49 protein-coding genes and 1 pseudogene (1 of these 50 running past the window's edge) are annotated in these 57,671 nt (G+C 63.4%); 24 read left to right on the top strand and 26 right to left on the bottom strand.

Going from position 1 to position 57,671, the window contains the following annotated elements; all coding sequences use genetic code 11:
* Positions 1-94 precede the first annotated feature (94 nt).
* The 3 genes and pseudogenes from ACTJLC_RS26435 to ACTJLC_RS26445 form a co-directional block, all read left to right on the top strand.
* The gene (locus tag ACTJLC_RS26435; protein WP_440845712.1) at positions 95-790 is read left to right on the top strand and encodes a PQQ-dependent sugar dehydrogenase; all 696 of its coding nucleotides are present in this window, start codon (positions 95-97) and stop codon (positions 788-790) included.
* 577 nt (positions 791-1,367) lie between these two features.
* Complete coding sequence (locus tag ACTJLC_RS26440) at positions 1,368-1,652, top strand: DUF3303 domain-containing protein (RefSeq protein ID WP_083086389.1); 285 nt, start codon at positions 1,368-1,370, stop codon at positions 1,650-1,652.
* 972 nt (positions 1,653-2,624) lie between these two features.
* Positions 2,625-2,951 (top strand): annotated as a pseudogene (locus ACTJLC_RS26445) (winged helix-turn-helix domain-containing protein); the annotation flags it as partial.
* A gap of 114 nt (positions 2,952-3,065) precedes the next feature.
* Here the strand turns inward: ACTJLC_RS26445 and ACTJLC_RS26450 are convergent.
* Complete coding sequence (locus tag ACTJLC_RS26450; RefSeq protein WP_310125523.1) at positions 3,066-3,971, bottom strand: dihydrodipicolinate synthase family protein; 906 nt, start codon at positions 3,969-3,971, stop codon at positions 3,066-3,068.
* A gap of 349 nt (positions 3,972-4,320) precedes the next feature.
* Between ACTJLC_RS26450 and ACTJLC_RS26455 the strand changes: the two genes are divergently transcribed.
* From ACTJLC_RS26455 to ACTJLC_RS26480, 6 genes are all read left to right on the top strand, one after another.
* On the top strand, positions 4,321-5,277 hold the full coding sequence (locus tag ACTJLC_RS26455; RefSeq protein ID WP_310135268.1) for a 4-hydroxyproline epimerase: 957 nt from the start codon (positions 4,321-4,323) through the stop codon (positions 5,275-5,277).
* Positions 5,274-6,404, top strand: coding sequence for an NAD(P)/FAD-dependent oxidoreductase (locus ACTJLC_RS26460; RefSeq protein ID WP_310135269.1), 1,131 nt, complete (start codon positions 5,274-5,276; stop codon positions 6,402-6,404). The genes ACTJLC_RS26455 and ACTJLC_RS26460 overlap by 4 nt, the downstream gene beginning before the upstream one ends.
* Complete coding sequence (locus ACTJLC_RS26465; RefSeq protein ID WP_310135270.1) at positions 6,397-6,672, top strand: (2Fe-2S)-binding protein; 276 nt, start codon at positions 6,397-6,399, stop codon at positions 6,670-6,672. The genes ACTJLC_RS26460 and ACTJLC_RS26465 overlap by 8 nt, the downstream gene beginning before the upstream one ends.
* Positions 6,669-7,949 carry an FAD-dependent oxidoreductase gene (locus ACTJLC_RS26470; RefSeq protein ID WP_310135271.1) on the top strand — a complete coding sequence of 427 codons (1,281 nt, stop codon included), beginning with the start codon at positions 6,669-6,671 and terminating at the stop codon, positions 7,947-7,949. The genes ACTJLC_RS26465 and ACTJLC_RS26470 overlap by 4 nt, the downstream gene beginning before the upstream one ends.
* A 191-nt stretch (positions 7,950-8,140) precedes the next feature.
* A complete protein-coding gene (locus ACTJLC_RS26475) occupies positions 8,141-8,908 on the top strand; it encodes an AraC family transcriptional regulator (RefSeq protein ID WP_073432060.1) in 768 nt (255 codons plus the stop codon).
* A 10-nt stretch (positions 8,909-8,918) separates the two neighbouring features.
* Positions 8,919-9,248 (top strand): hypothetical protein, encoded by a 330-nt coding sequence (locus ACTJLC_RS26480; protein ID WP_073432061.1) that lies wholly within the window; start codon positions 8,919-8,921, stop codon positions 9,246-9,248.
* 16 nt (positions 9,249-9,264) lie between these two features.
* On the opposite strand, the gene ACTJLC_RS26485 is transcribed toward ACTJLC_RS26480, so the two are convergent.
* From ACTJLC_RS26485 to ACTJLC_RS26495, 3 genes are all read right to left on the bottom strand, one after another.
* Positions 9,265-9,522, bottom strand: coding sequence for a hypothetical protein (locus ACTJLC_RS26485; RefSeq protein ID WP_114163718.1), 258 nt, complete (start codon positions 9,520-9,522; stop codon positions 9,265-9,267).
* Positions 9,523-9,685: 163 nt separating this feature from the next.
* On the bottom strand, positions 9,686-10,018 hold the full coding sequence (locus ACTJLC_RS26490) for a hypothetical protein (RefSeq protein WP_073432063.1): 333 nt from the start codon (positions 10,016-10,018) through the stop codon (positions 9,686-9,688).
* A 186-nt stretch (positions 10,019-10,204) separates the two neighbouring features.
* Complete coding sequence (locus tag ACTJLC_RS26495) at positions 10,205-12,088, bottom strand: bifunctional sugar phosphate isomerase/epimerase/4-hydroxyphenylpyruvate dioxygenase family protein (protein WP_310135272.1); 1,884 nt, start codon at positions 12,086-12,088, stop codon at positions 10,205-10,207.
* Between the two features lie 323 nt (positions 12,089-12,411).
* On the opposite strand from ACTJLC_RS26495, the gene aroQ reads away from it, so the two are divergent.
* Genes aroQ through ACTJLC_RS26510 form a run of 3 tightly spaced genes read left to right on the top strand, consistent with a single transcriptional unit; the run spans position 12,412 to position 15,205 of the window.
* Complete coding sequence (gene aroQ / locus ACTJLC_RS26500; protein ID WP_073432065.1) at positions 12,412-12,867, top strand: type II 3-dehydroquinate dehydratase; 456 nt, start codon at positions 12,412-12,414, stop codon at positions 12,865-12,867.
* Positions 12,864-13,778 (top strand): shikimate dehydrogenase, encoded by a 915-nt coding sequence (locus ACTJLC_RS26505; RefSeq protein ID WP_310135273.1) that lies wholly within the window; start codon positions 12,864-12,866, stop codon positions 13,776-13,778. The genes aroQ and ACTJLC_RS26505 overlap by 4 nt, the downstream gene beginning before the upstream one ends.
* 59 nt (positions 13,779-13,837) lie before the next feature.
* Positions 13,838-15,205 (top strand): MFS transporter, encoded by a 1,368-nt coding sequence (locus tag ACTJLC_RS26510; RefSeq protein ID WP_310135274.1) that lies wholly within the window; start codon positions 13,838-13,840, stop codon positions 15,203-15,205.
* Positions 15,206-15,298: 93 nt separating this feature from the next.
* On the opposite strand, the gene ACTJLC_RS26515 is transcribed toward ACTJLC_RS26510, so the two are convergent.
* From ACTJLC_RS26515 to ACTJLC_RS26525, 3 genes are all read right to left on the bottom strand, one after another.
* Positions 15,299-16,009, bottom strand: coding sequence for a TetR family transcriptional regulator (locus ACTJLC_RS26515; protein WP_073432068.1), 711 nt, complete (start codon positions 16,007-16,009; stop codon positions 15,299-15,301).
* Positions 16,010-16,100: 91 nt separating this feature from the next.
* Positions 16,101-17,405, bottom strand: a complete 1,305-nt coding sequence (locus ACTJLC_RS26520) for an NAD(P)/FAD-dependent oxidoreductase (RefSeq protein ID WP_440845718.1) — start codon at positions 17,403-17,405, stop codon at positions 16,101-16,103.
* Between the two features lie 68 nt (positions 17,406-17,473).
* The gene (locus ACTJLC_RS26525; protein WP_310135277.1) at positions 17,474-18,406 is read right to left on the bottom strand and encodes a dihydrodipicolinate synthase family protein; all 933 of its coding nucleotides are present in this window, start codon (positions 18,404-18,406) and stop codon (positions 17,474-17,476) included.
* Positions 18,407-18,554: 148 nt separating this feature from the next.
* Here ACTJLC_RS26525 and ACTJLC_RS26530 point away from each other — a divergent pair, with 148 nt between their 5' ends.
* Both ACTJLC_RS26530 and ACTJLC_RS26535 read left to right on the top strand, forming a co-directional pair.
* The gene (locus tag ACTJLC_RS26530; protein WP_310135278.1) at positions 18,555-19,490 is read left to right on the top strand and encodes a LysR family transcriptional regulator; all 936 of its coding nucleotides are present in this window, start codon (positions 18,555-18,557) and stop codon (positions 19,488-19,490) included.
* A gap of 194 nt (positions 19,491-19,684) precedes the next feature.
* Entirely contained in the window at positions 19,685-22,765 is a 3,081-nt protein-coding gene (locus ACTJLC_RS26535) for a transglycosylase domain-containing protein (RefSeq protein WP_310135279.1), read from the top strand.
* 69 nt (positions 22,766-22,834) lie between these two features.
* Here the strand turns inward: ACTJLC_RS26535 and ACTJLC_RS26540 are convergent, their stop codons facing one another.
* From ACTJLC_RS26540 to ACTJLC_RS26560, 5 genes are all read right to left on the bottom strand, one after another.
* Positions 22,835-24,061: an ROK family transcriptional regulator gene (locus ACTJLC_RS26540; protein WP_073432073.1), complete on the bottom strand. Its 1,227-nt coding sequence runs from the start codon at positions 24,059-24,061 to the stop codon at positions 22,835-22,837.
* Between the two features lie 31 nt (positions 24,062-24,092).
* Entirely contained in the window at positions 24,093-24,890 is a 798-nt protein-coding gene (locus ACTJLC_RS26545; protein ID WP_073432074.1) for an ATP-binding cassette domain-containing protein, read from the bottom strand.
* A 14-nt stretch (positions 24,891-24,904) separates the two neighbouring features.
* Complete coding sequence (locus ACTJLC_RS26550) at positions 24,905-25,891, bottom strand: ABC transporter permease (protein WP_083086398.1); 987 nt, start codon at positions 25,889-25,891, stop codon at positions 24,905-24,907.
* 86 nt (positions 25,892-25,977) lie between these two features.
* Positions 25,978-26,982 (bottom strand): sugar ABC transporter substrate-binding protein, encoded by a 1,005-nt coding sequence (locus ACTJLC_RS26555; RefSeq protein ID WP_154871938.1) that lies wholly within the window; start codon positions 26,980-26,982, stop codon positions 25,978-25,980.
* A gap of 474 nt (positions 26,983-27,456) precedes the next feature.
* On the bottom strand, positions 27,457-28,488 hold the full coding sequence (locus ACTJLC_RS26560; RefSeq protein ID WP_310135280.1) for a LacI family DNA-binding transcriptional regulator: 1,032 nt from the start codon (positions 28,486-28,488) through the stop codon (positions 27,457-27,459).
* Between the two features lie 191 nt (positions 28,489-28,679).
* On the opposite strand from ACTJLC_RS26560, the gene ACTJLC_RS26565 reads away from it, so the two are divergent.
* From ACTJLC_RS26565 to ACTJLC_RS26585, 5 genes are read left to right on the top strand one after another with little or no spacing between them, the layout of a single operon-like run.
* On the top strand, positions 28,680-29,834 hold the full coding sequence (locus ACTJLC_RS26565) for an ABC transporter ATP-binding protein (protein ID WP_310135281.1): 1,155 nt from the start codon (positions 28,680-28,682) through the stop codon (positions 29,832-29,834).
* Between the two features lie 11 nt (positions 29,835-29,845).
* Positions 29,846-31,834, top strand: coding sequence for a beta-galactosidase (locus ACTJLC_RS26570; RefSeq protein WP_310135283.1), 1,989 nt, complete (start codon positions 29,846-29,848; stop codon positions 31,832-31,834).
* A 60-nt stretch (positions 31,835-31,894) separates the two neighbouring features.
* Positions 31,895-33,148, top strand: coding sequence for an ABC transporter substrate-binding protein (locus ACTJLC_RS26575; protein ID WP_154871935.1), 1,254 nt, complete (start codon positions 31,895-31,897; stop codon positions 33,146-33,148).
* 45 nt (positions 33,149-33,193) lie between these two features.
* Positions 33,194-34,177 (top strand): carbohydrate ABC transporter permease, encoded by a 984-nt coding sequence (locus tag ACTJLC_RS26580; RefSeq protein WP_310135285.1) that lies wholly within the window; start codon positions 33,194-33,196, stop codon positions 34,175-34,177.
* A 9-nt stretch (positions 34,178-34,186) separates the two neighbouring features.
* Positions 34,187-35,038 carry a carbohydrate ABC transporter permease gene (locus tag ACTJLC_RS26585; RefSeq protein WP_073432082.1) on the top strand — a complete coding sequence of 284 codons (852 nt, stop codon included), beginning with the start codon at positions 34,187-34,189 and terminating at the stop codon, positions 35,036-35,038.
* A 30-nt stretch (positions 35,039-35,068) separates the two neighbouring features.
* Here ACTJLC_RS26585 and ACTJLC_RS26590 read toward each other — a convergent pair whose 3' ends face one another.
* The 6 genes from ACTJLC_RS26590 to ACTJLC_RS26615 form a co-directional block, all read right to left on the bottom strand.
* Positions 35,069-35,812 (bottom strand): energy transducer TonB, encoded by a 744-nt coding sequence (locus ACTJLC_RS26590; protein ID WP_310135286.1) that lies wholly within the window; start codon positions 35,810-35,812, stop codon positions 35,069-35,071.
* Positions 35,805-36,203: an ExbD/TolR family protein gene (locus ACTJLC_RS26595; protein ID WP_073432084.1), complete on the bottom strand. Its 399-nt coding sequence runs from the start codon at positions 36,201-36,203 to the stop codon at positions 35,805-35,807. Before ACTJLC_RS26595 ends, ACTJLC_RS26590 begins: the two co-directional genes overlap by 8 nt.
* Positions 36,200-36,847, bottom strand: coding sequence for a MotA/TolQ/ExbB proton channel family protein (locus tag ACTJLC_RS26600; RefSeq protein ID WP_073432085.1), 648 nt, complete (start codon positions 36,845-36,847; stop codon positions 36,200-36,202). Before ACTJLC_RS26600 ends, ACTJLC_RS26595 begins: the two co-directional genes overlap by 4 nt.
* Before the next feature lie 26 nt (positions 36,848-36,873).
* A complete protein-coding gene (locus ACTJLC_RS26605; RefSeq protein WP_310135287.1) occupies positions 36,874-39,072 on the bottom strand; it encodes a TonB-dependent receptor in 2,199 nt (732 codons plus the stop codon).
* Positions 39,073-39,417: 345 nt separating this feature from the next.
* Positions 39,418-40,212, bottom strand: coding sequence for an alpha/beta hydrolase (locus ACTJLC_RS26610; RefSeq protein ID WP_310135288.1), 795 nt, complete (start codon positions 40,210-40,212; stop codon positions 39,418-39,420).
* A 115-nt stretch (positions 40,213-40,327) separates the two neighbouring features.
* On the bottom strand, positions 40,328-40,678 hold the full coding sequence (locus tag ACTJLC_RS26615) for a DUF4148 domain-containing protein (protein ID WP_073432088.1): 351 nt from the start codon (positions 40,676-40,678) through the stop codon (positions 40,328-40,330).
* A 759-nt stretch (positions 40,679-41,437) separates the two neighbouring features.
* Between ACTJLC_RS26615 and ACTJLC_RS26620 the strand changes: the two genes are divergently transcribed.
* Positions 41,438-43,354: an SMP-30/gluconolaconase/LRE-like region family protein gene (locus tag ACTJLC_RS26620; RefSeq protein WP_310135290.1), complete on the top strand. Its 1,917-nt coding sequence runs from the start codon at positions 41,438-41,440 to the stop codon at positions 43,352-43,354.
* A 3-nt stretch (positions 43,355-43,357) separates the two neighbouring features.
* Here ACTJLC_RS26620 and ACTJLC_RS26625 read toward each other — a convergent pair whose 3' ends face one another.
* The 5 genes from ACTJLC_RS26625 to ACTJLC_RS26645 all read right to left on the bottom strand — a co-directional run bounded on the left by ACTJLC_RS26625 (position 43,358) and on the right by ACTJLC_RS26645 (position 49,937).
* Positions 43,358-44,524, bottom strand: coding sequence for an MFS transporter (locus ACTJLC_RS26625; RefSeq protein ID WP_310135291.1), 1,167 nt, complete (start codon positions 44,522-44,524; stop codon positions 43,358-43,360).
* Positions 44,521-45,315, bottom strand: coding sequence for a DeoR/GlpR family DNA-binding transcription regulator (locus ACTJLC_RS26630; RefSeq protein ID WP_310135293.1), 795 nt, complete (start codon positions 45,313-45,315; stop codon positions 44,521-44,523). Before ACTJLC_RS26630 ends, ACTJLC_RS26625 begins: the two co-directional genes overlap by 4 nt.
* An 86-nt stretch (positions 45,316-45,401) precedes the next feature.
* Complete coding sequence (locus ACTJLC_RS26635) at positions 45,402-46,931, bottom strand: PepSY-associated TM helix domain-containing protein (protein WP_310318993.1); 1,530 nt, start codon at positions 46,929-46,931, stop codon at positions 45,402-45,404.
* Positions 46,932-47,002: 71 nt separating this feature from the next.
* Positions 47,003-49,453: a TonB-dependent receptor gene (locus ACTJLC_RS26640; protein ID WP_374709898.1), complete on the bottom strand. Its 2,451-nt coding sequence runs from the start codon at positions 49,451-49,453 to the stop codon at positions 47,003-47,005.
* Positions 49,454-49,535: 82 nt separating this feature from the next.
* Positions 49,536-49,937 (bottom strand): DUF2946 domain-containing protein, encoded by a 402-nt coding sequence (locus ACTJLC_RS26645; RefSeq protein WP_310135297.1) that lies wholly within the window; start codon positions 49,935-49,937, stop codon positions 49,536-49,538.
* 239 nt (positions 49,938-50,176) lie between these two features.
* On the opposite strand from ACTJLC_RS26645, the gene ACTJLC_RS26650 reads away from it, so the two are divergent.
* Both ACTJLC_RS26650 and ACTJLC_RS26655 read left to right on the top strand, forming a co-directional pair.
* Positions 50,177-51,475: an MFS transporter gene (locus ACTJLC_RS26650; RefSeq protein WP_310135300.1), complete on the top strand. Its 1,299-nt coding sequence runs from the start codon at positions 50,177-50,179 to the stop codon at positions 51,473-51,475.
* 45 nt (positions 51,476-51,520) lie between these two features.
* Positions 51,521-52,300, top strand: a complete 780-nt coding sequence (locus tag ACTJLC_RS26655; RefSeq protein WP_310135301.1) for a substrate-binding domain-containing protein — start codon at positions 51,521-51,523, stop codon at positions 52,298-52,300.
* A gap of 258 nt (positions 52,301-52,558) precedes the next feature.
* On the opposite strand, the gene ACTJLC_RS26660 is transcribed toward ACTJLC_RS26655, so the two are convergent.
* Positions 52,559-54,493: an SMP-30/gluconolactonase/LRE family protein gene (locus ACTJLC_RS26660; RefSeq protein ID WP_310135303.1), complete on the bottom strand. Its 1,935-nt coding sequence runs from the start codon at positions 54,491-54,493 to the stop codon at positions 52,559-52,561.
* A 101-nt stretch (positions 54,494-54,594) separates the two neighbouring features.
* Between ACTJLC_RS26660 and ACTJLC_RS26665 the strand changes: the two genes are divergently transcribed.
* On the top strand, positions 54,595-54,870 hold the full coding sequence (locus ACTJLC_RS26665) for a hypothetical protein (protein ID WP_154871920.1): 276 nt from the start codon (positions 54,595-54,597) through the stop codon (positions 54,868-54,870).
* A gap of 217 nt (positions 54,871-55,087) precedes the next feature.
* Positions 55,088-55,471: a hypothetical protein gene (locus ACTJLC_RS26670; RefSeq protein ID WP_114163691.1), complete on the top strand. Its 384-nt coding sequence runs from the start codon at positions 55,088-55,090 to the stop codon at positions 55,469-55,471.
* 187 nt (positions 55,472-55,658) lie between these two features.
* Here ACTJLC_RS26670 and ACTJLC_RS26675 read toward each other — a convergent pair whose 3' ends face one another.
* A complete protein-coding gene (locus ACTJLC_RS26675) occupies positions 55,659-56,117 on the bottom strand; it encodes a hypothetical protein (RefSeq protein WP_310135305.1) in 459 nt (152 codons plus the stop codon).
* Positions 56,118-56,259: 142 nt separating this feature from the next.
* A protein-coding gene (locus tag ACTJLC_RS26680) for a cytochrome P450 (RefSeq protein WP_083086404.1) crosses the window boundary here: on the bottom strand, positions 56,260-57,671 show its 3' portion. It continues 16 nt past the right edge of the window; 1,412 of the gene's 1,428 nt are visible here — the last part of the coding sequence; the start codon falls outside the window, past its right edge — the gene reads right to left on this strand; its stop codon occupies positions 56,260-56,262.

The following is a 57,671-nucleotide window of genomic DNA, read 5'->3' on the forward strand; positions in this document are numbered from 1 at the left end:
ATCGCTAAAAATAGCATAATGCTCGATCTTTTCACACCCCTCGAACCGCTCCTGCGCGCCCACGCCGCATCGCTTCTTCACATCCCGCTTGCGCTTGAGTGAAACCCGCAACCAGTTGAGTCAGAGCGTGTCGCCCTACAACGATGGCGTTATTCTCAGGGTAACGAACCCGGGCGCGACAACCCAAAGCGTTTCCGTTGTCACAAACGGCCTGCGCAATCCGTTCCGCTTCGCCAGACTGCCCGGTATGACGGATGAACTGTATATCGGTAATGTGGGTTGGACCCTCTGGGAATCCATCGATCACTTCACCGTCGCCGGCCAGAACTTTGGGTGGCCGTGTTTCGAAGGATGGGCCCCTAACAACAACTTCAGTGCGGCTCCTCAACCCGACTACCAGAACACCGCATACTGCGGAAGCGTTGGCGGCGTCACTGCACCGTTCTTTGCGTACGCTCACGCGAGTTATGTTACGGCCCAAGACAGCAAGGGAAGGACCTGCGGTGGCAAGCCGTCCGGCGGTGGGGCTGATCAAAACGGTAGTGTGATCTCCGCGATTGGATTCACTGACGGCACCAGCACGACCTACCCTCCTGAGTTCAGGAACGCCCTGTACTTTGGCGATCTTCTTCGGAAATGCATCTGGACAATGCAGCCGCCGAATAATACGCCACAGACCTTTGCAAGGGACCTGCAGGGAGGACCGGTGGATTTGAAATCCGGTCCGGCCGGGAACCTCTTTTACGTAGACCTCGTTACCAGTACCGTGAGGCGATTTACGCATAAGTAGGCGGCGATAACTGAGTGGTGCCTGACTGGTGCTAAACGATTCCTGTGCCTTGCGCGCGTTGTGCGTTTGGTCCGCGTGTTAGGAGATTGGACCCGAAACAGACGAACGGCGGCTTCAGAGGTTGACGCCGCCGTTTGAATGCCCGTCGGTTCAGCATCACGAAAGATCGGAACTGGCCCGCGACCCGCCTCTCGACGGAAACGGGCTCTCCCGCATTCGAAGAAGTGGAAAACTGCTCAGGCGAGCAAACGGCCTGGCACCGACGACGCTATACGTCTGGCGCAACGTGTCACTGCCAATGAGACCCAATCGACAATCGTAGTTGCTATATATTGTCAGGCAGTAGATGTGGCGGCATTGCTATGAAAGTTGGCCATTCGCTGCTGTATTCAGAGGGTTTCTATTGCGCGGGCCAATCTATGATGAACTATGCGCCTCGTGGCCTCATACCGATCGTGTGGATGAGGAAACACTCCAAGCCCCGATCCCGGGCGTCGACGCGCCGCGACGCTGCGGCGTGTGGGGTGTCGACGGCCCGCCACGAGCCGGCGTCGCCAATCTGCGAATGGGGACTGCAATGAAGTTCATTGTTCAATGGAAGGGCCTGCCGCCGACACAAGAGCTTGCAATCGAGCGCTTCATGAAAACCGGCGGCCGTCCGCCGGACAACGTCGAGCTGCTGGGACGCTGGCATGCGATCGGTGAATTGAGTGGCGTTGCCATCGTTGAAGCGACAGATGCTAGTGGGCTCGCGGAATGGATACTTCAATGGGGGGATCTGTTCTCGTTCACTTCCGCTCCCGCGATGTCCGACGAAGAACTGGGTGCCGTGCTCGCGGCTCATCAGGCGGCGTCGAAATAGGACGCGGACAAGGAAAAGAGGCAAGCCGGCAACACGGCGCGTCGGAGAATCGTGCTGCTCGACTCCCCGCGTCGCTCACCCCGCACAAAACGCCTGACGGACTGGATCAGGACATGAAGCGGACGGCCAAAATGATGGTTTGAACGGCTCAAACTGGGCCGGTCACTGCCGGTCGTCGCATGAGTCATCGCAATCCGCGGCAAGGGGCAGCGGTGCCGTGGAGGTGCCATGCACCGGAACTCTAAAAATAGGTGATTGATCTGAAAGAATATCTGTCTGAAATGGAGCGGATCAAGTACTGGACATATCGCTTGGAACGGCGGTTGATCTGAGCCGCGAAATCGCGCGCCTACCCTCGAAGACAAAAAGACACGCGCAAGCATCTTCTAGATCACATAGCGGTTTGGGTCGCTGCATGGGGTGCTCATCGCAGCGTTACATCTGGCACCATCGTGGAATCGATTCTGGGAGGCCTGCGTGGCTGAAGACACCAATCTCGATCGCGATGCGCGAGCCGAGCTCCTTTGCTATCTGGTTGTTGCTCAGCTCGCGGCGCATGCCCGGACGGGAGAATGGCTGCGTACGGACCATCTCGTCGAGTCCGCCCGCATGTGGACGGATTCCAACGGCGCGCACGGGGCATGGTTGGCGCGGTCCGAGCTCGGCCAAGCTTCAGCGACTATCGCCCCGGACTTTCTCAAGGTTTCAGCGCTTTGCGACTCTGGCTCGCTTGCAATGCTCTTCACGGATGGCTGGCGACTGGACTATCGATGTCGACTCGTACGTTGGTTGCATGACGTTTGCGACGCGCACCTACATGGGAGCGGAGAGCTGCCAACCCTTGGCGGGCATGTTCATAACTCTCCGTAAGTGATTGATTTTACTTGGACGCGTCATGCTGTTTTTGCTGTGAATTTCGATCCAAAAATCCACCATAAACCAATGATTTCTAGTCGCAAATTGGCGGTGCGGGGGCTGTATCATTTCGACACGCACCGTCAAGTCGTCATGGTGCGTGGCCAGCCGGTGCAACTCTCCGGCACGCAATACCGGCTGGCGTCGCTGTTCTTCTCCAACATCGGCCGTGTGATGTCGCGCGATCACATCTTCGCGATGGTGTGGGGCCGTGAGTTCCGCGAGTTCACGCGCACAATCGACAGCCACGTCTCGCGGCTGCGTCTGTTGCTCGAAATCGAGCCGCAAAACGAGTTCCGGCTGCAACCGGTTTATAAAAGCGGCTATCGCCTGCTGCATCTGCGGCAAGATGAATCCGCCGACGAGCAAAAGCGGGTCGCCTGAATTCGCCTCCGCATCGAAGGTGAATGAGGCGGTGCCCGCCGCATCCATCGCACCACCGCGTACAGCCGCCGCCAGCGATTGCTAGCGGCCGGTTCGGCAAAAATCAAACGTGATTCAAATTCGCGGCAGCGCCGGCCGCGTTTCAATCGCGTTGCGAATCAACGTTTCCACCGCCTTGCGCTCGTCGCCTGCCAACGGCAGACGCGGCGGGCGCACCGGCTCTGTTCCCAATCCGACGATCGTCTCGGCCAGCTTGATGTTCTGCACGAGCTTCGGCGACACGTCGAGTGCGAGCAAGGGTGCGAACCAGCGATAGATCGCTCGCGCTTCTTCAAGGCGTCCCGCCTTCAGCAATCTGTAGATCGTCACCGTCTCGTGCGGAAACGCGCATACGAGTCCGGCCACCCAGCCGTGCGCGCCCATCAGCATCGCTTCCATCGCGAGATTGTCGACGCCGCACAGAATCGCGAAGCGGTCGCCCACCGCGTTGATCAGATCGGTCACGCGCCGCACGTCGCCGCAGGATTCCTTGATCGCGACGATCTTCTGTTCGTCGGCGATCTCCGCGAACATCTCGGGCGTCATGTCGACGCCGTAGGCGAGCGGATTGTTGTAGACCATCAGCGGCAACGCGCTTGCATCGGCGACGCTGCGGAAATGATTCAGCGTCTCGCGCCGGTCCGACAAATAGCGCAGCCCCGGCAACACCATGAAACCGGCCGCGCCGCGACGGCCGCCGGCTTCGGCCTGGCGGCAGGCGTCGAGCGTGCTGTTTTCGGCGATCGTCAATAACACCGGCACGCGGCCTTGCGAGGCCTCGACGGCGATGTCGAGCACCTGCAGCTTTTCGTCGAGCGAGAGCGTCGACGCTTCGCCGAGCGATCCGCATACGATGATGCCGTCCACACCCGCGTCGATCTGCGCCTCGATGTTCTTCGCTGTCCACGCGCGGTCTATGCTGAAATCCGCGTGAAACTTGGTGGTGACCGCGGGCCATACGCCTTCCCAGATATGCGCCACGACTGCTCTCCTGAGTGTGATGTGTCGAGGCGCAGTGTAAGCAGGGAAAATCCCGCCGTCTTGCGCGATTCGCGCGCTGTGAATGACGATTTCGGCATAGACGATATGCCTGCACCCGCGCTTGTTCAAGCCGTTTCGCATATTGCGGGATAAAAGGCGGTCTCCTTCGAAGAGGCGTTGCCAGCGACATGCGATGCGCTTCAGGTCTCGCTCACCGCTCGTGGCGCCGGCACGGTCCATGATCCGTTTCGACGAAGTAACCTGCCCGTAAGCCACCGGCCGGACTGTGCCAAAATCGTCACAATCCGCGCGTAAGCGCACCAAGACGCGAACGCCCGGCATTCCTACCATGGGCGTCATGAAAACCTTGGACTTCATCGACTCGCACACCGGCGGTGAACCGACCCGCCTCGTGGTGTCGGGCGGCCCCGATCTCGGCGGCGGCACGCTGGCGCAACGTCTGGACGTATTCCGCACCCGCTTCGATGGCTGGCGCGCCGGCGTCGTCACCGAGCCGCGCGGCTCGGACGTGGTGGTGGGCGCGCTGCTGTGCGAACCGGACGACCCCACCTGCGCGGCCGGCGTGATCTTCTTCAACAACGTCGGCTATCTCGGCATGTGCGGGCACGGCACGATCGGTCTCGTTGTTTCGCTCGCGCACATGGGGCGGATCGGGCCAGGACGTCATCGGATCGAGACGCCGGTCGGCCTCGTCGAGGCGACGCTCAACGAGGACGGCAGCGTCGCCGTGCGCAACGTGCCGGCTTATCGCTACCGGCAAGCCGTGCAGGTGGACGTGCCGGGTCATGGCGTATTGAGCGGCGACATCGGCTGGGGCGGCAACTGGTTTTTTCTCGTCGCCGAACATGGGCATGTGCTGCAAGCGTCGCATATCGCCGAGTTGACCGTCTTCAGTTCCGCAATTCGCGATGCGCTGATCGCGCAACACGTCACCGGCGCGGACGGCGCCTTGATCGACCACATCGAACTCTTCGCACCCGGTTCGCGTGACGGCATCGACAGCCGCAGCTTCGTGCTTTGCCCCGGCAACGCGTACGACCGCTCGCCGTGCGGCACCGGCACGAGCGCGAAAGTCGCCTGTCTCGCCGCCGACGGCAAACTCGCCGAAGGCGCGGTGTGGCGTCAGGAGAGCGTTATCGGCAGCGTGTTCGAGGCCAGCTATCGTCACGCAGGCGACGGCGTTGCGGTGATCCCCACCATTACCGGCCACGCGCACATCATGGCCGAAGGGCGTCTCTGCTTCGATGAGCGCGACCCGTTCGCGTGGGGCATTCCCACGGTATGACAGCGGATGCGCTGATCGTCGGAGCCGGCATCGTCGGCGCGGCCTGCGCGGCGGAGCTGGCCGCGCTAGGCATGCGGGTCGACGTGCTCGACGCGCATGGCATCGGCGGCGGCGCGACGGCGGCGGGCATGGGCCACATCGTCGTGATGAACGATTCGCCGGCGGAATTCGCGCTCAGCCGTTACTCGCGGGACTTGTGGCTGCAACTCGCGCCGCGGTTGCGCACGCGCGACGCGTTCGCGCGCTGCGGCACGCTCTGGGTCGCAGCCGACGACGAAGAATGGCAAGCCGCCCGCGCCATGCATGCCGCGTTCGAGGCGCAGGGCATCGGTGCGCAACTGCTCGACGCATCCGCGTTGCGCGCGTGCGAGCCCGCCTTGGCGGCGTCGATGGCGGGCGGTTTGCGCGTCGAGCACGACAGCATCGTGTATGCGCCCACCGTCGCCGAGTGGCTGCTGACGCAGTCTCCCGCAGCGGCGAAGATCCGCTTGCGGTTGCGCACGCCGGTTACGGCGGTCCGCGCGGATGGCGTGACGCTGCAAGACGGCGAACGCATCGGCGCCGCGCACGTGATCGTCGCTAGCGGCCTGGGCGCACGGCAATTGGTGCAGCCGTTGCCGTTGCAGCCGAAGAAGGGTCATCTGCTGATCACCGATCGCTATCCCTCGCTGATCCGTCATCAGTTGCTGGAACTCGGCTACATCAAGAGCGCGCATCATGCGGCCGGCACCTCGGTGGCGTTCAATGCGCAACCGCGGCCCACGGGGCAATTGCTGATCGGCTCGTCGCGTCAGTTCGACACCACCGATCCCGCCGTCGAGATGCCCATACTCGCGCGGATGCTGCAACGTGCCGCGCGCTATCTGCCGGTCTTGCCGACGCTCAATGGAGTTCGCGCCTGGACGGGCTTTCGCGCGGCGTCGCCGGATGGCCTGCCGTTGATCGGCCCGGCCGGCGATTTCGCGCCAGGCGTCTGGCTCGCCGTCGGCCACGAGGGCCTGGGTGTGACCACTGCGCTCGCCACCGCGAGACTGCTCGCCGCGCAGATCACGGCGAGCGCCGCGCCGATTCCCGTCGAGCCTTATTTGCCGGCCCGTTTTGCGTGCAAGGTGGTGGCTCATGATTAGCCCCGGCGCGAAGCGCATTCGCGTGACGATCGACAACCGAAGCATCGAAGTCGAAACCGGCACGACCGTGGCCGCCGCGCTCGTTCTCGCGGGCGTGAAAGGCACGCGGATTTCGGTCGACGGCGAGCCGCGCGCCGCGCTGTGCGGCATGGGCGTGTGCCAGGAGTGCCGCGTGACGATCGACGGTGGAACGCATGCGCTGGCCTGTCAGACGCTGTGCCGCGAAGGCCAGGTCGTCAGCGTCCCTCATATGATGAACGCGCGATGACGCAGCACTTCGATATCGTCGTGGTCGGCGCCGGTCCGGCCGGATTGAACGCGGCGCATGCGGCGGCGCGCGAGGGCGTTACCGTCGCGCTGCTCGACGACAACCCGCGCGCCGGCGGCCAGATCTGGAGACAAGGTCCGGGCCAGTCACCGCAAGCACCGTTGCAAAGACTGCTTGCTGACTTGAATCAGCGAAGCAACGTCACGTATTTTTCGTCGACTCGCGTGATCGCGCCATTGGGCGCGCACGGCTTGCTGCTGGAATCGGCCGGGCACGGCGGCGTTGGCATCAGGTACGAGCGCCTGATTCTCGCGACTGGCGCGCGCGAGCGGCTTTTGCCGTTCGCGGGCTGGACTTTGCCCGGCGTGACCGGTGCCGGCGCGCTGCAGGCGCTCATCAAAGGCGGCATGCCGGTGCACGGCGAACGGATCGTGATTGCCGGCAGCGGTCCGTTGCTGATCGCCGCGCTCGCCACCGCGCGCGCGGCTGGGGCGCGCGTGGTGGCGGTGGTCGAACAGGCGTCGGCGTTCGAGGTTGCGCGCTTCGGCGCCTCGTTGATCAGCGAGCCGGCGAAGCTGCGCCAGGCCGTTGGCATGACGCGCGGTTTTGCAGGACTGCGTTACTGGACTAGCAGCATCGTGCAGGAGGCGCACGGCGAAGGCTGCGTCGAGCGCGTGACAATCCGGCGCGGCGAGCGGAACGTGACGCTCGCTTGCGACCGCGTTGCATGCGGCTATGGACTCGTGCCGAACGTCACGCTCGCGCACGCGCTCGGCTGCGCGATCAACGAAGCGGGCGAGATCGTCGTCGACGGCGAGCAGCGGAGCTCGGTCGATGGTGTATTGGCGGCGGGCGAGTGCACAGGTATCGGCGGCGCGGAACTGGCGGCCGTCGAAGGCGAACTCGCGGGACTGTCGGCAAGCGGCTCTGCCGCGAGCCGTGCCGTGCTGCATGCGCAACGAGCGCGCTGGCGCCGCTTCGGCCGCCGGGTCGAAACGGCCTTTGCGTTGCGCGACGCCGCGCTTGTAACGCCCGCCGACGCCACGCTGCTTTGCCGCTGCGAAGACGTCAGCCTCGGCGAAGTGCGCGCCTATCCCGACTGGCGCGACGCCAAGCTGCATACGCGTTGCGGAATGGGCGCCTGTCAGGGCAGAATCTGCGGCGCGGCGGCGAGCTTGTACTTCGGCTGGCAGGCCGCCGCGCCGCGGCCGCCGTTCAGTCCGGCGCGAATCGGCACGTTGATGGCGGCGAGCGAAGAACCGCCGTTGGCTGAGTGACATCGGTCTGCGGATATCCTCTGGATATTGCCGGCAGCAGCACGGCCCTATAATCGTCCGCAGACGCGAAAGGCTACGGCGCAGCGACTGCCCGGGAACCGACGCCGGGCACACGCGCCGCCGATCACCCGCATAACCCAACGCGAAACCATACCGTCCAACGCCCGTACATCGACCACGGAATCCGCACGATGAACTTGCTGGCTCATCCGCTCGAACCGGACGACGCAACGCTGTCCGGCATGTTGTCGCACTTCACGCTGCTCGAGCCCGTGTTCGACGCGATGCCGGACGTCGTGTTCTTCGTCAAGGACGTCGAGGCGCGCTATGCGCTGGTCAACCGCACGTTGGCCTCGCGCTGCGGCTTCAAGGAAAAGACAGCGCTGCTCGGCAAGACCGCCGAAGACGTTTTTCCGCGCCGCTTCGGCCGCATCTACACGGCGCAGGACAAGGCGGTCATCAACGTCGGCAACCAGATGATCGATCAACTGGAATTGCACCTGTATCCGGGCCGCCAGCCGGGCTGGTGCCTGACCTGCAAGCAGCCGTTGCGCGATCCTTCGGGGAAAGTGGTTGGTCTCGCCGGCATTTCGCGCGACCTGAAAGCGGACGAAAGCAGCCACCCCGCGTATAGCCGGCTCGCAGCGGTGGTGCAGTCGATCCAGGAAAACTACGTGCAGCCGTTGAACCTGAAGCAACTCGCGGCGATGGCTGACATGTCGGTCGCGCAACTGGAGCGCTACTTCCACAAGGTGTTTCATCTGACGCCGCGCCAGGTGCTGCTCAAGACACGCCTCGACGCCGCCACGGCGCTGCTGGTCTCGCACGACAAGGTGACCGACGTCGCCGCGCTTTGCGGCTACACCGACCACAGCGCCTTCACACGGCAATTCAAGGCGACCGTCGGCGTCACGCCGACCGAATACCGGATGCTGCTGCACGGAACCTCGCGGAACTGAGCCGTCGCACATGGTCCGTCGCAAGCATCACTATTACGTATACGTCGTCGCGCTCGACGACACGGTCTGGAACGAGGCGCGCTTTCGCCGCGCGAATCCGGACTACCGGTTCGACAGGCCTTGCGTGTATGTGGGGATGACGGGACTGGACCCGGATCTGCGATTCGACCGGCACAAGGCCGGGATTCAGGCCAATCGCTATGTGCGCGATTACGGCTTGCGCCTCGTGCCTGAGTTGTACGACGTGTTCAATCCAATGCCTTACCGCGGCGCGCAGGATATGGAAGTGGAGTTGGCGATCAGCTTGCGGGAGGCGGGGTACGGCGTGTGGCAGGCATAAGCCGGCCGACGTTGCGTTACTTCACGCCGAGGCCGCGCAGCACGGCGTTGCCTTCGGGCGTCAAACGAATATGCGAGGCGCCGGCGTCGCTGGAGATCGTTTCGATCAGGCCGGCCTCATGAAGCTGCGGAATCTCGGGTTTCGCGGATGCATCGATCGGCGCGTGCAGCAACAACAGCAAGGTCGCCAGTTCGTGGTGGCTCAACAGGCGGCGCAGAATCGTGGGCCGCCTGGCCGGCGCCGGTGCGTCGTTCGTCTCTTGATCGGGGTTCATGGCGCACCTCGTGCGAATTAGTGTCGGGTGGATGATGCGGACGAAGTCTTAAACGATTCTTAAGCGACCATTGTCCTGTAACACCGTGACACGAAGATGGCACGAGAACGCGTTACCGATTGTCACCGCTACTGCGTTTACCCTCGATGACCCTTCACGGGCCTTACGGCGCGCAGGTTTTGCCCGCTGTTTCGATCCAGAGATTGTTGACGTGGCGCTTGCCCGCATAGAAACGGTAAGTGGTCGCGCCATTGTCGCTGCGCACCTTGACGATATTCGAATCGCCGAAGTCGAGCATCTGGCCTTGCGGGATTGCCGTGGACTTGAACGCGGCGTTGTGGCTCGTGGCGAGCTGCGTCAAACAGGCGACCACGTCGTTGACCGAGCGCTGCGTGGTGGTGTCCGTCACGGGCTCGCCGGCGTCCGGGTTCTTCTGGAAATAGGCACAAGCGTTCAGAAGCAGGGGAATGGACAGCACTACGGCAAACTTCTTCATATCTCTCCTGGCATTTGATTCGGCTGACGGTACGTGCAACGCCGGTACGGGCGCGGCCCGCGGCTCCGGCCGCGAAACAACGCATTATATCGATGCGATGCGACGGTTCCCGCCAATGCCGCACGGGATGTGCCCGCTCCGCCCTTTGCCCCCGCTCGACCCGCTCGCGGTGCCTGTGCCGACCCCCTACTTGCGGCGCTGCGCCTGAGCAGCAAGCCGCACGGCCGCGTTGGCCGCGCCATAGCCGTCGTAGCCGCCGCGCCGCTCGACGATTTCCATGAAGAAGCGTTGATCCAGTTGTTCCGTGTAAGCGTGGAAAAACTCGCCGCCGCGCTCGTCGCGGTCGTACAGGATGTTGTGCGCCCGCATTGCCTCCAGCGTCTCGTCCGGCAGCGCGTAGCGGGCCGCGAGATCGTCGTAGTAATTGCGCGGAATGCGCAGCACCGGCAAGCCATCGGCGACGAACTCGGGAATCGCGCTGAAAATGTCGCCGGTGCTGAACGCGACATGGTTCAGGCCGGAGCCGTGATAGGTGTGCAACGCTTCGGCCACCGCCGTATGGTGATCCACCGAAGCGTTCAGCACGATGCGCACCGAACCGTCACGGCTGCGCAGCGCGCGGCTGCGCACGAGGCCGTATGGGTCGGGCACCAGCACGCCCGGCTCGGCCTGGAAGCCTAGCGCGGTTCGCAGAAATAGCACCCACGTATCGAGCGAATTCGCCGGCACCGACAGGCAGACGTGATCGATTCGGGTGAGCGGCCCTACTTCGGTAGGACCGTTGACGTCGGTCAGAACGAAATCGGCTTCGAACAACGTGGGCTGTTCCGGCCTTTCGTCGACGAAATAGTTCAGGCTGCTGTCGGGCGCCTGCACGGCGGGCAGCACGCGTTCGTTCGGGCCGATCTGGCCGGAGAACGGCGCGTAGCCGAAACCGGCGGCGCGCTCGAATGCCTGGCGGGCGTCGTCCACGCGAAACGCCGATGCGCAGAGCGACAAGCCGTGCTGCTGAAAAAACGCGTTGGCGAACGAATCGGGCTCGGCGTTCAGCACGATCGACGCCGCGCCGTGCTGATACAGCGTCACCTCTTTCGAGCGATGCTGACCGGCCTGGCGAAAGCGAAGTTTGCCGAGCCAGTCGACGAGTTGCGCGCGCGTGGTGCGGTCGACCGCGAACTCGAGAAACTGATAGCCGACGTGCGCGGGCGCCGCGGGCGATCGATAGAGATCGCCGACCGGCTGCTGTGTGGCTTCGAGTAGCGCGCGGGTCTGCTCCTCGAGAAACAGCAGCGAGCGATGGCCGTCCGCCGCGGTAATGGTGGTGGGCGCGGCGCGAAAGCCGTCGTTGAAAATCTCCAGCGAAAGCGGCCCCTTGTAGCCCGTTTTCACGACTTGCGCGGTGAAGCCGGCCACGTCGAAATCGCCCTGGCCGGGAAAGCAGCGGTAATGGCGGCTCCATTCGAGTACGTCCATCGCGAGCTTCGGCGCGTCGGCGATCTGCACGAAGGCGATGCGCTCGCCTGGGATGTCGGCGATGCCGTCCACGGTATCGTTCAACGACAGCGTGTGAAAGCTGTCGAGCACGAGCCCAAGATTCGGATGGTTCACCGCGTTCACGAGCTTCCACGCATGGCGGTAGGTTTTCACGTGTTTGCCCCACGCGAGCGCCTCGTATCCGGCGACCACGCCGGCCGCCTCGGCCGCGCGGGCCAGCGCGCCCAACTGATCGATCATCAGCGAATCGTCGCCGATGGTGTCGGGCGACACGTTACTGCACACCAGAATGCGGTCCGTGCCCAGTTCGTGCATCACGTCAAACTTGCGTTTCGCGCGATCGAGATTGCGCGCGAGACGTTCGGGGCTCACGCCATCGAAATCGCGGAACGGCTGGAACAGCATGATTTTCAGCCCGAGATCCTCGGCGATGCGCCGCACGTCGGCAGGAGAACCGTCGAAATACAGCAGATCGTTTTCGAAGATTTCGACACCCTCGAAGCCCGCCGCGTGGATCGCGTTCAGCTTCTCGACGAGGGTTCCGCTGATCGACACGGTGGCAATCGAACGTTGCATGAACGGCTCCTGCAAAAACAATGGAACGGCGGTTGAAGAACTGCGGGCGGCGGCCGGTGCGCCGCGCCGCGGCATGCGTCGCGAGCCGCGTGCTGGAATGCGCAAAATTGGTCCAGCTAGTTACCCAATCTTTGAAAACCATGGGCTAAACCTATCCGCAATAGCCGGAATTTTCGCCAGTTTATACAAACTAACTAGATGGTACAAATTCGTACAAACCCCGAATGACGGCGACGGACAATGCGCGCACACTTCGTTCACGTCGTAGAACCGCCGCGAGTGCCGTGGTTCGCTTCAAGTCTTACTTCGCAGGAGTAGCTGTCATGAGCTTTGCATCGGTACTGGTTCTCAACGGACCGAACCTCAATCTGCTGGGCACGCGCGAGCCGGCCATCTACGGCTCGGAAACGCTCGACGACGTCGCGAAACTATGCAGCGAAGCCGGCGCGCGCCTCGATCTATCGATCGACTTTTGCCAGTCGAATGCCGAGCATCAACTGATCGACTGGCTGCACGCGGCGCGCACGAAGGTCGACGGCATCGTGATCAATCCGGCGGCTTACACCCACACCTCGGTCGCCATCGCCGACGCCCTCAGCGCGATCGAAAAGCCGGTCATCGAAGTGCATATTTCAAACGTGCATCGACGTGAAGCCTTCCGCCACCATTCGTATGTGTCGGCGGTGGCGGAGGCGGTCATCGTCGGCTGCGGCACGCAAGGCTACGTGCTCGCCCTGGAACGGATGGCGACCATCCTTAAGAATAGGGCGGCTAAATGAACACACAAGCGAACACCCAAGCGAACGCCCAAGCAAACGCACTCGCAAATTCAAAGGCCAACCCGAATTCTTATCTGGTCGGCCTGATCGGCTCGGGCATCGGCGGATCGCTGAGCCCCGCGATGCACGAGGAAGAGGGCGGCAAGCTCGGCCTGAACTACATTTATCGGCGAATCGATCTCGAAGCGTTGAAGCTCGATGTCGCGGCGCTGCCCGGTCTGCTGGTTGCCGCCGAACGCATGGGCTTCGACGGTCTGAACATCACGTACCCCTGCAAGCAAGCGGTGATCCCGCTGCTCGACGAACTGTCGGACGACGCGCGCGCGTTGGGCGCGGTCAACACCGTGCTGTTCAAGGACGGCAAGCGCATCGGCCACAACACCGATTGGTCCGGTTTCGCGCGTGCGTTTCAGCGCGGCTTGCCGGACGTATCGCTCGAACGCGTCGTGCAACTGGGTGCGGGCGGCGCCGGGGCGGCGGTCGCCCACGCCGCGCTGACGATGGGCGCGCGAGCCCTCGCGCTGTTCGACGTGGACGCCGCGCGCGCCGCGTCGCTCGCCGCGGAATTGCAGCAGCGCTTCCCCGGCGCGATGGTCAGCGCCGGCAGTTCGCTCGCCGAGTCGCTCGCCGCCGCCAACGGCCTGATTCACGCCACGCCCACCGGCATGGCGAAGCTGCCCGGCTTGCCCTTGCCGGTCGAATTGCTGCACCGCGAGTTGTGGGTGGCCGACATCGTCTATTTCCCGATTCGCACCGCGCTGTTGCAGGCGGCCGAAGCGCTCGGCTGCCGCACGCTGAGCGGCGGCGGTATGGCGGTGTATCAGGCGGTCGACGCAATGCGCATTTTCACGGGTCTCGAACCGGACGCCGAGCGCGTGTACACCCACTTTCAGTCGCTGTTGCAACGCTAGCCGGCGGCGCAAGCGCCGGTACATAACGGATCGATGCCAGATCGAGGAGACGGACATACATGTCACAACCAACACAATCCAGTTCCGCTAATGCCACGCTCCAGACGGACGCCGCCGTGAGCACCCCGCGCCGCTCGAAAGCCCGCTATCAGATTCTCGCGCTGCTCGCGGTCGGCACGATGATCAATTATCTCGACCGCACGGTGCTCGGCATCGCGGCGCCGCAGTTGACCAAGGAACTCGGCATCAACGCCGCGCTGATGGGCCTGCTGTTCTCTGTGTTCTCGTGGAGCTACGTGGCCTCGCAGATTCCGGGCGGCCTGTTTCTCGACCGCTTCGGCAGCAAGCTCACGTATTTCCTCTCGATGACACTGTGGTCGCTGTGCACGCTCGCGCAAGGACTCGTGAACGGCGTGGGCGGGCTGTTCGCGTTCCGGCTGGGTCTCGGCGTGTCCGAGGCGCCGTGTTTTCCGACCAATAGCCGCGTGGTGGCCGCGTGGTTTCCGCAAAGCGAGCGCGCGATGGCGACCGGCACCTACACGGTCGGCGAATATATCGGCCTCGCCTTCTTCAGCCCGTTCCTGTTCATGCTGATGGGCGCGTTCGGCTGGCGCTCGCTGTTTCTGGTGGTGGGCGGCGCCGGCATCGTGTTCGGCGGCATCTGGTGGATGTTCTATCGCGAGCCGCGCGATCATCCGTCGGCGAATCAGGCGGAGTTGGACTATATCGAAGCGGGCGGCGGTCTCACGCACCGGAAAAAAGAAGCGGCTGCTTCGGGCGCTGAGCCCGCAGCGAAGACCGGCTTCGAATGGCGCACGATTGGGCGCCTGCTCAAGCACCGTCAACTGACGGGCATCTGCCTCGGCCAGTTCGCCGGCAATTCGACGCTGGTGTTCTTCCTCACCTGGTTTCCCACGTATCTCGCCACCGAACGTCATATGGCGTGGCTGAAGATCGGCTTCTTCGCGATCATGCCGTTCATTGCGGCGTCGATCGGCGTGATGTTCGGCGGTCTGTTCTCCGACTGGCTGCTGCGTCGCGGCAAGTCGGCGAACGTGGCGCGCAAGCTGCCGATCATCGCCGGCCTGCTGCTCGCGTCGACGATCATTCTCGCCAACTACGTCGAGAGCAACGTGGCGGTGATCGCGATTCTGTCGGTGGCGTTTTTCGCGCAAGGCATGGCCGCCCTGGGCTGGACCCTGGTGTCGGACATCGCGCCCGACGGCCTGCTCGGCGTGACCGGCGGCATCTTCAACTTCGCGGCGAATCTGGCCGGCATCATAACGCCGCTGGTGGTGGGTTTCATCGTGGCGGCGACCGGCTCGTTCGTCGGCGCGCTGGTGTTCATCGGTGTGATCGCCTTGATCGGCGCGCTGTCGTATATCTTCATCGTCGGCGACATCAAGCGGATCGTGCTGGTGCATTGAGCGATTCGACTCGATCGCAACCAGACGGATCGAGCAAATAAAAAAGCGGAACGCGGCGAGGCCGCGTTCCGCTTTTTTCGTTTCCGGCCGGCTTCAGTTTTCCTTGCGCACGAAACGCAGCACGGCGTCGACGATCATCGCGCGATGCCGCGCGCGCAAGCGCGGATGCGACGGATCGCGCCCGAACGCCGTGCCGAACGTATGGCGATTACCGACGCGATGAAAACACAGCGAACTGATCAATAAATGCAGATCGATCGCATCGACGTCGCTGCGAAACTGCCCGGACGCGATGCCGCGCGCGAGCAGATCCTCGATCGTATGAATGACGGTGACGTTGCGGCCTTTGAAGGTCTTGACCTGCTCGACGTACTTCGCGCCGTGAATGTTTTCGATCGTCACGAGGCGCACGAAATCGCGCTGGCGGTCGTGATAATCGAAGGTGAACTCGACCAGCGCGCGCATGCCCTCGACCGGATCGAGTTCGCTGATGTGCAGATCCTGTTCGAGCGCGCGAATGTCGCCGTACACTTTTTCGAGCACGGCCTGATACAAGCCTTCCTTGCTGCCGAAGTAGTAGTACAGCATGCGCTTGGTGGTGTTCGTGCGTTCCGCGATCGCGTCGACGCGCGCGCCCGTCAGGCCCATTGCGGAGAACTCCTGAGTCGCGACTTCGAGGATATTGCGCTTGGTCTGTTCGGGATCGTACTTGCGTCGGGCGTCGCTGCGCCGGGCGTCGGTGCGCGGCGTCTCGGACGGGATGCCGTTGGTATCAGGCTCGGCGGCCTTGCTTCCCTTTTTCATTGTGTATTCGAGCGCCAGTGACGGCGCATTCTAGCATGGTGAAAACGGCCTCTGGCGCGGGTTTCGGGCATGACGAGCCGTGCCTCGGCGGTTATCGGGAGGACGAGCGGCGCGGCCGGCGGCGCGCGGCGAGCGCGTCGCGCGCCTGCATGGCGGTGTAGGTCAATTGCGCGGCCGCGAGACCGAACGCGCCGTAAGCGGGCGTCGGGCCGAACGCCGCGAACGCTTCCGGCACCGGCCGCTCGCCCGCGATGGCCGCCGCCAGCAGTTCACCGGACACGGTGGTCGGCGCCATGCCGTGTCCGCCGAAGCCGACCGCGTACCAGACGCCGTCTACGCCGCGGCCGATTTGCGGCATCTTGTGACGCGCGTAACTCATCAGGCCGCCCCACGCATAGTCGATACGCACGTCGTGCAATTGCGGATAGACCTTCAGCAGATCGCGCCGCAACAGCCGCGCGATGACTTCGGGCGCGCGGTCGCGCACCGAGATGCGGCCGCCCCACAGAATGCGCGTGTCGGGCAGCGGGCGGTAATAATCGAAGGCGAAGCGCGTGTCGTAGACGGCGGCGCGCGTGTCGATCGCGTCTTTCAGGCGCGCGCCGAGCGGTTCCGTTGCAATGACGTAAGTGGCGATCGGCAGCACCGTGCGCTCGACCTTCGGATAGACGTTGCGCGCATAGCCGCCGCCGGCCATCACGACGTGACGCGCTTCGAGCGAGCCATGCGGCGTATGCACGACGAACCCCGCGCCCTCGGGTTGCAGGCGCACCACGGGCGAATGCTCGTGGATCCGCACGCCGGCATCGGCCGCCGCGGCGGCGACGCCCAGCACGTATCTCAGCGGATGAAAGTGGAACGCGTGGCGCTCGAGGAGCCCGCCGTGATAACGGTTCGTCTTCAGTTGCAAAGCGAGTTGCGCGGCCGGCACCGGTTCCCATTCGACGCCGAACGAATCGCGCATCAAGCGCCGCTGCGAATCGAGCAGCGCCGGCTCGTCGAACCAGTTGGCGAGGATCACGCCGGCATCGGTCACGTCGCAATCGATGCGGTAACGCTGGATACGCTTGCGCATCAGATCGACCGCATCCGTGGTCAGCGCATACAGCTCGCGGGCGCGAGAGGCCCCAAGCGTTTTCAGCAGGTCCGCGCAATCGAGGCTGTAGCCGCCGAACACGAACCCGCCGTTGCGCCCGGATGCGCCGAAGCCGACCTGCTCGGCTTCGAGTACGGCAACATCGCCGACACCGCGCTCGGCGAGTCCCAACGCGGTCGACAAACCCGCGAGCCCGCCGCCGACGATGCAGACGTTCACGCCGCGCCGGCCGGTTAGCGGCGCGTAAGCAGACGCGAGCCCGGAAGCGCGCGTGACAGTGGCTTCGTAATAGCTTTGCATCCGGCTAGGTTAGCCGCAAGCGCGCGCCCGCGTCCAGTGCGCGTGCCCCGCGTCTGCTCGAACCAGCCTTAACGGCCCCAGCGCAGCACCAGCGGATCGAGCCGCCGCGCGACTTTCAGCAGACCTTCACGCGTGGCCGGATGCATCTGCGGCAACGGATGGCGCACCGCGTCCGAGCGGATCACGCCGCCTTCCTTCATCAAGGCCTTGCACGACGCGAGACCGCCCTGGCGGTTTTCGTAGTTGATCAATGGCAGCCATTGCTGATAATGCGCGGCGGCCGCTTCCGTGTCGCCGGCCGCGTAAGCGTCGACGATCAGACGGATACCGTCGGCATAGCCGCCGCCCGTCATCGAGCCCGTTGCGCCCGCATCGAGATCGGCCATCAGCGTGATGGCCTCCTCGCCGTCCCACGGACCCACCACCGCTTCGCCGCCCAACTCGATCAGTTCGCGCAGCTTGTTCGCCGCTTGCGGCACTTCGATCTTGAAGTACGACACGTTCTCCAGCTCACGCGCCATGCGCGCGAGGAACGGCGCGGACAACGCCGTGCCGCTGACCGGCGCATCCTGGATCATGATCGGAATGTCGATCGCATCGGACACCGTGCGATAGAACTCGTCAATGCCGCGCTCGCCGATGCGGATCGTCGCGCCGTGATACGGCGGCATGATCATCACCATCGCGGCGCCCGCGGCTTGCGCGCTGCGGCTGCGCTCGGCGCACTGATGCGAGCTGAAGTGCGTGGTCGTGACGATCACGGGCACGCGCCCCGCGACCTGCTCGAGCACGACGTGCATCAGCGTCTTGCGCTCGTCGTCGGAAAGGGCGAACTGCTCGGAGAAGTTCGCGAGGATGCACAGGCCGTTCGAACCCGCGTCGATCATGAAATCGATGCAGCGTTTCTGGCCTTCGAGGTCGAGGCGGCCCGCTTCGTCGAAGATGGTCGGCGCGACGGGGAACACGCCGCGCAGCGCGGCAGGATTGCGTAGTTGGGTCATGGCGATGTGCGTGGTTTGACGGTGATGAGCGAAGCTCGTTTGAATGTCTCCGTCGCCGACTATACGGCGGCGGGCACGGCGGGTATAGTGAATTGTTTCCATCTTGTGATCGCTTTTGCGACTCACGTGCTTTGCGATCCGCCGAACCATGAAAGACACCTTCAACACGCTGCTGTCGAAACTGCGCATGAAGCAGTTGCAATTGCTGATCGCGCTCGACGACCAGAAGTCGCTGCACAAGGCGGCCGGCGCGATGTCGATGACGCAATCGGCCGCGAGCAAGGCGTTGCAGGAACTGGAATCGATGCTGGAAGCCCCGCTCTTCGAGCGCTCGAAAAGCGGCATGATCCCGAATCAGCTCGGTCATTGCGTGATCCGCTATGCGCGCCTCGTGGCGACCGATCTCACCGCGCTATGCCAGGACGTCGCGGAGATTCGTTCGGGGCGCGGCGGGCGTCTCGCGATCGGCGCGATCATGGGCGCGATTCCGGCGTGCGTGGTGCCGGCGCTGAATCAACTGCATACGGGGCAGCCGAATCTGTCGATCGAAGTGGTGGAAGACACCAGCGCGCGCATGCTCCAGCAACTCGACGACGGACGGCTCGATCTGGTGATCGGCCGCGCGGCGGTCGCCGCCGATCCGTCGAAGTATCACTATCGTCCGCTGGGCGACGAGCCGTTATCGGTGGTGGTCGGTCATAACCATCCACCGTTGCCGAGGAGAGAAGTAAAACTGGCCGAGTTGGCCGCGCACCGTTGGGTGGTCTATCCGTCACATATGCCGTTGCATGCGCTGCTCGAACGGGAAATGGATCTCGCCGGACTCGAAATGCCCGATAACCCTATTTCAACTGCATCGACTTTCGTGACCGTCGCGCTTTTGCAAAGCAGCGCCGAACTGGTTTCGTTATTGCCGACCGCGATTGCCGAGTTGTTCGTTCGGCAAAAAATGCTGCGCCTTGTGCCGGTCAAGCTGAAATCGCCGTCGCAAACCTTCGGCGTCGTCACGCGCAAGGGCGGCGTGCTGTCGCCGCCGGCGCAGCAATTCATCGAACTGCTGCGCGCGCGGCAAAAAGTTAGCTAACGCGCATTTTTTGGTGCGAGAAAAGTTCTTCAATATCGCACGGCAATTCACGCCGCGCCATGTCTCGTCAGCAGATGTTGTACCCGTGACACCTTCGGGTAAATCCGAACCGATTAAAGCCTCGCGTTCCGCGCTACACTGAGTTGAAGGTGCGCCAGATTAATAAGCATGGCGCCGGCTCGGGGAGAGCAACCATGAATCGGCCACTGGTTCGGCTTCCACTTCGCACGGCGGGTACGGCGCCTGTTCGCAAGTGGTTCAAATGGGGGCTGGCGGCAGCGTTTCTGCTTGCGCTAGCCGCAGCGGCACGTTTCTGCCAGGTCGAAATCGAAACGTCGCGCCTGCAGGCGCGCTACCTCTCCGAACTGACACGCGACGTGGGTTTCTCGGTCGCGGACGGTCCGAGCCACTCCATCCGCTTCCCTCAGACAAGTCAAGGCCCTTACGACAGCCGTCTCGGCTACGCGTTGCTGCCGTCGATCCAGCAGCGGCTGCTCGAACGCGGCTTCGAAATCACCTCGCAGGCGCGCAGTTCGGAGCGCATGTTGTCGCTGGCGGATAACGGTCTCTTTCTGCCCTACGTCGAAAAAGATCAGGCGGGCTTGCAACTCTTCGACGGCACCGGTGCGCCGCTTTTTGGTGCGCGGTTTCCGGGGCGCGTGTATGACAGCTTCGAGGCTATTCCGCCGCTCATCGTCAATTCGCTGCTTTTTATCGAAGATCGCTATCTGCTCGATCCGAGCCAGCCCAACCGCAATCCGGCGATCGACTGGGGACGCTTTAGCCGCGCGGTGGTCGACCAGGGCGCGCGTGTTTTCAACCATCATCAATCGACGCCTGGCGGCAGCACGCTTGCCACGCAGATCGAAAAATTCCGTCACTCCGAGGGCGGGCGCACCGCGACGCCGCCCGAGAAATTGCGGCAAATCGCATCGGCTTCGGTGCGCGCCTATCTGGACGGTCCGCAGACCATGCCCGCGCGTCAGCAGATCGTCGTGCATTACCTGAACTCGGTGCCGCTTGCGGCGCAACCGGGCATCGGCGAGATCAACGGCATCGGCGACGGTCTCGCCGCCTGGTACGGCCGCGATTTCAGCGACGTGAACCGCATCCTGAACGCGCCGCCGACTCCCGGGAATCTGCCCGGGCAGGGCGTGGCCTTCCGTCAGGTGCTCTCGCTGATGATCGCGCAGCGCGCGCCCTCGCGTCTGCTGCACAGCGGCTATGCCGAACTCGAACGTCTGACGGATAGCTATCTGCGGCTCCTGGCGAACGGCGGCATCATCTCCATGCCGCTGCGCGATGCCGCGTTGTCGGCGCAGGTCGAACTGCGCCGTGGGCCCACCCGAACGCAGAGCGTTGACTCGTTCGTATCGCGCAAGGCCGTCACGTCGATGCGCTCGAATCTGTTGGCCGCGCTCGGCGTGAAGAGTTTCTACGAGCTCGATCGCCTGGACCTGCAAGCGAAGGGCACGCTCAACAACGCCGTGCAACAGGCCGTGAGCGAACGGCTCGCCGCCGCCGCGACGCGCGACGGCGCGCAAGCCGCGGGTCTCGTCGGCTTTCATATGTTGCGCCCCGCGGACGACCCCTCGAAGATCGCCTATAGCTTCACGCTGTTCGAAAGGCGCGACGGCGCCAACCTCGTGCGGGTGCAAACGGACAGCGTCAACCAGCCGTTCGATATCAACTCGGGCGCGCGGCTGAATCTCGGCTCCACGGCAAAACTTCGCACGATGGTGACGTACTTGCAGATCGTCTCCGACTTGCATGCGCGTTTTGCGCCGTTCAGCCCCGCTGAGCTGAAGGCCGTCAAGCCCGATCCGAACGACAGGTTGACCCGCTGGGCGCTCGACTATTTCGCGCACACCTCCGACCGTTCGCTGCAAGCCATGCTCGACGCGGCCGTCGAACGCAAATACTCGGCGAGCGCGGGCGAAACGTTCTACACGGGCGGCGGCGCGCAAACCTTCAACAATTTCGAAGCCGAGGACAACGGCCGCATCCTGACTCTTCATAGCGCGTTCCAGCATTCGGTGAACCTGGTGTTCGTGCGGCTGATGCGCGATATCGTCAACTACGAGATGATGCGGACCACCGGGTCGTCGTCGCAATGGCTCAGCGATCCGGCGACCCGCAAGATGTACCTGACGCGTTTCGCCGATCAGGAAAGCCGCGTATACATGAGCCGTTTCTACACGAAGTATCACGGCAAGACACGCGATCAGCAGTTGGCCCTGCTGCTGCTCGGCGTGCGCAAGTCGCCGCCCAAGGTGGCGACGGTGCTGCGCAGCGTGGCGCCCGACGAGTCCAACGCATGGTTCAACGCGCGGATGCGCGCCGCGCTGAAGAACACGCCGGCCGCCACGATACTCGACGATGAAGACCTCGCGAAGCTATACGGCAAGTACGCGATCGACCGCTTCAATCTGAACGACAGGGGCTATATTTCGAGTGTTCATCCGCTGGAGTTGTGGCTCGTCAATTACTTGCGCGAACGTCCCGACGCAACGCTCAGCGACATTCAGAACGCGAGCCGCGACGTGCGCCTGTCGACGTATTCGTGGCTCTTCAAGACCCGCTATCGCGCGACGCAAGACCGCCGCATCAAGCGCATGGTGGAGTTGCGCGCCTACGAGGCGATCGGCAAATCGTGGCAAGCGCTCGGCTATCCGTTCGCCACGCTCACGCCTTCGTATGCCGCGGCGATCGGCGCGTCGGGCGATCGGCCCGCCGCGCTCGCGCAACTGATCGGGCTGATCGCCAACGACGGCAACAAGGTGCCGACCGAAAGCCTCACGCAACTCGACTTCGCGAAAGACACGCCGTACGAGACGCATTTCAAACGTGCGGCGGTGGCGCCGCAACCGCAAATCTCGCCGGAAATCGCGGCGGTGATGAAGGGGCTGCTGCGTGACGTCGTGACGGGCGGCACGGCCCGGCGTCTTGCGCAAGGCATAACGTTCCCCGATGGTCAGACGCTTCAGGTCTACGGCAAGACCGGCACCGGCGATCAGCGCTTCAATGTGTTCGCCAAGGGCGCGCGGCTGATCGAATCGCGCAAGGTCAACCGCAGCGCGACTTTCGTGTTCGCGATGGGCGATCGTTTCTACGGCACGCTGACTGCGTGGGTGCATGAACCCTATGCGGCTCACTACGAGTTCACGAGCGCGTTGTCGGTGCAGTTGCTGAAGTCGATGGCGCCGGCATTGCAACCGTTGCTGGACGAACAACCCGCTGATACCGCGTCGATCACGAAGGTGGACGCGCATTGAGCGGGTCATTCAGCGGAACGGTGCCGCATGAGACCGATGCCCGGCAACACGGACCGCGCCTGACCGCGTCTAATAAACCGCGTCCACGGCGGGCTTGAGAAACAGCTCGTGCGTCGGCGCGAAATGCGCGTACAGCGGCAGAATCGCGCCGCCCATTGCTCGCGCGTCCGCGCCGATGGTGCCCTCCAGCAGTTGCGGACGCACCATGCCTTCCCATTCGAAGCGATCGAGCACACGCTCGGTGCGGCGAATGATTTCCCGCACCAGTTGCCGGTCGAGTTCGCCGTCGATCACCACTGCTTCCAGGTCGAGCAACGCGGCCGCGTTGGTCAGCGCGTTGGCGATCGCGGGGCAGGCGGTATCGAGCCACTGCTCGGTGTGACGCCACAGGTCCGGCGACAACGCCCGATGATCGTGCGCGGCGGCGGGCGGCACGCCCGCATCGCTCAACAACTGTTCCAGAACGAAGCCGGACGCCGCGTGCAGCAGTTGCCGCGCGGGTTTGCGCGCGCTGCCGTCGCGCAGCGGAATCGAGCCGACCGCGCCGGCGTTGTCGTGCGGCCCGCCATGCAAACGGCCGTCGATCACGAGGCCGCCGCCGATGAACGTGCCGACGAACAGGTACAGAAAGTTGTGAATGCCGCGGCCCTGGCCCATCACGAGTTCGGCGGCGCAGGCGGCCGTGGTGTCCTTGGCGAACTCCACGGGCAAACCCGTCATGCCGGCAATGCGGCTGCGCAAGTCGATCTCGTGCCATGCGCCCAGGGCGTCGGGCGGCGCGCCGAGAAAGTCGCGCCAGCCGCCGAGCCACAAAGGCGCGGCCACGCCCACGCCGACCACTTTGCCGGCCTTCGCGCCGAGCGTCTGGTTCACGCGCGCCAGTCTGCTTTCGAGCGCGGGAAACAGCGTGCGGGGATCGGGATACGCATACTCGAACACGTCGCGGCACACCACGCGGCCCGCGAAATCCATCGCCAGCACGTCGAGACTGCGGCGCCCCACCTTGACGCCGATGGTGTACGCGCCGTCCGCGCGCAACGCGATCGGCACCGAGGGCTGGCCGATCTTGCCGCGCACGCGCGCCTGCTTTTCGAGCAGACCGTCGTCGATCAAACGGTCGACGATCATCGACACGCTCTGCATCGAAAGACGCGTCAAGCGGCCCACGTCGGCTTTCGGCAGCGGCCCATGCAAGCGGATCGCCTGCAACACGATCCGTTCGTTGAACTGCCGCATGCCGACCTGATTCGAGCCGACCGTGCGTTTCAGGGGCGGGCGCGTGCCGGTGGTATCCATCGTCGCGAGCCCGCTCAACAGGATGCGTGCATCATGCGATCGCCTTGACGTCCGCTTCTTTCGCGCCCGTCATGATCGCGACGGCCTCCGACATATGCACGTCCTTCGTATTGACGAGCGCCGCGCGCCGGCCGAGCCGCTGAATGTGGATGCGGTCGGCCACTTCGAACACGTGCGGCATGTTGTGGCTGATCAGGATCACCGGCAGGCCGCGATCGCGCACGCGCCGGATCAGTTCGAGCACCATGTTGCCTTCCTTCACGCCGAGCGCGGCGGTGGGCTCGTCGAGAATCACGACGTGCCGCGCGAAGGCCGCGCTGCGCGCCACGGCCACGCCTTGACGCTGACCGCCCGACAGGGTTTCGACCGCCTGACGCATCGAACGGATGCCGATCTGCAGGTCCTTCATATGCGAGGTCGCTTCTTCCAGCATGCGGCGCTTGTCGATCATCTTGAAGATCGAGCCGCGCCAGCCGGGCTTGAGCAGTTCGCGGGCGAGGAACAGGTTTTCGGCGATGCTCATCGCCGGCGCGACCGCGAGTTCCTGGTACACGGTCTCGATGCCTTGGGCGCGCGCATCCAGCGGGCTGCGGAATTTGACCGGCTGGCCGTCGAGCAGAATCTCGCCTTCATCCGGCACGGTCGCGCCGGAAAGCGCCTTGATCAACGACGATTTGCCCGCGCCGTTGTCGCCGATCACGGCGAGGATTTCGCCGGGCAGCACTTCGAAATCGCAGCCGTCGAGCGCGGTGACGTTGCCATAGCGTTTGACGAGTCCGCGTGCTTGCAGAACCGGCATCGCGGGAGAAGCGGAAGGTGATGTCGACATGAGAGGTGTCTCCGTTAACCGCGACGATGAGAGAGTTTGTCCGCGGCCACCGCGAGAATCACCAGCATGCCGGTGATCAACACCTGATAGACCGAGGAAACGCCGATCAAGGTCAAGCCATTGCGGAACACGCCGACGATCAGCGCGCCGAGCAGCGTGCCGACGATCGAGCCGCGTCCGCCGAACAGACTCGTGCCGCCGAGCACGACTGCGGTAATGCTGTCGAGGTTCTCGGTTTGCCCCGCCTGCGGATCGCCGACGCCGGTTCGCGACACCGACAGCAGCGCGGCGATGCCATAGATCGCGCCGGCGAGCGAATACACGGTGAGCAGAATCTTCTGCGACGACAGGCCCATCAGCCGCGCGGCCTCGGCGTTATTGCCGAGCGCATACAAATGCCGGCCCGGAACCGTGTCGCGCAACACGAACCATGTGGCGAGATACATCAGCAGCGTGAGCACCGTGCCGTAGGTGACATCGGCGGGACCGAGCTTGAAGGTGTTGCCGAAGAACATGATCGCGTCGGGCAGGTTCGACACGCTCTCCGCGTTCGAATAGATCTGCGTGAGCGCGAACGCAATGTTCAGCGTGCCCAGCGTGACGATGAACGCGGGCAACTTGATGCGCGTGATCAACACGCCGTTGAGCGCGCCGAACAGCGTGCTCGCGGCCACGCCGCACAGAATCGCAAGCACGGGCGGCACGCCGAGCGTGACCGCGAATTTGGTCATGATGATGGAGCCGAATGCCATCACCATCCCGCATGACAGGTCGATGCCGCCGGTCAGCACGATCAGCGTCTGGCCGATCGCGATTACCGCGACCACCATGGTCTGTTGCAGGATCAGCGAGAGATTCTGGAACGACAGAAAACGGCTGCTCTGCGAAATGAAGAAGCCGCAGGCCAGCACCAGCGCGATCAGCGGGCCGACCTCGGCGAGCGACGGCAGACGGTCGGTGAAGTGGCGCGAGTGGCCGACGGGCGCGGTGGGAGTCGACATGATGAAGGTCCTCGATGCATGAGCGTGGCGTGGCCACGCGGCGAGTCAGAGGCGGCCCGGCGCACCGGGCCGCCATGCAGTGCGCGTTACTTGTTGCCCCAGCAGTTGTCGAGGCCGAACTTCGTATCCTTGCTGTCGACGCCGGACATCGGCTTGTCGCTGATCAGCGTCACGCCCGTGTCCTGATAGCCGGAGACCTTCTTGCCGGTCTTCGCATACTCGACGCCCGCCGTCACGCCGAGCGCGGCCATCTTCAGCGGATACTGCTGCGAGGTCGCGGCGATCGCGCCGGCCTTCACATTGCGCACGCCTTCGCAGCCGCCGTCGATCGAGACGATCATCACGCTCTTGTCCTTGCCCGCCGCCTTGAGCGCGCGATAAGCGCCCGCCGCCGCCGGTTCGTTGATCGTGTAGACCACGTTGATGTCGGGCGATTTCTGCAGGCAGTTTTCCATCGCCGTTTGTCCCTTCGACTGATCGCCGCGCGTGTCCTGGCTGCAGACGATCGACGGATCGCCTTCCTTCACGCCGAAGCCTTCGAGGAAGCCGTTATGACGCAACACGCCGACCGATACGCCGGGTGCGAGATCGAGCGTGGCGATCTTCGCGGCTTTGCCGTTCAGCGCGGCTTTCGCGTATCGGCCGATCAGCACGCCGGCCTTGAAGTTGTCGGTGGCGAAGAGGGCGTCGGTGGCGTCTTGCGGATCGGTGGGTGTGTCGAGCGCGACCACCATCACGCCGGCGGCGCGCGCTTTCTTGATGCTCGGCACGATCGCCTTCGTGTCGCTCGGCGTGATCAGAATCGCCTTGGCGCCGGCCGTCAGCATGTTTTCGATCGCGGTGACCTGGCTCGCGTTGTCGCCGTCGAACTTGCCGGCCGCGGTGAGCAGCTTCGCGCCGTCTTTCGACGAGGCCGCTTCGGCGCCCTGTTTCATCTTCACGAAGAACGGATTGGTGTCGGTCTTGGTAATCAGGCCGACGATGGGCTGGTCGGCCGCCTGGCTGGCGCTCGCACACCACACCGCCGATGCGGCCACGCACATCGACACGATTTTCCTGGCGACAGGATGCCTGCGGGAATTCAGATTCATGGGACGCTCCTCCGATTATTGGCAACGACGTTATGAACTGCTGGCGGTTGCCCATGCGAACGCTGCGCGTCGGCAACCTGGTTTGTGAAACTGTGGGACGCGGATGCGGCCCGAAACCGGCCGCCTAAATCACTTGAGTTGATTTAGTACAGCAGGCGCGGCGACGCTCGTCAAGGAAACGATCCGCGCCGCCGAGGAGGCGGCAGCGTACGTGTGAGGGCGGAGCGCCATATGTGGCGGGGCTTGACGGCGGTAGTGCGGTGCAAGGTGGAGGGCCGGAACTTGGGGAAAGTCCTGGCTCGGTTGAAGGCTAGTTGTAATTTGAATTCGCCTTTTCGACGGCAAATGGTTACGCCGAGCAGGTGTCGGGTGACGCACGAAATGCGCGAGCGCGAGGGCACGGGTTTGAACGTGCCAGGCACCGCGGCGCGAGTGCATGCCGCTTACATCACCGCAGCAGGTCACCGCAACGCATCACCGCAAACGCGGCGCTCCGGTGGACGCGCGCACGACGAGTTGCGGCGCGGATGAAACCAGCATCGGCACCTTCGCCGCGCCGCGACGCGCTTGTCCATACGACGACTCGATCAACTCGCGCAACAGCGAGACCGCGAGTCCGGCGACTTCGACCGTGGGCACGGCCACCGTCGTCAGCGCGGGCCGCGACTCGCGCGCGAGTTGAATGTCGGTGATGCCCACCACGGACAGATCGCCCGGCACGTTCAGGCCGAGATCGGCGGCGGCGTGCATCGCGCCGAGCGCCGGCAGATCGTTGGTCGCGAAGATCGCGGTGAGCTTCGGGTCGGCTTCGAGCAACGCGCGCGTCGCGGTGTAGCCGCCCTGGATCGTGTCGGGTGCATGCTTGACGCGTCCCTTCGGCGCGCCGGCCGCGCGCAGCGCATCGACGAAACCTTGATAGCGTGCCGCGTGAATGCCCGAGGCCTTGCTGCCGACGATCGCGCCGATCCGCCGATGCCCGAGTTCCAGCAGATGCGTGCCGGCCAACTCGCCCGCCAGCCGGAAATCGACTGCGACGCACGGCAGCCCCGGCGGTTCATTGGGCCGCTCCCACATGCACAACACGACGGGCGTGCCGCGCGCTTCGGTCGCGTGAAGATCCGCGAAATCGAGGTTCGCATTCGTCACGAGCACGCCTTCGGAGAGCGTGCCGGCGATCTGGTCGAGATACGCGCGACCGCTCAGCGGATCTTCGTTGGTGTTGCAGATGATCAGGAACTGGCCGCGCGTGCGCGCCGCGCGTTCGACCGCGAGCGCGAACTCCGGGTAGAACGGATTGGCGATGCTCGACACCATCAACGCGAGCGTCGGTGCGCGGCCTTCGGCGAGCGCGCGGGCCGCGAGGTGAGGGCGATAGCCGAGCGCGGCGACGGCATCGAGCACGCGCTGACGCGTCGTCGCGCCGACGCGGCCGCGATTGCGCAGCACGTTGGACACCGTGGCCGGGGTAACGCCGGCGTGACGCGCGACTTCGCTGAGTGTGGGCATGTGCTTTCAGTATTTGGGATAGATGTCCGACATTTGCATCGTGGCTGAAGGCGCGGCACCATCTCTCGCACAGACAAACGATATCGGAGACAGGCGGGACCCCAACGATCGCATGCGGTCGATTTTTTTGGTCTTGCTGATTAAGCGCTTAATCTCCGACGTCGAGCCGATTAAATCACGGAGTCGATGCGATGGCGAGCATTTCGTTAAGAGGCGTGCAGAAGGCGTATGGCGACGGCGCGCTGGTGATCCGCGACGTCGATCTGGAGATCGGCGAAAACGAATTCTGCGTCTTTCTCGGCCCGTCCGGTTGCGGCAAGTCCACGCTGTTGCGCATGATCGCGGGACTCGAAGACCTCACCGAGGGCGACCTCTCGATCGGCGGACGCGTCGTCAACGACGTGCCGTCGGCGCAGCGCGGCGTGGCGATGGTGTTCCAGAGCTACGCGCTGTTTCCGCACATGACCGTGTACGAGAACATGGCGTTCGGCCTGAAGCTCGCCAGGACGCCCAAGGACGAAATCGACCGCAAGGTGCGGGAGGCCGCGCGCATTCTGCAACTGGAAGCGCTGCTCGAGCGCCGGCCGAAGGCACTGTCCGGCGGCCAGCGGCAACGCGTGGCGATCGGCCGGGCCATCGTGCGCGAGCCGGGCGTGTTTCTGTTCGACGAACCGCTCTCCAATCTCGACGCCACGTTGCGCGGCCAGACCCGCATCGAAATCGCGCGGCTGCACAAGCAGTTCGCCACCGCGAGTGTGGTCTACGTGACGCACGATCAGATCGAAGCGATGACGCTCGCCGACAAGATCGTGCTGCTGCATGCGGGCAAGGACACCGAACGCTACGGCAGCATCGCGCAGATCGGCGCGCCGCTCGAGTTGTATCACCGTCCGCGCAGCCGCTTCGTCGCGGGTTTCATCGGCTCGCCGCGCATGAATTTTCTGCCTGCGCGCGTGACGTCGATCGATCCGCAAGGCGTGATCGTCTCGCTCGATCACACCGGGGAAAACGTGCGTGTGCCGGTGAATGGCGAAGGACTGCAAGCAGCGCAGCCGGTCACGCTGGGCGTGCGACCCGAACATCTGGAATTCGTCGACGCCTCTTTCGCGACGCCGGGTAACGGCGTATTGACCCGCACCGTCTCTCTCGTCGAACAGCTCGGCGAACACAGCTATGTGCATCTCGATCAGCCCGGCGGCGCCGCGCTGATCGCCAAGGCGCCCGGCGACACACGTCTCGCGCCGGGTGACCGCGCGCACTTGCGCGTGCCGCGCCATGCCAGTCATTTGTTTACCGAGGACGGCTTTGCGGCCGCTTCGCTCGAATCCGTCGAACACTACGCATAAAGGACATTCGAATGCGCCTTGGAGTCTGTTATTACCCGGAACACTGGCCGGAGTCGATGTGGGAAGACGACGCTCGCCGGATGAAAGCACTCGGCATCGAGCAGGTGCGGATCGCGGAGTTTGCGTGGAGCAGGATCGAGCCGACGCCTGGCGAATACGATTGGGGCTGGCTCGATCGCGCGATCGACGTGTTGGGCGACGCCGGCTTGCAGGTCGTCATGTGCACGCCGACGGCGACGCCGCCCAAGTGGCTGATCGACCGCCATCCCGACATTCTGCCGGTCGGCGCGGATGGGCGTCCGCGCGCGTTCGGCTCGCGCCGTCATTATGATTTTTCGTCGCCTTCGTATTTCGCCGCCTCGCAGAAAATCTGCACGGCGATCGCCGAGCGTTACGGCAAGCATCCGGCCGTCGCTTATTGGCAGACCGATAACGAATTCGGTTGCCACCATACGGTGGTCAGCTATTCGAGCGCGGCAGTGGAGCGCTTTCGCGAATGGCTGAAGGCGCGTTATCAAACGGTCGACGCGCTCAATCGTGCATGGGGCACGGTGTTCTGGAGCATGGAGTACCGCGGCTTCGACGAAATCGACGCGCCGGTGGCCACCGTTACCGAGGCGCATCCGTCGCACCGGCTCGATTACCGGCGCTTCGCTTCCGACGAAGTCGCGCGCTACAACCGCATGCAGGTCGAGATCATCCGCGCGCATTCGCCGGGACGTCCGGTCGCGCATAACTTCATGCAGCTCTTCACCGAGTTCGATCATTACAAGGTGGCGGCCGATCTCGATGTCGCGAGTTGGGACAGCTATCCGCTCGGCGCGCTGGAGGAGCAATGGTTCGCGCCGGACATCAAGGCGCGCTGGCTGCGCAGCGGGCATCCCGACTTCGCTTCGTTCAATCACGACGTGTACCGCGGCATGTCGAAGCTGCCGTTCTGGGTGATGGAGCAGCAGCCGGGTCCGGTGAACTGGGCGTTGTGGAATCCGGCGCCGTTGCCGGGCATGGTGCGCCTGTGGAGTTGGGAAGCGTTCGCGCACGGCGCGGGTTGCGTGTCGTATTTCCGTTGGCGTCAGGCGCCGTTCGCTCAGGAGCAGATGCATGCGGGCTTGAACACGCCCGATAACCGGCTCGACGTGGGCGGCAACGAGGCTGCGCAAGTGGCCAACGAAATTCGCATGGTGCTCGCGGCGAACGCCGATGCCAACGCCGCGATTCGCTCGAAAGTCGCGCTCGTCTACGACTATGAAGCGAAGTGGCTGTTCGAGATTCATCCGCAGGGCGCGGACTTTCACTATCCGCGTTTCGCCTTCGAGTATTACTCCGCGCTGCGCGCGCTCGGGCTCGACGTGGACGTCGTGCCGGTCGACGCGCCGCTCGACGGCTACCGTTTGATCGTCGTGCCGCCGCTGCCGGTCGTGCCGGACGATTTCGCGGCACGCCTCGCGCGTTCCGGCGCGCACGTCGTGTTCGGTCCGCGCACCGGTTCGAAGACTCACGATCTGCAGATTCCGGCCAACCTGCCGCCTGGGGAGCTTACCTCGGTGCTGCCGTTGCGTGTGTGGCGCGTCGAATCGATGCGGCCAAACGTGACCGAAGCCGTGCGGCTTACGGACAGCAACGACCCGAGCGTGGACGATGGCTTCGCGCGTCACTGGCGTGATTTCATCGACAGCGATGCGGCAGGTTCATTCGACGTGCGCGCGCGTTTTGCCGACGGTCATCCCGCCTATGTGCAAAGCGGCGCGTTTCATTACCTCGCGAGCCTGTTCGACGATGCGCTCACGATGCGGCTATTCTCACGCATCGCTCAGCAAGCGGGCCTCGATACGCTGTCGCTCGGCGAGAGCGTGCGGATCAGCCGGCGCGGCGCGCTGACCTACGTGTTCAACTACGGCGACGACGCGCACACGCTCGGCGATGTGGACGACAAGGCTTTCGTGATCGGCTCACGCGTGGTTGAGCCGCAAGGCATCGCGGTCTATCGATCGAATGGATGAGCCAGGTTCCACGCAGCACCACAACGACGTAAAAATCGACGCATAAAGGAGACAGGCAGGATGAAACTGAAACCACGCAAGATTCTGTTGGCACTCGCGCTGGCCGCGGCGGCGGCTGGAACGTCCGTCGTCAGCACGGCGCAAGCCGGCACGCTCGCCGTGAATATCGCGTTCAAGGGCGCAAGCCAGCGCGCGGTATGGCAGTCGACGATCGACGAATTCAAGAAGGCGCACCCCGGCATCGACGTGAAGGTGTCGTTCATCGACGAAGAAGCGTACAAGGTTCAACTGCCGGGCTGGCTCTCCACCGTCGCGCCCGACATCGTCAACTGGCATGACGGCGAGCGCATGGCGTATTACGCGCAGCGCGGCCTGTTCGAGGATTTGAGCGGCGACTGGGCAAAGAACGGCTGGAACGACATGTATGCGTCGACCAAGGAAGCGTCGTCGTATAAAGGCAAGCAGTATGCCGCGCCGACCGTGTATTACTCGTGGGGCATGTTCTATCGCAAGGATCTGTTCCAGAAAGTCGGCATTACCGGCGAGCCGAAAACCTGGGATCAGTTTCTCGAAGACTGCAAGAAGCTAAAGGCCGCCGGCATCACGCCGATCGCGGTGGCGGGGCGCGATGCGTGGACGCTCGCCGGCTGGTTCGATTATCTCGACCTTCGCCTGAACGGCAACGCGTTCCACCAGAAGCTGATGGCGGGCGAGATCGCCTACACCGATCCCCGCGTGAAGAAGGTCTACACGACGTGGAAGCAATTGATCGACGCGGGCTATTTCATCGACAACTCGCTGTCCTACGATCTGGATTCGGTGCAGCCGTTCCTGTTCCAGGGCAAGGCCGCGATGATGCTGATGGGCACGTTCATCACCGCCGGCTTTCCGCCGGGCGTGAAGCCGGAAATGGGCTATTTCCAGTTCCCGATCATCGACGAGAAAGTGCCGACCGCCGAAGACGGGCCGGTCGAATCGCTGCACATTCCGTCGAAAGCGAAGAACAAGGCCGACGCCCACACGTTCCTCGCTTTCGTGGAGACGCCTGCAATCGGCGCGAAGCTGGCCGCCGGGCTCGGCTCGCTGTCGGCGAACAGCAAGTCGCCCGAGCCGGAAGATCCGATTTCGAAGATCGGTTTCCAGATTCTCGCGAACACGAAGGGCGGCATTGCGCAGTTCTACGACCGCGATATGACCAAGGAAATGGCCGATGAAGGGATGAAGGGAATGCAGCAGTTCATCTCCGACCCATCGAAGCTCGACAGCGTGCTCGCGCAACTCGAACAGACGCGCAAGCGCATCTACAAGAAGTAAGCGGTGGCGGCCTTGGGCCGCCGTTCGCCACGTTCGATCGGGAGAATGATCGTGTCGCATTCCGTCACCCGTCAACCCATTGGCGGCCCTGCCGATTCCGGGGGCGCCGGGCTGCCCTCGTCCGGCGGGACATCACGCGGCGGGCTGCCTGCCGCCGCGCGCCGGCGTGGGCCGTCGCCCACCGCGCGGCGGCAGCGGCGCGCCGCTTTTCTGTTTCTCGCGCCGGCCTGCGTGATGGTGGCGATCTATGTGGTGTGGCCGATTCTCTCGACCATCCGCTTGAGCTTCTTCAATTGGGACGGCATGACCGAGCCGTCTTTCGTCGGCCTCGCGAACTATGCGGAATTGTTCCAGGCGCAGACGTTCTATACGGCGCTCAAGAACAACCTCATCTGGCTGCTGCTGTTCCTGCTCGCGCCGCCGATGGGGCTCGCCGTCGCGCTGTATCTGAACCAGGCGGTGGCGGGCATACGCATCGTCAAGTCGCTGTTCTTCGCGCCGTTCGTGTTGTCGGGCGTGGTGGTCGGTTTGATCTTCTCGTGGTTTTACGATCCGACGTTCGGACTGCTCGCGCTGATTCTCGGCCACGGCGTGCCGGTGCTCGGCGATCCCCACTATGCGACCTTCGGCATCGTGTTCGCGGCGCTGTGGCCGCAAACGGCCTATTGCATGATTCTTTACCTGACCGGCCTGACTTCGCTGAACGCCGAGCAGATCGAGGCCGCGCGCATGGAAGGCGCGCGCGGCTGGTCGATGCTGTGGCACGTGATCCTGCCGCAATTGCGGCCGACCACGTTCATGGCGATCGTCGTCACGGTGATCGGCGCGTTGCGCAGCTTCGATCTGATCTCCGTGATGACCGGCGGCGGCCCGTTCGAAAGTTCGACCGTGCTCGCGTATTACATGTACGACCAGGCGATCAAGTACTACCGCATCGGCTATTCGGCCGCGGTGGCAGTCGTGCTGTTCGGCATCATGCTGGTGTACATCGTCTATCACTTGCGCCGCATGCTGCGCGCCGAGCAATAAGGAGCCGCCATGTTTCCGATCTCGATCGACAAATGGAAGCCGGTGTCGCGCCGCGTGTACAAACTGACGTTGCCGATCGCATTGCTGATCTGGCTGCTGCCGATGATCGCAGTGCTCGTCACCTCCGTGCGCTCCACCGAGGAACTGAGCGAGGGCAATTACTGGGGCTGGCCGAAGCACTTCGCGATGTTCGACAACTATCGCGAGGCGCTGACCACGTCGCCGATGCTGCATTACTTCTGGAACAGCGTGCTGATCACGGTGCCCGCTGTCGTCGGCTCGATCGCGCTTGCGTCGATGGCGGGGTTCGCGCTGGCTATCTACCGGTTTCGCGGCAACTCGACCTTGTTTGCGACTTTCGTCGCGGGGAATTTCGTGCCGGTGCAGGTGTTGATGATCCCGGTGCGAGATCTATCGTTGCAATTGGGACTGTTCAATACGGTCAGCGCGTTGATTCTGTTTCATGTGTCGTTTCAAACCGGATTCTGCGCGCTGTTTCTGCGCAATTTCATCAAGCAGTTGCCATTCGAACTGGTCGAGGCGGCGCGCATCGAGGGCGCGAACGAGTGGACCGTGTTCTTCAGGATCGTGTTGCCGCTGATACGTCCCGCGCTCGCGGCGTTAGCGATTCTCGTGTTCACGTTCGTCTGGAACGACTACTTCTGGGCGCTGTGCCTGACGCAAGGTGACGATGCGGCGCCGATCACGGTCGGCGTGGCCGCGTTGAAGGGCCAATGGACGACCGCCTGGAATCTCGTATCGGCCGGGTCGATTCTCGCCGCGTTGCCTTCGGTCGCGATGTTCTTCGCCATGCAGAAGCACTTTGTGGCGGGGCTGACGTTTGGCGCGACGAAGGGGTAGGGCGGGGATGGTTCCGTTGGCGACCGGCGCCTAGCTCACGTTGAAATGCACACGGACGTCCTGGCGTGTTTCGACCGGATGTCCGCCCTGCATCGCCGGCAGGTAGCGCCATTTGTGAAGCGCCTGAAGCAGAATCTGGTTGAGCCGCGGATTGGGCGTCGGCTTGATGAGTTCGACGTCGACCGAACCGTCGACGTGAATCACGAAGCGCGCGGTCGCGATGGTTTGATACGCCTGCTCGCGCAAATCGTCGGGCAACTCCGGCAATGGTTGCGAGAGGGAGCGCGCGGCTGCATCGTTGGATGAGGTGGCGGACGGTGTGGCGCTTTGTTTTTCTTGCGAGCCTTCAACGGTGTGAGACGGCGCCTCGGCCGCGGCTTTCGATTCGCTCGCCACCGGTGCGGGCTGAAGCGGCGCGATGCTTTGCGTTGCGCGCGTATCCGCATTCGGTTTGGTGATTGATGCGGCGTGTTGCTGCAACGCGCGACGAGGCGGCTCGACAGGTTTCGGCGGACGGGGCGGACTCGGCGAAGCAGCCGGAGCGGGCGCGGCGCGAGCCGGATGCAATGAGCTTGTCGCGGCAGGCGGATCGATTTCCACCACGCGCATCTCCAACGGCTCCTCGGCTGTCGGTGCTGCGTTGGGCGTGGCCAGCCAGCGTCCGAATTCAAGCAGGAACATAAACCAGAGCAGGAACGCCAGCACGACCGCTAGCGCGATCCGTACCTTCGGAGCATCGCCGATGGCGACGGCAACGCGTGTTCCGCTACTCACGATGCACCGCGATCAGAAAGTGCTCCGCCCCGCCGCGGCGTGCCGCCAGCATCGCTTGAACGACTACGCCGTGACCGGCTGCGTCGTCGGCGGCAATGACGACATTTCCGTTGGATTGGAGCAGGTGCTTGACCGTCGACTCGATCTGGTCCGGGCGCACCGACTCACGATTCACAAATACCTCGTTGCGCCGATCCACCGAAATCGTTAGCGGTTCATGCGCCGCCATTTGCTGCGCGCGGCCGGCGGGAAGCGTGAGCTTGACGGCGTCGAGCCGCTGCATCGCCAGTGAGGCCAGCATGAAAGTCGCCAGCAGAAAGAACATCACGTCGATCATCGGAATGATTTCGATGCGGCCGCGCCGCGCCGCACGCGAACGCTTGAACTTCACGACCGTTCTCCCGCCGTCGATGCGGCCAGACGGATTTCGCCGAGTCGCGCATTTGCGAACGATTCGAGTTCGTCCATCAGACGTTCGAGCCGACGCGAAAAATAGTTGAATGCAAAGAGCGCGAACAGCGCGACGACAAGACCGATGGCGGTCGCGACCAGTGACTGCGCCACGCCGCCGGTGACGCCGCCCGGATCGACGAGCCCGCTACCGCCGAACAACTGGAACGAATGCATCATGCCGACGATGGTGCCGAGCAAACCGAGCAGCGGGGCAGCCGTGACGATCGTTTCCAATACCCAGAAGCCCTTGCTCATGTCGCGCTCGATTTGCGAGGCGAGCAATTCTGCCTTCGCCTCGCGTAGCCACAGCGGAACCGCAGGCTCGGGCGTCCACGGCGCGTTCATTCGCCTGAAAGCGTTTTGGCTGGCGACGTGTTTCAAGCTGCTGGACCAGTCGAGGGCCGATCCGCTCGCGCTGATTTCATGTGATCCGCGCATCGCAGCCGGCAAGCGACCAAAACGCAGGAACACGTATGAGCGGTCGAGGACGATCGTGACCGCGAGAATGGCGAGTACCGTGAGCGGATAGATAACCCATCCACCCACGCGTACCGCCGCCAGAACATGTGTCCAATCTTGCATGACAGATCTCTTATGGGCCGACGGATTCAGAAATGCTTGGTGACGCCTGCATAGACGGCGAAATGCGGACCGTATTGCGGCGCGCCGACGCCGATGCCCGAGCCGTCGCGCAACTCATAGACGCGATTGAACGCGTTGACCACGACGAGGCGGGCATCGAATTTGCCGAGCATAGGCTGGTTGAAGTGCTGAATCACACCGAGGTTGATCTGCGCGTAGACCGGCAGGCGGTCGGTGTTCGCAAAGCCGCTGCGCAAGCCGCTGCCTACGAGGCCATCGAATGTGAAGGTGGTTCTGCCGAGGTCGTAGGTTCCGCCGAATGAGGCGGTGATGCGCTGATCGTGGTCGAGATTTACCCAGTGAGAGCTGATATAAGCGAGCTCGTCTGCATCGAAATTGAATTGCGCCGAGTCGATCTGTTTGCCCTGCGCGCGGCTATACGCGAGATTCAGATAGGCGGACACATTGTCCTGCTTGTAGTTTGCGGTGAACTCGAGTCCGTACACGCGCCCGTACTGGTAGTTGAACGGCGTGAAGATGAGAGCGGAGCCGAATTGACCTTCGTCGAGCAGGTTGGTGGATTTTTTGTAGTAGGCGTCGAGGCCGATGGTCACGTTCGAGCCGAGCCGCTGCGTCACGCCCAGATCGAAGTAATGGCTGCGTTCGGGTTGCACCGGATCGTTCTGAGCGGACGGACTCTGATTGGTCGTGCCGTTGAAGCGGCCGATGGTCGAGCCGGACAATAGTTCGAACGCAGGCGGCGTGAAGTAGCGCGCGTAACCGGCGTGAAAGGTGGTGGTCGGTGTCAGCGCATAGACGAGACCGATGCGCGGGCTCAACTGACTCGCGCTGACGTATTCGTCCATCTTGTCGTAGCGCAGGCCGTAGTTGAGCGTGAGCTTGTCGGTGATCTTCCATTCGTCCTGCACGTAGGCGCTGTACAGGTAGCCGGTTTTGCTGCTCGAGTCGTGGATGTTGAAGGGCTGGTCCGATGCCTGGTTGCCGTCGGCGTCCGTCGCGAAGACGTTGACGTTGTCGTCGAATACCGCGTGCTCCTGCTGGAAGAGTATGCCGGAGCGGATCGTATGCTTGTCGTTCAGCCGCCAGGTGGTGTCCAGTTGCGCGCCGTTAGCCGAGTTGCTGTGAAAGTCCTTCGATGCCACGCCATTGAATAGCAGATCGCCAACCGGATCGGGATTGAATTGCGTTCGCGTGTAGCGTGTAAAGAGCGCGACCTGATAGTCGAGTGCGCCGCCATTGGTGCCCTGAAGCGCCACGACCGCAAAGTTGTTCAGCTCCGATTGCGTTTCGTTCAACCGGCTCGAATCGAAGGTGTTATTGCCGTTGAGCGTGAAGTTCGTCTGCAAGCCTGGCGTATTGGGAATTTCAAACTGATTGCTGGTGGTGCCGAACATCACGCTCAACCGGGTAAGCGGGTTGATGATGTACGACATATAGCCGAATGCGTCGCCCTGGCGTGTGTGATCGTGCAATGCATTGGCGCTCGCGGTCGGATTCTCGATGCCGAGGTTGTTGACGCCGAGCGATCCGCTGAAGTAGTAGCTGAACGGCCCCTGACTGCCGAACACGTCGGCGCTGGTCTTGAGGGCCTGGTGGCTGCCGCCGAATACGCCGATGGACCCGCCGTTGCCCGCATCGCCCGTCTTCGTGCGAATGTCCACCACGCCGGCCGTACGGTAGCCATACTGCGCGGGCAACGCGCCGGTCAGCAGGTTCACCTGATCGATGATGCGCGTGTCGAGCGTTTGCCCGAAGCCGCTAATCGGCTCGGGAATGATGATGCCGTTGATGCGGTATTGCAGATCCGCATGGTCTCCGCGCACGTGCAACTGTCCATACGAATCGGCGGCCACGCCGGGTGCCTGCAACAGCACCTGATTCAGCGGCGTGTCCTGCCCCGCGGGCAGCGCATCGATGTCGGCCTGACTGAAGCGATACACGCTGCTGCCGGTTTCCGGCGATAGGCCGTTGCGGGCCCGATCGAGCCGCTTCGCGTTCACCTGAACGTCGAGCGTGTCGCTGCTGGTCACATTGTTTGCGGCGCTATCGGTGTTTGCCGTGCTTGCCGTGGCGTTGCTGACCGGCTTGCCGGATGCATCGACGGCAGCGCCGGTTGCCGGGCGGTCGGTCGGCGCGGCGTGGGCATGAGCGGCAAAAGCGGATAGCAGCAAGGCTGCGTGCGAGACGCGCGTGCGGTTCTTCATCGTTATTTTGTTTGAATGTTGGCGACTGGGTGAGGGTGTCTTTCGTCGGAGATGTTCTTGTTAGCTCAGGTGGATGGCGGCGATTTGCCACTTTCCCTGCGTGCCGAGAATGTTATATCATTGCACTCAGAAAAGAAAATGACAATTCGATGATGTGCATGCGGAGGGAGCGTGAGGCGATGACGGCGAGCGGAAAACGCGTCGCCCCAATGCAAGCGGCGGATCTTTGAAATCCGCGCATGAGCTTGCATGAGAAGGGACCGCCAGGCATCACGGCATAGGGACGGGGCTGGCGAGCGTGAGTGAGCTGCTGGAGTCGACTCGAATAATCACGCGTGGGACCGGTTACGGTTGCGCGTGCTTCGCGGCGTCCTCGATAACCGCGACGACTTCCTTCGGCCGCGATTCATACACCGAGTGACTCGCGCCGGCGAGCACCGTCGTGTGACTATGCGCGCGCGCGTAGTACCAGCGTTCGAGGTCGGGGTTGATGATCTTGTCGTCCGCGGCGACGATGCCCCAACTCGGCTTGCTGGTCCACGCGGCGACCGTCATCGGCGTCGAGAAGACTTTCGCGGCGGTCAGCATCTGCGCATGCGACTCGAACCGAGCTTCCTTGAGCGGCAGGTCGGCGGCGAAATCCTTCGGGAAAGCCGCGGGGTTCAGATAGGTGTAGCCGTCGTCCGTTTTCATGATCGCGCCCGGCTGCTTCGACGTATAGCTCGGCATGCCCTTGCCGAGTGTGCTCTCGTCCTCGCCGACAGCCGGCGCATGGGCGGCCACATACACCAGGCCGACGACGTTCGGGTGTACGCCGGCCTCGGTGATCACCGAGCCGCCGTAACTATGGGCGACGAGAATCGTGGGACCGTTCTGCTGATCGAGAACCCGCTTCGTGGCGGCGACGTCGTCTTCGAGCGAGGTCAGCGGCTCCTGCACGACGGTGACGTGATAGCCGTCTTTCGTCAGTCTGTCGTAGACCGGCTTCCAGCCCGAGCCGTCCACCCACGCGCCGTGTACGAGAACAATGTTGTGGACGGGAGCGCTTTGCGCTTTGACCTCCTGCGCCGTGGCGGCGGTCGAGGCAAAAACACAGGCGGACAATGACAGGACGGCAGCGGCGACGGGCATCAGTTTCATGACTAACTCCTTTTGATAGGCGAGAAAAAGTTTCGAGAGGAAAGGGATCAATAGCGGAACGCGTGGCGGGCATGCTTCGCCTATGAGAGACGAAGCGGCGCGTCATGCAAGCCGTTCAGCTACCGAAGAAGACATTGCAATAGCTCACCGGTCCCACGCAGTTGGAATTCATCGACATGCGCGTGGACGCACCGGACGACGAACTGCCGTTCTGCGCCACGCCGCCATACGCCCGCGATCCGGTTTGCGGCCCGTCCTGCGCGGCGATCCTGGCCTCGGCTGCCTGGATGTCGGCGGGGTAGGTAGCGTCGTCGGCGACGGACGGGTTGTAGCCTGCCTGCTCGACGCGCACCAGGTCGGCGCGAACTTCGGCACGTGTCAACGGCGCGTTCGATTGTGCGAAGCTGAGAACCGGAGCAGCGAGGGTGCCGGCGGCGAGAGCGAAACAGATCAGAGCGTTTTTCATGATGAGTATTCCTTGTTCAACGTAATGAAATGAAGGGCAATGGTTGCCCCGAAAAGTAGTGATGCTTGACTTGCTGCTGTACTGCACGAGGTGTGTCCGGTTGTGCCAGCCGATATAAGTCGAATTGCCTCGGCTAGCAATTCGGCATTCCCTTTTCACAGGCGTGACTAAGCATCGGCGTATTGAAAGCGCCTCGCTATGTCATCGGGAAATACATCTTTGCTTGTTACCAACAGCGATGGTTAGTGATGGAGTCACGCATTGATGCTTGTCTCATCACTGGCGGCGAGTTGTTTTTCGCCGTCTGTGTAGGGGCAAACACGCCGGTTTGCCGCTTATTCCAAATTTTTTCCACCAGGCCGAATTTTTCGCTTGCAGGAACGAGTGGGCGCTGAGCACGGCGCCCGCCGGAGCAAGGCGCGCGCGACTTCGCGGGGCGCGTGTGTCGCTGCTGTGACGGCATTCCAGCGGACATTGGCGGAGGCGCTACGCAGTATGCGCATCGCATTGGCGGCCATTCCGAACGCCCACGGCAAACCATGGCAGCCCCGCGAATGCCGGCCATTGCATCGACTTTGCCGAGTCAGAAGCGGGCGGGAATTATTTCTGAATTATTTGCGAATTTAGGCCAATAAAATAGTAAAGAGGCTTAAAGCTCAATAGCCGTTTTTGAAAAAGCCTATTTAACAATTGCATTTAACATTTCACGTCTCCGATTCATTCACTATCGAACGGGCGCCCGTCGGGAGAGCATCACTCATGGTCCATAAACGAATGCGCGCGGTGTTCCTCGGCGCGGTGATTGCGATGATCGCGTCTCTCTGTCAGGCGCAATACGCAACCGACTGGCTGGCGAACACCTACGGCACCCTGGCCGCTCACGTGGGCAACGGCGCACGCTCGATGTGGGTCGCGCCCGAGGGCGTCATCTATACGGCTTCCCTGTGGGACGAAAACGAGGGCGGCGTCGCGATCTACCAGAACGGCAAGAGCATCGGCTCGATGGGCATCAACAGCGAGTTTCAGGGCGGGGCCATCACGGGCAATGCCACGTCGATCTTCACTGCGTTGCAGTACGGTACGCCGGACGGCACCGGTTCGGTCGTGCGATACAACCGCGCGACTCGAACCCGCGATCTCGTCATTCATGTCAGCGTGTGGGACGCGCTTCCTCGCGGCGATGTCATCACCGGTCTCGCGACCGCGGGCTCGCTGCTTTATGCGAGCGACTTCTTCAGCAATCGTGTGCGCGTCTATACGACGGACGGCGTATGGCAGCGCGACATCAGCGTCTCGGGTCCGGGCGCGCTCGCCGTGGATGGCGCGGGCAATCTCTGGGTCGCCCGCAAGAGCGCCGGCGTGATCGCCGAATACAGCGCGGCCGGCGCGCCGCTGAACACCATCCAGATGTCCGCCGCATCGCGGCCCTCCGCGCTGTATTTCGATGCGTTGTCCGGGCAACTCATGGTCGGCGACCAGGGCCCGGACATGAACATCAAGCTCTACAACATTGCGGGCGCGCCGACGCTGGCCGGCACGTTCGGCGTTCAAGGCGGCTATCTCGACACCACGACCGGCATCAAAGGCCAGGTGGGCGACAAGCGCTTCACGCGCGTCGTCGGCATCGGCAGGGATTCCGCCGGCAACCTGTATGTGCTCAACAATCCGTGGGGCGGAGGCTGGGACCTGGGCCGCAACGGCTCCACCGACATTCACATGTACAACAGCGCCGGCATTCTGCAATGGAAGCTGCAGGCGCTGAACTTCGAGGCGGTCGCCGCGCCGGACCCCGCGACGGACGGCGCCTACTTCTATAGCGGCATGAACATTTATACGGGCACCGCGGGCGGCACCTTCGTCGCGAATACGGTCGATCCGTTCACGTATCCGTCCGACCCGCGCCTGAGCACGAGCGACACGCAGCGCGGCCAGCACTTCGGTCAGCTCGTCAACGTTGGCGGGAACCGGATTCTCGTGGCCTCCGGCCAGAATCCCGGCGCGTTCAACTTCTATCATTTCAATCCGGCGAGCGGCTACATCGCCATACCGGACGCATCCATTCCGGGCGCCGCGTTCAATACGACCCGGCAGGTCACAGGCGGATTCTGCCTCGACAGTAGGGGAGACGTATGGGCCGGTCTGGATAGAACGAACCAGATCTATCACTACCCGCTGACCGGTTTCAACGGCGAGGGAAAACCGGCGTGGGGACCGGGCACCACCACTTCCATTCCGCAGAGCATCCGGCCGCTCACGCGCATCATCTACATGCCCGAGACCGACACCATGATCCTCGCGCAAGGGATTGCGGGGAGTTGGGACTGGACCGCGATAGATTCGAGAATCGAGGTGTATCACGGCTGGAGCGCGGGCAACAGGACGAACCCCAATCCGGTGATTACGCTCACCAGCGCCAATCCGAAGTCGATTACGGCGGCCGGCAATTATCTGTTCGTCGGCTACGTGCACACCGTGCCGAACATCGACGCCTTCAACCTCACCACGGGCCACCTCGACGCCACGCTCACCAATTCGAGTCCCGGTACGCTGGATGTCGGCAACGACGTGGATTCGATGTACGGTCTGCGTGCCTATCAGCGAGCGGCGGGCGAATACGTGATCACGAAAGACAACTACAACGGTTCGAGTTTGATCGTTTATCGCTGGACGCCCTGACGTTCACGCGAGCCGCACGCCGCGCACCGCCCTGCCGCCCAGCAGGCAGACGATCGCGGCGGCCAGCACGAGCACGCACAGCGCGAGGCGCAAGCCGAGCCAGCCGGCGCCGAGCCCGATCAACGGCGGCCCGATGAGGAAGCCCGCATAGCCCGCGGTGGCCGCCATCGACACGCCGATCGCCGGCGTGTCGGTCGAGCGGCCCGCCGCGCTGAAAATAACCGGAACGATATTCGCGAGGCCGATGCCGACCATCGCGAAGCCCACGCAAGCGGTGAGTACCGTTGGCAAGCTGAGCACGAGCGCGAGCCCGGCCACCGCAATCAGGCCGCCCAACGCCACGACCTTGCTGGAGCCGAAGCGGCGCACGGACACGTCGCCGACAATGCGGCAAGCCGCCATTGACAATGCGAACGCGGAATAGCCGACCGCAGCGACGCTCGCCTCCTGGTTCAACGTCGAGCGAAGGTACACCGCGCTCCAGTCGGCCACCGCGCCTTCCACCAGCATGCACAGAAACGCGAGCATCGCGAGTTTCATCACGCCGCCGCTCGGCCACGCGAATCCGCTCGAAGACGCAGCCGCGCGCGGACCGAGATCGCGTAGCGCGAGCAGCGCGGCGGCGACGATCACGATACCGATGACAACACCCGGCAACAGCAGACCGCCGATCACGCCGACGCCGCCTTTCTGAAGCAGCGCGCCGGTCGCCGCGCCGAGCAGCCCGCCCGCGCTCCATGCCGCGTGAAACGACGACATGATCGGCGAGCGCCACTGTGTTTCGATGGTGCTGGCGTGTCCGTTCATCGAGACGTCGAGCGCGCCGTTCGCCGCGCCCAATATGAACAGCACAATGCATAACGCCGCCATGCCCGGCGCGAACGCGGGCAGCGGCAGCGCGACGACGAACGCCGCGCCGAGCAGCGCGGTAGCCCGGCCGCTGCCGAAGCGCGGCGCGAGTTGCCCCGCGAGCGGCATGGCGACGATGGCGCCCAGTGCAAAGGCGAACAACGCGATGCCCAACGCGGTGTCGCTGAGCGCGAGGCTTTCCTTGATGCGCGGCACTTCGACGGCCCACGCGCCGATCCCGAATCCGTTGGCGAGAAACACGCCGATGGTCGCAATGCGCTCTTTCAACGGCTTGATACTCGATGCGAGGTGTGACGTCATGACCGAGCCACCGTCACGTTGTCGCACACGGCTTCGAATCTCGCAAGCCGCTCGGCAGGCACGTCGGCTTCGACAAACAGATAATCGACGGCCGATGCCGCCGCGACCGCGAATGGCGCCGTGGTCATCAGCTTCTCCGAGGTCATCGCGATGGCGATCTGGCCGCTCGCTTTCACCATTGCACGTTTGATTTCGGCTTCCTCGGCGTCGAAGGCGGCGACGCCTTCATCGGGATCGAGCGCACACGCGCCGAGAAAGCAAAGGTCGGCCTTGATCTGCTGGATTTGCAGCAAGGCGGTCGAGCCGACCGAGCCGGCCACGTTCCTGGCGATGCGTCCGCCGATCAGGATCACCTCGATTCCCGGCCGGTTCAGCAAGCGCGCGCAAGCCTCGGGCGAATTCGTGACGACGGTCAGGTCCGCGTGGTCGGGAAGCGCGGCGGCGATGGCGACGTTGGTGGAGCCGGTGTCAAGCACGATGATCTGTTTCGGCCGGACGATCGACGCCGCGGCGGCAGCGAGGCATGCCTTGCGGCCCATTGCTTGCCGCATGCGAACCGCCGCCGGCTCGCCGCCCGGCGAGAGGAGCAGGGCGCCGCCGTAGACGCGCTTGCAATGCCCCTGCTCGGCGAGGTCGCGCAAATGACGGCGCACCGTGTGTTCGGAAGTCTGCAATTCCGCCGCGAGCGACGAGGCGAGCACGCGCCCTTGCGCGCGCAGCCGCTCCAGGATCAACTGCTCGCGCTGCTCGGGCAGAAGCCCTTCCATTGCTTCCTGTCGTGTTCGTTGCATGTCTCCGCCTTGCTCGATTTGAAATCGCTCGTAATCGAGCAAAATATATCGTAAACGATCAAACTATGCAACGACGCCGCGATAGCTCAGGAAGGCTGTGCGTCCGGATCACGCCGCGAAGTCCGCCCGAAAAATGCCCGATCGGCGAGCCACACGGCGACGAGCGTCGCGCCCATCAACGGAAAGACGATGCCGAGCAGGACAAGCGCGGCTTTCCAGCCGCGCATCGGCGGCGCGGCCCGTTCGCGCGACGGCGCGCCGAGCGCGCGTTGCGGCCGCCGCTTCCACCACATCACGCAGCCGGTTACGGCCATGCCCGCGAGTCCGAGCGAAATCGCGGCGCAAAGAATCTGATTCGCGACGCCGAAGTAACGGCCCATATGCAGCGACGTGCCATACGACACCGCCTTGGACACCGCGCCGTAATCGCCATAGCGAATGTCCTTCAGCACCGCGCCGCTGTATTGGTCGATGTACAGGGTGCGCTCCTGTTTAGGATCGGCCGGAAAGTACGAGACGGTGTAGACGCCCGTTGGCGATGCGGGCAGCGCGATGTTGTAGCCATCGGTCACGCCGAGCGATGCCGTCAGCGCGACGATGCGCCCAAGCGGCAGCGCCTCGGACGCGTGAGCATGCGCATCGACGGAAGACGGCACCGGCGTGTTGCCGACCGCCCACGGCGTAAGCGGCAAGGGCAGATCGTCCATCACCATGCCCGGCATCGAGTCCGCGTTCGATGCGTGGGCTTCGTGCTCGCTGTGTTCTGCAGGTGACGCATGCGCGGATTGCGCCGCGGCGAACGTATCGCCGACGGAGGTCCGCTCGCCTCGCGCGCCCGGCAATACCGAGCGCAACGGCAAGCCGCCCCACGATCCCGGCGGCGCGCCCAGATTCGCCGCGCTCGCGAGCGCCTTGAACTGCTTGCCCCACGAACCCGACCACGGCAGCCCCGTCAATACGAACGCCAGCGCGCCGAGCGCGAGCCAGATGCCCATCACCGCGTGGATGTTCTTCCACAGCGCGCGGCCCTTTAGCGCGAAGCTCGGCGTCAACGCGGCGCGTAAGCTGGTTTTCTCGCGTGGCCACCAGAGTGCGACGCCGGTGCCGATCATCACCAGTGTCCAGCATGCGGCCAGTTCCATCAGCAGTTCGCCGGGTTTGCCGAGCAACAGCTTGCGATGCAGCATCCGGTCGACTTGCATGAAGCGATGCTCGACGCTCAGCGTGCCCAGCACCTCGCCGCTGTACGGATTCAGATAGACGCTCTGTTTTTCGCCGTCAGGCAGACGGAACACGAATTCGGCGCTGCGATCCGGCGCGCTCGCAATCACGGCGGTCACGGCAGCCGCGCCTCGCGGCATCGCCGCGCGGGCCTTGGCAAGCAACGTGTCTTCGCCGAGCCTGCCTGTCGCTTGCGGTTCGACGATCAGCCGGTGCGGATAAAGCAGCGGCTCGATTTGCGGCTGAAAGCAATACAGCGTGCCGGTGATCGCAAGCACGATCAGAAACGGCATCACGAAGAGCCCTGCATAGAAATGCCAGCGCCACAGCGTGCGATAGCCTGCATTCGGCATGCCGGTGAGCGCAGCCGTGCGTTGAGTGGTCGTGGTCGACATGGAATCTTCCTGAAACGAAAAATGGGTCAATCGGTTCGCGCCCGGCGCCTACGCGTGGCAGCGCATCGCGTTCACATGCGCAGCTTCGCCTCGACGTAGAACGTGCGGCCCGGATACGGGTGATAAACGAAGTAGCGGGCGTCGAACAGGTTGTCGACGCCGATGCCGATTTCACTCAGCTTCGTCGGCTTGAAGGTGAACTTCGCATCGGCCACCGTGTACGAACTCGTGCCGCCGAACACGTCGGGATTCGTGTCGGTATTGGTGAGCGTGTTGTACTGGCGGCCCGAATAGCGCGCGGCGAGCGTGAGCGCCGCGCGTTCGTCGATGTGATAAGTCGCCGCGAGATTCACGCGCCACAGCGGAATGCGATAGAAGTACTTGCCGACCGTGGCCGGGTTTTGCGCGTTGGCGATGATCTTCGATTGCGTATAGGCCACGCTCGCCAGCAGATCGAGGCCGCGCACGAACACGTCCTCTCCCGAGTAGCTGGTTTCCACGCCGCGCGAGCGCACCTTGCCGATGTTCTGGAAGTTCGTCACGCTGGGAATCACGGTGGTATCGGTCTGACTGAAGATCGTGTTCTTCACGTCGTCCTGAAACAGCGAGAAGCGGAATACGCCATTCCAGTGCGCCCATTCGGCGCTCAGTTCTTTCGAAAGATCGTCTTCGGGCTTCAGGTTCGGGTTGTTATTGACGATCGAGGCGCCGTTGATTTGCCCCTGGAACAACTCGCTGACAGTCGGAAACCGATAAGCGCGGCCGATGGACGCGCGCACGCTCAGGTCGTCGCTGACATCGAACGAGAGCGACGCTTTCGGCGAGAAATGCTGCTGGCTTGCATCGCCGTATGCAAGCCTTTTGCCGGGCAATGCCTGAGAACCGCCATAGGCTTGCCAGTCTTCATACCGCACGCCGTACACGAGCTTCCAGCGCGGCAGAAAACGCCAGGCGTCCTGCGCGTACAGCGCCTGGGTTTGCGTCTTGCCCGCGAATACGTTGGCAAACGACGTGGCCGCGCCGTCGCGCCAGTTGAGCGTGTTGTAGCTCTCGTTGTCGAGGAAGTAGTTGTCGTAGTGATAGCCGAAACTCAGCGCGTGATTCGCGAGCCCGGCTTGGGTCAGCGCGGGCGTGTAAGTGGTGCGCAGATCGAGCGTTTTCCAGCCCGTGCCGTCGCCGAGCATCATCGTGCCGGGGCCGTTGCCCGGCGCACCCGAACTCGCGGTGCGCGCCACGCTGTTGCCGATGTCGTAGTAGGAAGCGATCGCCTCGCCGTTCCAGCCCGTGGCGTTGCGCGTTTTCAGCGACACGCCGTAGAGCCAGTTCTCGCTATGGCCGAGGCTCGGGGCGAATGCGGCGGCGGGAATCGTGTATTCGTAGCCGTCGATCGCAACCTTGCCGCTGTACACGGGGTTGCCGTTCGTGTCGCGCAGGAAGCTCGACGTCGCGCTGTTATACGTTTGATGCCAGTAGCCGAGCGTGAAGCCGGCTTGCAGCGTCGGCGTGAAGTCGTATTGCATCTTCAGCCTGAACTGGTCCTGCACGGTGTGCTCGATGCCTTCGCCGTTCACGCCGAGCACCGCGGTCGGCGTATTGGTCTGGTTGTTGTAGAAGTGCGCGCCGCTCACCGGAGTGTCGCCGGCTTTCGCGGGCGTGGTCGATTTGGCGAGCGTGGTGAATTGCAGCGGCTGGCTGGTGTTGTCCAGGTGGTTCACGCCGAGCCGATACGAGAACTTGCCGATCCGGTCGCCGATCGACGCACTCGCTTCGCTGCCGTTGAAGTTCTGATTCACGCCGAACAGGCTGAAGTGCTGGGTGAAGGCTTTGAGGTCCGCGTCGGCTTCGAATTTTTTCGGCATCCGCGTGCTGATGAGCACCGTGGCGCCGAGCGAATTGCCCGGATACAGCGCGGAAAACGGCCCGTAGATCACGTCGACCTGCTGGATCTCGTCGGGCGACACCATCGACCAGCGCGGCGGAAACGAAAAGCTGCTGCCCAGCAGATTGCTGAGCAGCAGACCGTCCGCATAGACGAGACCGCGCGCGCTCTGCGTGTTGCTCGTGCCGCGCACGGCGATGATCGCATTCAGGTCGCCGATGAAGCGCTTGCGCACCGCAAGGTTCGGCATGTACTTCAGCACGTCCTCGGTGTTGACGACGTTCCAGTTGTCGAACTGTTCGCGGGTCACCGTCTCGACAGAGGCCGGCAGATTCGGGTCCACGGCGCGCGGCGTGCCGGCCGCATTCGCGCTGACGCTGACTGCCGGCAGCGTGGCGTCCGCGATTGCGTTCTCCGCATGAGCCGGCGACGGGATGAATGCCGGCACCAACGCCGGAACGAAGACGGATAAACAGCCGGGTAGACAGACGGTCGCGCCGGCGGGCCAACACCGCGCCAAACAAGCGGGCAACTGAACCAAAGGATGCGCCGAAAAGTGTGCGAGCCTAGACCGCGGCGAACGCCGCGCGGACGCGCAACGGCGAGCGCGAAGGCACAGCCTTCGCAGAACGAGCTTGAACATGAACGTTTCCTCGATGCATTGAACAGGCGATCGCGCGCACCCTCGACGGACGCGACGAATACGCGATCAGGAACAACGGCGATCAGGAAACGACAGGCGGGTCTCGGGGACGTCCGGACGGAAACGCGCCGAGCGGCGTGAAACGGGTGGAGAGGGTGGGCGGCGCGGTGCCGGCAAGCGCGAGCGGCGCCGGCAGATCGACGGCGGCAACAACCGGCATCGCGACGTGATGTTCGAGCAGATGGCAGTAGCCGCACGCGCCGAAGGCGTCGGCGTGGCTGAGACTGACCGGCGCGGGGCCGGCCTGAGCGATCGCGCTCGCCTCGCTCGGCCCGCGCGGCTGAAGCGCCGAACAGAGCGCCGCAAGGGGCTCATGCACACGGCTCGACGCCAGCATCTGACTCACGACCGGCGCGAACACGACGAGCCACATGGCGATCAGGCCAAGCCATGCGGTCAGGTGGTGGCGGGAGCGTGAAGTCATGATGGAGAGGATAAAGACGCCGGCGATTCTAGCATCGCCGGGCCGGATTTTGCCGCGCGATCCTCGTCATGCGGGCCGAAAGGCGGACAGGATCTCGTGCATCGCCTCGCCGCCACTGATAACCACCACACATCAATCGTTCCAAAAATAGCACTTATCGTTTCGCGGCGTTCGGGCGAGTATTCGACAAACAACAATCCGCCGAGCACCGCAAGCTCAAAATTTCTGGAGACGTCTCGATGCATTCCCCCTCAACCTCCCTGGCCCCCGGGCAATCGAAGGCCTCCGCCGTACTTCGCGTGACGGCGGGCAACTTCCTGGAGCAGTTCGATTTCTTCCTGTTCGGCTTCTATGCCACGCAGATTGCCGCGGTCTTTTTCCCGGCGGGGAGCGAGTTCGCTTCGCTGATGATGACCTTCGCGGTCTTCGGCGCGGGCTTCCTGATGCGGCCTCTCGGCGCGATCATCCTCGGCGCGTATATCGACGATGTCGGCCGTCGCAAGGGCCTGATCCTCACGCTGTCGATCATGGCGAGCGGCACCATTCTGATCGCGTTCGTGCCGGGCTATGCAACGATCGGACTCGTTGCGCCGGCCCTGGTGCTGATCGGCCGTCTGCTGCAAGGCTTCTCGGCGGGTGCGGAATTGGGCGGCGTGTCGGTCTATCTCGCCGAGATGGCGACGCCCGGCCGCAAGGGGTTCTTCACGAGCTGGCAGTCCGCCAGCCAGCAAGTGGCGATCGTGGTGGCAGCGGCACTCGGCTTCGCGCTCAACCAGTGGCTGGACACGGCGGCGATCGCCGCGTGGGGATGGCGCGTGCCGTTCTTCGTCGGCTGCATGATCGTGCCTTTCATCTTCGTTCTTCGGCGCAATCTCGAGGAAACGCGGGAATTCAAACAGCGCCAGCATCGCCCGGGCATGAAGGAGGTTTTCGCCACGCTCGTGCAGCACTGGAATGTCGTGATCGCCGGCATGCTGCTGGTCGCGATGACCACCACGAGCTTCTATCTGATCACGGTGTATGCGCCGACCTTCGGCAAGACGGTCCTGCATCTGAGCACCGCCGACAGCCTGCTCGTCACGCTGTGCGTGGGGATCTCCAACTTCATCTGGCTGCCGGTCGGCGGCGCGTTGTCGGACCGGATCGGACGCCGTCCGCTCCTGTTCGGCATGACGGTCCTGGCGATTGCGACCGCCTACCCCGCGCTATCGCTGCTGGCTCACGCGCCGAGCTTCGTCAACATGCTGCTCGTGCTGCTCTGGCTTTCGTTCATGTACGGCATGTACAACGGCGCAATGATCGTCGCGCTCACCGAAGTGATGCCGGTCGAAGTGCGTGTCGCGGGATTCTCGCTGGCCTACAGCCTCGCGACGGCGGTCTTCGGCGGGTTCACGCCCGTCATCTCGACCGCGCTCATTCACACGACGGGCGACAAGGCCGCGCCCGGCTACTGGATGAGCTTCGCCGCGGTGTGCGGGCTCGGCGCCACGCTGGCACTGTATCGGCGCCGTGCCGTTCCGCTGCCTGCCGCTTCCTGAAGCATCGCTGCGCGCTTCGAATTTCAGACTGACATTCCTTCGACCATGAAATCCATCCTTCTGAAACTCTGCGCGGCGGCACTGCTCGGCAGCGCCGCCGCGGCGAATGTGCAGGCCGCCGATCTGCACGTGATGACCTCGGGCGGCTTTACCGCCGCCTACAAGCTGCTCGGCCCGAAGTTCGCGGCGTCGACCGGCAACACGCTCGATACCGCGCTCGGTCCGTCGATGGGCAAGTCGCCGGAGGCCATTCCGAACCGTCTTCAGCGCGGCGAGCCTGCCGACGTGGTGATCATGGTCGGCTATGCACTCGACGACCTGATCAAGCAGGGCAAGGTGATGCCCGATTCGCGCGTCGAACTCGCGGATTCGCGCATCGGCATGGTCGTGCGCGACGGCGCGCCGAAGCCCGACATCGCGTCCGAGGCCGCGCTCAAGGAAACCTTGCTGCATGCCCGGTCGATCGCGTACTCGGATAGCGCGAGCGGCGTCTATGTCGAGCGCGAGTTGTTCAAGCGGCTCGGCATCGAGGAACAGGTGAAAACCAGGGCGAGGATGATCCCGAAGATTCCGGTGGCGTCCGTGGTTGCGACCGGCGACTACGAAGTGGGTTTTCAGCAGGTGAGCGAGCTGCTGCCGGTGAAGGGCGCGGCGTACGTCGGCAAGATTCCGGAGTCGATGCAGTCCGTCACGCGCTTTGCCGCGGGCATACCGGTCGGCGCGCAGCATCCGAGGGAGGCGAAAGCGCTGCTTGACTATCTGGCGTCGCCCGCCGTGCAGCCGGAGGTGACATCGACCGGGCTCGATTCCGTCGCCACGCATTGAGACCCAGGCAACGATTCAGCCCGGCAGGTCGACGGGCTGATCGAAGGTTCTTCTGGCTGATGCGCCAGGCACAAGGCGTTCTTCAGGCGAGAGCGGACCCGGCAAAAGTCCTCGGTCTCGAGCGCTTCATTCGCTCGAAGCGGAAGTTCTATTGCGCGGTTCCACGACGGTGTAGAAAATCCGATTCGTACCCGCTCTGCTTAGCACAAGTGCCAATCCGCGCCGGGGCCTCTCTCATGGACTGGACTGAGCGCACGATCACGGCGTCCAGCGATAAACGGTGATGCTGGAACCCTTGACGTTGTTCTTCGTGACTACGTACTCGCCCGTCGATCGAAGATAGGCCCTCACGCCGTACATCGAATCGAGGGCGCTGCTGGCGTCCACGGTACTGCTACTGGTGTTGATCAGTGTGGCGTCGAGGTTGCCGGTAGCGAGGTTAAAGGCGTCGATGTTCGGCCTGGCCGGCCCGCTGCCGCCGAACCAGTAGCCGACGAAGAGATGGTTGCCGGCCGCGGCAATCGACTTGGCGCCGGCGTTAGCGAGGTTGATCACCGGGTTCGGCGCGGTGGTGTTGCCCGCGCCCCAGCCGTGATACACCTCGATCCGCGTGCCGATCGACGTCCAGTCCGTGCTCCCCACGATGCCCTGTCCGAGAATCATGGTGTCGCTGTCCGCCAGGTAGATGATGCGCGTCAACGGCTGGATGCTGGCGGGAATGCGGACCGGGATACCGGCGCCCCATGCTGGCTTGCCGCTGGCGTCGAAGCGGGTCAAGGGATAGTGGTAGATATAACCGGTCCTGTCCAGACCGGCCCACACGCCCCCCTTGCTGTCGATGCAGAATCCGTTTCTGACCGGTGCGGTCGTATTGAACGCCGTACCGGGAAGGGTGGCGTCCGGTATCGCGATGTAGCCATTCGCAGCGTTGAAGTGGAAGAAGTAGAACGTATCGGGATTCTGGCTGGACACCACGAGAATCCGGTTGCCGCCCACGCTGGCAAGTTGACCGAAGTGCTCATCCCGTGCGCGATCGTTGAAGTTGACGCGCGGGTCCGACGGATAGGCGAACGGATCGACGGTATTCGCGACGAAGGTGCCGCCTGCGGTGCCGGCGTGAATGCTGGTGCCGCCATAGAACAACGCGCCATCGGTGGCCGGGTCCGGCGCGGCGACGCCCTCGAAGTTCAGGGACTGAAGCGTCCACTGCAAGTTGCCGGCGGCGCCATACGCGTGAATGTCGGTGCCGCCGTCGCGGCCGAGGTCCCAGCTTCCTCCCCACGGGTTGTTGAGCACGTAGAGGTTGCCGGCGGTGTCCTTGCCGATGCCCGTGACGCGGGTGAAGCGCTTCGCGCCGACCTGGCCTTTGATTCCCGTCGTGGTGTCGAGATAACCGCCCTGAATGCCGAATGTACCGGCCAATGTGGGCGTGCCCGAGAGCTTGTAGCGCTTGATATTCATGTCAGGGCCCTCGTCGCCGACCATGAGTTGCCCCGTTGACGCATCGGAATAGAGCGCCGATGGCTGCGAGTCGACAGGCATCTGGATGGTATTCAGCAGGGCGCCGGTTGGACTGAACTCGACGATCGTGCCCGTCTTCTTCTGTGCAACCCAGACGTTGCCCGCGCCATCCAGGGCGAGCGCGCCCGGACTCGCGACGTTGATGTCGCGCTTCCACACACCGTCGGTGGTGAAGACCCGGACGCGATTGCCAAAGAAGTCGCTCGCATAGAGCAGCGAACCGGCGGTGGCGAGTCCGGTGACGACATCGACCCGAGGCTGGTTGCTCAACGCACTGACCTGAATCAAAAGATCGCGGGTCCTGGTGGTGCGGTTGTAGCGTCCCACCGCGCCGCTTCCGTAGGCGCTGCTGTACTGCAGCGCCGCGAAAATCGAAGCGGCGTTTCCGGTAATGGCGCTGCCCTGAAACTCACCGTGAGTCCCGATCGAGCCGGCGGCGCGGCCGTTCTGGTAGATGGCGACGCCGCCCTCGTACTCGTCCCACATGGAGGCCGTATAGATCACTCCTTCGGGCGCGACCCACATGGCACGCGCAGTGTTGCCCACGTGGCCGGCGAGGGTGCCATAGGTGTTCGCCAGCCAGTCTGTGGTGTTTTGCGCCTGACAGGCTGGTGCAAACGCGGCGATCGCCAGGGCGAGGAACACAGCACGAATCCGTTTCTGCTCGACCATGGCCGATGCTCTCCGAAAGGTGGCGATCATTCACTTGGATCGACTCCGAGGAATGGGCGAGACCCCGCGGGCGCTTGCACGGTCGCATAGACAGGTGACTCATGTATGAACATATGCAACTCATCGCGCCTTTACAAGCTCGCCGCATGGGTTATGCGCCGCCGCTATCTGCTACCGCCGCCGAGCGCGTCTGCCAATATGCCTGTGCGCAGGCCGTCGTTATCAGCGACCACAGCGGATGCCATCCGGTTGAGATGAGCAGCCCTGCCACTGAGAGCAGCGCGAAACAGTCTTTAACCCCGGTTGCTTACGTTGCACTTGCAGTGAAGAGCGCCATGCTGGAACAGGGCAGTCAAACGCGTGGAGGACGATCGTGATCGCGACCGGGCGGCTCCGCTCCGACCGATGCCCCGATCATGGCGACGTTGTGGCCGCGTACCGCGATCAAGCCGACCCGCGGCTGAGGGTTTTCCTTGGGGAGTGAGTAAGGGTGACGTTCAACCTCGAGCGCGCAGAACAGGCACGGCAACAATGCCGATGGTTGGGCGAGGGCGGTCATGCTAGGATTTCTCGCAAACAACTCAGGAGACTGCTATGCCGTTCATCTGCGAAAACGTTGAATGTCGCGCCGTGCTGGCCCGCGGGCAGGTCGGCTCCATTCACGAGAACGAGGGGTGGTGCTTCTATTGCCCAGACTGCAAGGTGAGAAACGAGTTGAAGGACATTGCCGTGCCGGGCGGTCCTGTTGAGTTGGTTCAACCGGAGAGATCTGGTCTTCCGCACAAAGTGATTGCAACTGCTCGACCACTGGAGGACGGCAGGTACTCGGCGCAGTTGCGCATACAAAGAGCACTCGGTATGAAGGGGACTTACGCGACCGAGGAGAATTGGGAACAGCTCGGTGTGTTCCTTGATGCGCAGGAGGCCGTCGCTCATGCGAAGTCCATTGCGGCAGACTGGCTGGACCGAAAGGCCTAGCCCGAGTGAGTGGAACGCTGGATTCAGCCGTGCGCGGATCTTTACGGCTGGCGCGACCGTAGATCCGCCGACAACCTGGTGCTGTCCGGCGCGGGTGCCGTGAAGGTAGCGGTTCAGCCTTCGGTACGTTCAATAAGCGACACCAATGGAACCGCCCCACGCTGAAACACTCGGCCAGACACATCACTCATGAAGCTTCGACGGCAGCGAGTTTCACAAATAGTCGGGCTGCTTCGTTGCCATGGGACAAGGCACGCAGTGCAAGCGAGAGCGCTAGCTGCGCGTCGTGGGCGACTGCGCTACGGTTCTGATCGAAGAGCTTGACGGCATGACGCATATGCAGTGCCGCCTGGTCGTGAAGCTCTGCTGCCGTTGCGTGATGTTTTGCCGCAACTTCATTGTTTTTGTCAGAGCCGGTCGATGCAGGCGTTATCGGCGGCGTAGTGGCGCTGTGTGCACCGGCCTCGTGTGCCTGATCGATCGCGTACAAGGTGTGGCCGTAGGCCATCATCGACTGGTGTGCGGCGTGGGCATAGTCTTTACCGGCCTCGAAATGCCGCGACGCCTCGCGGTGATATCGTGCCGCCTTCTCGTGATGTGACGCCGCGGCTTCCAGATGTTCTTTTTTGTTGTGCTTCGTGTTCATATCGGCTCCTGTAAGACTCACTCCGATGGCGACCGATTGGAAGACGCCGTGGCGGGTCGGAGGCCACTGGATTCGAATTTACACGCACTTGCGCTCCTGCGCGCACCAGAACCGGATCGATCGGATGCGCGGGGCGAAAAAGCTAGGCGGTCCGTGCGGTCAGACGCACCGGCATGGCACTCGGAACCATGGTGAAGGCAGTGACCTCCCGGATCGTACCTGGATCGACAGCCATCTGAATCGAGAAATTCGCCATCAGCATCGACAGCACCAGGCGCATTTCGACCGCAGCCAGGTAACGTCCCGGACACACACGCGGCCCCGCGCCGAATTGCAGGTACGCGCGCGGGTCGTGCGCTGTACGCGGGCGGCTCCCGTCATGCAGCCAGCGATCAGGGTCGAATTGCAACGGATTCGAGAAATTTTTCTCGTCGAGTGTCGCGGGCCGATTCAGGAAAAACATCTTCGTGCCAGCCGGCAGCATGATGTCGGCGAGACACACATCCTCCAATGGCTCGAACGAGTTCACCGCGGCGACAGGGCGCAGCCTTCCGGTCTCCGTGCAGACAGCCTCGAACAGATCCAGTTGCTTCAACGACGTGAAGTCCGGGCAAACGGATTCCGAGCCGAGCACACCGCGCGCTGAGTCGAAGAGCCTCTGTTGCAAGGCCGGATCTGCGGCAATGTATAGCAAAGCCCACGCTATCGAATTTGCCGTCGTGTCTTCGCCCGCCAGCAGGAGTGTCAGAACATTGGCGGCGACCTGGTCGTCGGTGACGCCGGAGCCGGGCGTGTCGCGCATGGCCAGCATCGCTTCGAGGAGATGACGTGGCGACTCCGATGGTTCGTCGCGCATCCGTTCACGCGCCCGGCTCATCATGCTGCGCACATATCGGTGAACTTCGACCAGGGAGCGGTCGAGTTGGCGGTCCCGAGGGAGCTTGACATACCGCCAGTACGGAAAAGGCGCGTTGATGCGATTCATCAGCATCGGAAAGATAAGCGCGAGATGTTCCTGTATGACACCCCGGTCCTGTTCCAGGGTTCGCGGGTCCTCGCCAAAAGCAAGAGCACTGGTGACATCCACCGTGTACCGCTTCAGATCGTCAGTCATCTCGACGACCTTGCCGTGCGCCGCGGCGCTTTGCCAACGTCGGTAAAGCCTCTCCGTGGTGGCCTTGAGACCGGGGTAAAAGGCCTTGATATTCGGGATGGACAACGATTGCATGATCAGTTTCCGTTGAGGCGCCCACGCTGCGCCCTCGGCAGAAAACAGTCCGTTGGTGCCGATTTCCTCCAGCACCGGCTCGATCGATGCATAACGGCGATACCGGTGTGGACGTTCGCGCATGATGGCCTGGCACAGCTCCGGATCGGTCCACACTGTCACGGGCATCCGGCAGATCTGAAACCTGAAAGGCGAGCCGAGTTCCTGGGCCCATTGTTCGAGCACGAGATGAAGGCGGGTCGGCGATAGCTGATGAAGGTTGCCGACAAAAGGCAGACCCTTCGGGCACGGAAGATCGGAAACCTGCCTGCACCGGACGCGGGAAC

It is taken from the genome of Paraburkholderia sp. 22099, from assembly GCF_052045835.1.
Lineage (GTDB): Bacteria > Pseudomonadota > Gammaproteobacteria > Burkholderiales > Burkholderiaceae > Paraburkholderia > Paraburkholderia terricola.

Coding starts and splice junctions, on each gene's coding strand:
- ACTJLC_RS26440 (WP_083086389.1), top strand. CDS start 1,368: ATGAAGTTCATTGTTCAATGGAAGGGCCTGCCGCCGACACAAGAGCTT.
- ACTJLC_RS26455 (WP_310135268.1), top strand. CDS start 4,321: ATGGGCGTCATGAAAACCTTGGACTTCATCGACTCGCACACCGGCGGT.
- ACTJLC_RS26460 (WP_310135269.1), top strand. CDS start 5,274: ATGACAGCGGATGCGCTGATCGTCGGAGCCGGCATCGTCGGCGCGGCC.
- ACTJLC_RS26465 (WP_310135270.1), top strand. CDS start 6,397: ATGATTAGCCCCGGCGCGAAGCGCATTCGCGTGACGATCGACAACCGA.
- ACTJLC_RS26470 (WP_310135271.1), top strand. CDS start 6,669: ATGACGCAGCACTTCGATATCGTCGTGGTCGGCGCCGGTCCGGCCGGA.
- ACTJLC_RS26475 (WP_073432060.1), top strand. CDS start 8,141: ATGAACTTGCTGGCTCATCCGCTCGAACCGGACGACGCAACGCTGTCC.
- ACTJLC_RS26480 (WP_073432061.1), top strand. CDS start 8,919: ATGGTCCGTCGCAAGCATCACTATTACGTATACGTCGTCGCGCTCGAC.
- ACTJLC_RS26485 (WP_114163718.1), bottom strand. CDS start 9,522: ATGAACCCCGATCAAGAGACGAACGACGCACCGGCGCCGGCCAGGCGG.
- ACTJLC_RS26490 (WP_073432063.1), bottom strand. CDS start 10,018: ATGAAGAAGTTTGCCGTAGTGCTGTCCATTCCCCTGCTTCTGAACGCT.
- ACTJLC_RS26495 (WP_310135272.1), bottom strand. CDS start 12,088: ATGCAACGTTCGATTGCCACCGTGTCGATCAGCGGAACCCTCGTCGAG.
- aroQ (WP_073432065.1), top strand. CDS start 12,412: ATGAGCTTTGCATCGGTACTGGTTCTCAACGGACCGAACCTCAATCTG.
- ACTJLC_RS26505 (WP_310135273.1), top strand. CDS start 12,864: ATGAACACACAAGCGAACACCCAAGCGAACGCCCAAGCAAACGCACTC.
- ACTJLC_RS26510 (WP_310135274.1), top strand. CDS start 13,838: ATGTCACAACCAACACAATCCAGTTCCGCTAATGCCACGCTCCAGACG.
- ACTJLC_RS26515 (WP_073432068.1), bottom strand. CDS start 16,009: ATGAAAAAGGGAAGCAAGGCCGCCGAGCCTGATACCAACGGCATCCCG.
- ACTJLC_RS26520 (WP_440845718.1), bottom strand. CDS start 17,405: ATGCAAAGCTATTACGAAGCCACTGTCACGCGCGCTTCCGGGCTCGCG.
- ACTJLC_RS26525 (WP_310135277.1), bottom strand. CDS start 18,406: ATGACCCAACTACGCAATCCTGCCGCGCTGCGCGGCGTGTTCCCCGTC.
- ACTJLC_RS26530 (WP_310135278.1), top strand. CDS start 18,555: ATGAAAGACACCTTCAACACGCTGCTGTCGAAACTGCGCATGAAGCAG.
- ACTJLC_RS26535 (WP_310135279.1), top strand. CDS start 19,685: ATGAATCGGCCACTGGTTCGGCTTCCACTTCGCACGGCGGGTACGGCG.
- ACTJLC_RS26540 (WP_073432073.1), bottom strand. CDS start 24,061: ATGGATACCACCGGCACGCGCCCGCCCCTGAAACGCACGGTCGGCTCG.
- ACTJLC_RS26545 (WP_073432074.1), bottom strand. CDS start 24,890: ATGTCGACATCACCTTCCGCTTCTCCCGCGATGCCGGTTCTGCAAGCA.
- ACTJLC_RS26550 (WP_083086398.1), bottom strand. CDS start 25,891: ATGTCGACTCCCACCGCGCCCGTCGGCCACTCGCGCCACTTCACCGAC.
- ACTJLC_RS26555 (WP_154871938.1), bottom strand. CDS start 26,982: ATGAATCTGAATTCCCGCAGGCATCCTGTCGCCAGGAAAATCGTGTCG.
- ACTJLC_RS26560 (WP_310135280.1), bottom strand. CDS start 28,488: ATGCCCACACTCAGCGAAGTCGCGCGTCACGCCGGCGTTACCCCGGCC.
- ACTJLC_RS26565 (WP_310135281.1), top strand. CDS start 28,680: ATGGCGAGCATTTCGTTAAGAGGCGTGCAGAAGGCGTATGGCGACGGC.
- ACTJLC_RS26570 (WP_310135283.1), top strand. CDS start 29,846: ATGCGCCTTGGAGTCTGTTATTACCCGGAACACTGGCCGGAGTCGATG.
- ACTJLC_RS26575 (WP_154871935.1), top strand. CDS start 31,895: ATGAAACTGAAACCACGCAAGATTCTGTTGGCACTCGCGCTGGCCGCG.
- ACTJLC_RS26580 (WP_310135285.1), top strand. CDS start 33,194: ATGATCGTGTCGCATTCCGTCACCCGTCAACCCATTGGCGGCCCTGCC.
- ACTJLC_RS26585 (WP_073432082.1), top strand. CDS start 34,187: ATGTTTCCGATCTCGATCGACAAATGGAAGCCGGTGTCGCGCCGCGTG.
- ACTJLC_RS26600 (WP_073432085.1), bottom strand. CDS start 36,847: ATGCAAGATTGGACACATGTTCTGGCGGCGGTACGCGTGGGTGGATGG.
- ACTJLC_RS26605 (WP_310135287.1), bottom strand. CDS start 39,072: ATGAAGAACCGCACGCGCGTCTCGCACGCAGCCTTGCTGCTATCCGCT.
- ACTJLC_RS26610 (WP_310135288.1), bottom strand. CDS start 40,212: ATGAAACTGATGCCCGTCGCCGCTGCCGTCCTGTCATTGTCCGCCTGT.
- ACTJLC_RS26615 (WP_073432088.1), bottom strand. CDS start 40,678: ATGAAAAACGCTCTGATCTGTTTCGCTCTCGCCGCCGGCACCCTCGCT.
- ACTJLC_RS26620 (WP_310135290.1), top strand. CDS start 41,438: ATGGTCCATAAACGAATGCGCGCGGTGTTCCTCGGCGCGGTGATTGCG.
- ACTJLC_RS26625 (WP_310135291.1), bottom strand. CDS start 44,524: ATGACGTCACACCTCGCATCGAGTATCAAGCCGTTGAAAGAGCGCATT.
- ACTJLC_RS26630 (WP_310135293.1), bottom strand. CDS start 45,315: ATGCAACGAACACGACAGGAAGCAATGGAAGGGCTTCTGCCCGAGCAG.
- ACTJLC_RS26635 (WP_310318993.1), bottom strand. CDS start 46,931: ATGTCGACCACGACCACTCAACGCACGGCTGCGCTCACCGGCATGCCG.
- ACTJLC_RS26640 (WP_374709898.1), bottom strand. CDS start 49,453: ATGTTCAAGCTCGTTCTGCGAAGGCTGTGCCTTCGCGCTCGCCGTTGC.
- ACTJLC_RS26645 (WP_310135297.1), bottom strand. CDS start 49,937: ATGACTTCACGCTCCCGCCACCACCTGACCGCATGGCTTGGCCTGATC.
- ACTJLC_RS26650 (WP_310135300.1), top strand. CDS start 50,177: ATGCATTCCCCCTCAACCTCCCTGGCCCCCGGGCAATCGAAGGCCTCC.
- ACTJLC_RS26655 (WP_310135301.1), top strand. CDS start 51,521: ATGAAATCCATCCTTCTGAAACTCTGCGCGGCGGCACTGCTCGGCAGC.
- ACTJLC_RS26660 (WP_310135303.1), bottom strand. CDS start 54,493: ATGGTCGAGCAGAAACGGATTCGTGCTGTGTTCCTCGCCCTGGCGATC.
- ACTJLC_RS26665 (WP_154871920.1), top strand. CDS start 54,595: ATGTATGAACATATGCAACTCATCGCGCCTTTACAAGCTCGCCGCATG.
- ACTJLC_RS26670 (WP_114163691.1), top strand. CDS start 55,088: ATGCCGTTCATCTGCGAAAACGTTGAATGTCGCGCCGTGCTGGCCCGC.
- ACTJLC_RS26675 (WP_310135305.1), bottom strand. CDS start 56,117: ATGAACACGAAGCACAACAAAAAAGAACATCTGGAAGCCGCGGCGTCA.